The organism is Nonomuraea terrae, from assembly GCF_044465245.1.
Lineage (GTDB): Bacteria > Actinomycetota > Actinomycetes > Streptosporangiales > Streptosporangiaceae > Nonomuraea > Nonomuraea terrae.
Map to the genome: position 1 here is coordinate 110,387 of NZ_JBITLL010000004.1, position 54,673 is coordinate 165,059.

59 protein-coding genes (2 of these 59 cut by a window edge) are annotated in these 54,673 nt (G+C 71.8%); 28 read left to right on the plus strand and 31 right to left on the minus strand.

Features of this window, described 5'->3' with window-relative positions; genetic code table 11:
* The 3 genes from ACIBP6_RS18610 to ctaC form a co-directional block, all read right to left on the minus strand.
* On the minus strand, window positions 1-363 hold the 5' portion of the coding sequence (locus ACIBP6_RS18610) for a cytochrome c oxidase subunit 4 (protein ID WP_132616442.1). It extends 51 nt beyond the left edge of the window; the window shows 363 of its 414 coding nt (coding positions 1-363); its start codon is at window positions 361-363; its stop codon lies beyond the left edge, outside the window.
* Window positions 363-1,952, minus strand: coding sequence for an aa3-type cytochrome oxidase subunit I (ctaD, locus tag ACIBP6_RS18615; protein WP_246075163.1), 1,590 nt, complete (start codon window positions 1,950-1,952; stop codon window positions 363-365). The genes ACIBP6_RS18610 and ctaD overlap by 1 nt, the downstream gene beginning before the upstream one ends.
* A 71-nt stretch (window positions 1,953-2,023) precedes the next feature.
* The gene (gene ctaC, locus ACIBP6_RS18620) at window positions 2,024-2,854 is read right to left on the minus strand and encodes an aa3-type cytochrome oxidase subunit II (protein ID WP_111182263.1); all 831 of its coding nucleotides are present in this window, start codon (window positions 2,852-2,854) and stop codon (window positions 2,024-2,026) included.
* A gap of 150 nt (window positions 2,855-3,004) precedes the next feature.
* On the opposite strand from ctaC, the gene ACIBP6_RS18625 reads away from it, so the two are divergent.
* Both ACIBP6_RS18625 and ACIBP6_RS18630 read left to right on the plus strand, forming a co-directional pair.
* On the plus strand, window positions 3,005-4,138 hold the full coding sequence (locus ACIBP6_RS18625) for a cysteine desulfurase family protein (RefSeq protein WP_397053620.1): 1,134 nt from the start codon (window positions 3,005-3,007) through the stop codon (window positions 4,136-4,138).
* The gene (locus ACIBP6_RS18630) at window positions 4,135-4,380 is read left to right on the plus strand and encodes a sulfurtransferase TusA family protein (RefSeq protein ID WP_132619785.1); all 246 of its coding nucleotides are present in this window, start codon (window positions 4,135-4,137) and stop codon (window positions 4,378-4,380) included. Before ACIBP6_RS18625 ends, ACIBP6_RS18630 begins: the two co-directional genes overlap by 4 nt.
* Window positions 4,381-4,453: 73 nt before the next feature.
* Here ACIBP6_RS18630 and ACIBP6_RS18635 read toward each other — a convergent pair whose 3' ends face one another.
* Both ACIBP6_RS18635 and erpA read right to left on the minus strand, forming a co-directional pair.
* Window positions 4,454-5,440: a carbohydrate kinase family protein gene (locus ACIBP6_RS18635; protein ID WP_132619787.1), complete on the minus strand. Its 987-nt coding sequence runs from the start codon at window positions 5,438-5,440 to the stop codon at window positions 4,454-4,456.
* A gap of 107 nt (window positions 5,441-5,547) precedes the next feature.
* On the minus strand, window positions 5,548-5,901 hold the full coding sequence (gene erpA / locus ACIBP6_RS18640) for an iron-sulfur cluster insertion protein ErpA (protein ID WP_132619789.1): 354 nt from the start codon (window positions 5,899-5,901) through the stop codon (window positions 5,548-5,550).
* A gap of 159 nt (window positions 5,902-6,060) precedes the next feature.
* Here erpA and nadA point away from each other — a divergent pair, with 159 nt between their 5' ends.
* Window positions 6,061-7,218 carry a quinolinate synthase NadA gene (nadA, locus tag ACIBP6_RS18645; RefSeq protein WP_397053623.1) on the plus strand — a complete coding sequence of 386 codons (1,158 nt, stop codon included), beginning with the start codon at window positions 6,061-6,063 and terminating at the stop codon, window positions 7,216-7,218.
* A gap of 88 nt (window positions 7,219-7,306) precedes the next feature.
* Here the strand turns inward: nadA and ACIBP6_RS18650 are convergent, their stop codons facing one another.
* Genes ACIBP6_RS18650 through ACIBP6_RS18675 form a run of 6 tightly spaced genes read right to left on the minus strand, consistent with a single transcriptional unit; the run spans window position 7,307 to window position 12,051 of the window.
* The gene (locus ACIBP6_RS18650) at window positions 7,307-7,909 is read right to left on the minus strand and encodes an SIMPL domain-containing protein (protein WP_132619793.1); all 603 of its coding nucleotides are present in this window, start codon (window positions 7,907-7,909) and stop codon (window positions 7,307-7,309) included.
* 48 nt (window positions 7,910-7,957) lie between these two features.
* On the minus strand, window positions 7,958-9,424 hold the full coding sequence (locus ACIBP6_RS18655; RefSeq protein WP_397053625.1) for an alpha/beta fold hydrolase: 1,467 nt from the start codon (window positions 9,422-9,424) through the stop codon (window positions 7,958-7,960).
* A 49-nt stretch (window positions 9,425-9,473) separates the two neighbouring features.
* Window positions 9,474-10,031, minus strand: coding sequence for a PspA-associated protein PspAB (pspAB, locus tag ACIBP6_RS18660; RefSeq protein ID WP_397053627.1), 558 nt, complete (start codon window positions 10,029-10,031; stop codon window positions 9,474-9,476).
* A gap of 6 nt (window positions 10,032-10,037) precedes the next feature.
* Complete coding sequence (gene htpX / locus ACIBP6_RS18665) at window positions 10,038-10,895, minus strand: zinc metalloprotease HtpX (protein WP_246075471.1); 858 nt, start codon at window positions 10,893-10,895, stop codon at window positions 10,038-10,040.
* A gap of 47 nt (window positions 10,896-10,942) precedes the next feature.
* Window positions 10,943-11,221, minus strand: a complete 279-nt coding sequence (gene pspAA / locus ACIBP6_RS18670; protein WP_111182273.1) for a PspA-associated protein PspAA — start codon at window positions 11,219-11,221, stop codon at window positions 10,943-10,945.
* Window positions 11,218-12,051 carry a PspA/IM30 family protein gene (locus tag ACIBP6_RS18675; RefSeq protein ID WP_397053629.1) on the minus strand — a complete coding sequence of 278 codons (834 nt, stop codon included), beginning with the start codon at window positions 12,049-12,051 and terminating at the stop codon, window positions 11,218-11,220. Before ACIBP6_RS18675 ends, pspAA begins: the two co-directional genes overlap by 4 nt.
* Before the next feature lie 151 nt (window positions 12,052-12,202).
* Between ACIBP6_RS18675 and ACIBP6_RS18680 the strand changes: the two genes are divergently transcribed.
* Window positions 12,203-12,787, plus strand: a complete 585-nt coding sequence (locus ACIBP6_RS18680; RefSeq protein WP_246075470.1) for a DUF3043 domain-containing protein — start codon at window positions 12,203-12,205, stop codon at window positions 12,785-12,787.
* A 100-nt stretch (window positions 12,788-12,887) separates the two neighbouring features.
* On the opposite strand, the gene ACIBP6_RS18685 is transcribed toward ACIBP6_RS18680, so the two are convergent.
* Window positions 12,888-13,214 carry a hypothetical protein gene (locus tag ACIBP6_RS18685; RefSeq protein ID WP_397053631.1) on the minus strand — a complete coding sequence of 109 codons (327 nt, stop codon included), beginning with the start codon at window positions 13,212-13,214 and terminating at the stop codon, window positions 12,888-12,890.
* Between the two features lie 54 nt (window positions 13,215-13,268).
* Here ACIBP6_RS18685 and ACIBP6_RS18690 point away from each other — a divergent pair, with 54 nt between their 5' ends.
* Entirely contained in the window at window positions 13,269-14,267 is a 999-nt protein-coding gene (locus tag ACIBP6_RS18690; protein WP_397053633.1) for an aldo/keto reductase family protein, read from the plus strand.
* A 73-nt stretch (window positions 14,268-14,340) separates the two neighbouring features.
* On the opposite strand, the gene ACIBP6_RS18695 is transcribed toward ACIBP6_RS18690, so the two are convergent.
* Window positions 14,341-14,547 (minus strand): hypothetical protein, encoded by a 207-nt coding sequence (locus ACIBP6_RS18695; protein WP_132619807.1) that lies wholly within the window; start codon window positions 14,545-14,547, stop codon window positions 14,341-14,343.
* A 136-nt stretch (window positions 14,548-14,683) separates the two neighbouring features.
* On the opposite strand from ACIBP6_RS18695, the gene ACIBP6_RS18700 reads away from it, so the two are divergent.
* Window positions 14,684-15,685, plus strand: a complete 1,002-nt coding sequence (locus ACIBP6_RS18700) for a bifunctional adenosylcobinamide kinase/adenosylcobinamide-phosphate guanylyltransferase (RefSeq protein ID WP_397053635.1) — start codon at window positions 14,684-14,686, stop codon at window positions 15,683-15,685.
* Here ACIBP6_RS18700 and ACIBP6_RS18705 read toward each other — a convergent pair.
* Window positions 15,682-16,479 carry an ABC transporter ATP-binding protein gene (locus tag ACIBP6_RS18705; protein ID WP_132619809.1) on the minus strand — a complete coding sequence of 266 codons (798 nt, stop codon included), beginning with the start codon at window positions 16,477-16,479 and terminating at the stop codon, window positions 15,682-15,684. The genes ACIBP6_RS18700 and ACIBP6_RS18705 overlap by 4 nt on opposite strands.
* A gap of 35 nt (window positions 16,480-16,514) precedes the next feature.
* Here ACIBP6_RS18705 and ACIBP6_RS18710 point away from each other — a divergent pair, with 35 nt between their 5' ends.
* On the plus strand, window positions 16,515-17,468 hold the full coding sequence (locus tag ACIBP6_RS18710) for an adenosylcobinamide-GDP ribazoletransferase (protein WP_397053637.1): 954 nt from the start codon (window positions 16,515-16,517) through the stop codon (window positions 17,466-17,468).
* Between the two features lie 137 nt (window positions 17,469-17,605).
* On the opposite strand, the gene ACIBP6_RS18715 is transcribed toward ACIBP6_RS18710, so the two are convergent.
* The 3 genes from ACIBP6_RS18715 to ACIBP6_RS18725 are packed head-to-tail and all read right to left on the minus strand — an operon-like array spanning window position 17,606 to window position 19,817.
* Complete coding sequence (locus ACIBP6_RS18715) at window positions 17,606-18,505, minus strand: lysostaphin resistance A-like protein (RefSeq protein ID WP_397053639.1); 900 nt, start codon at window positions 18,503-18,505, stop codon at window positions 17,606-17,608.
* The gene (locus ACIBP6_RS18720; protein ID WP_397053641.1) at window positions 18,502-19,473 is read right to left on the minus strand and encodes a hypothetical protein; all 972 of its coding nucleotides are present in this window, start codon (window positions 19,471-19,473) and stop codon (window positions 18,502-18,504) included. The genes ACIBP6_RS18715 and ACIBP6_RS18720 overlap by 4 nt, the downstream gene beginning before the upstream one ends.
* Window positions 19,470-19,817: a GntR family transcriptional regulator gene (locus tag ACIBP6_RS18725; protein ID WP_397053642.1), complete on the minus strand. Its 348-nt coding sequence runs from the start codon at window positions 19,815-19,817 to the stop codon at window positions 19,470-19,472. Before ACIBP6_RS18725 ends, ACIBP6_RS18720 begins: the two co-directional genes overlap by 4 nt.
* Window positions 19,818-19,915: 98 nt before the next feature.
* Here ACIBP6_RS18725 and ACIBP6_RS18730 point away from each other — a divergent pair, with 98 nt between their 5' ends.
* The 14 genes from ACIBP6_RS18730 (at window position 19,916) to ACIBP6_RS18795 (ending at window position 35,268) form a co-directional block, all read left to right on the plus strand.
* Window positions 19,916-21,385 (plus strand): leucyl aminopeptidase, encoded by a 1,470-nt coding sequence (locus ACIBP6_RS18730; protein WP_397053644.1) that lies wholly within the window; start codon window positions 19,916-19,918, stop codon window positions 21,383-21,385.
* 50 nt (window positions 21,386-21,435) lie between these two features.
* The gene (lpdA, locus tag ACIBP6_RS18735) at window positions 21,436-22,800 is read left to right on the plus strand and encodes a dihydrolipoyl dehydrogenase (protein ID WP_397053646.1); all 1,365 of its coding nucleotides are present in this window, start codon (window positions 21,436-21,438) and stop codon (window positions 22,798-22,800) included.
* Between the two features lie 38 nt (window positions 22,801-22,838).
* Entirely contained in the window at window positions 22,839-24,314 is a 1,476-nt protein-coding gene (sucB, locus tag ACIBP6_RS18740; RefSeq protein WP_397053648.1) for a 2-oxoglutarate dehydrogenase, E2 component, dihydrolipoamide succinyltransferase, read from the plus strand.
* A 126-nt stretch (window positions 24,315-24,440) separates the two neighbouring features.
* Window positions 24,441-25,334, plus strand: a complete 894-nt coding sequence (locus ACIBP6_RS18745) for a TIGR01777 family oxidoreductase (protein ID WP_397053650.1) — start codon at window positions 24,441-24,443, stop codon at window positions 25,332-25,334.
* Between the two features lie 37 nt (window positions 25,335-25,371).
* A complete protein-coding gene (locus ACIBP6_RS18750; protein WP_397053652.1) occupies window positions 25,372-26,109 on the plus strand; it encodes a Type 1 glutamine amidotransferase-like domain-containing protein in 738 nt (245 codons plus the stop codon).
* Between the two features lie 37 nt (window positions 26,110-26,146).
* Window positions 26,147-26,839 carry a lipoyl(octanoyl) transferase LipB gene (lipB, locus tag ACIBP6_RS18755; RefSeq protein ID WP_132623082.1) on the plus strand — a complete coding sequence of 231 codons (693 nt, stop codon included), beginning with the start codon at window positions 26,147-26,149 and terminating at the stop codon, window positions 26,837-26,839.
* A gap of 79 nt (window positions 26,840-26,918) precedes the next feature.
* A complete protein-coding gene (locus tag ACIBP6_RS18760) occupies window positions 26,919-27,905 on the plus strand; it encodes a hypothetical protein (RefSeq protein ID WP_397053654.1) in 987 nt (328 codons plus the stop codon).
* A 42-nt stretch (window positions 27,906-27,947) separates the two neighbouring features.
* Window positions 27,948-28,877, plus strand: a complete 930-nt coding sequence (gene lipA / locus ACIBP6_RS18765) for a lipoyl synthase (protein WP_132623086.1) — start codon at window positions 27,948-27,950, stop codon at window positions 28,875-28,877.
* Between the two features lie 107 nt (window positions 28,878-28,984).
* Entirely contained in the window at window positions 28,985-29,947 is a 963-nt protein-coding gene (locus ACIBP6_RS18770; RefSeq protein ID WP_397053657.1) for an AraC-like ligand-binding domain-containing protein, read from the plus strand.
* Window positions 29,948-30,038: 91 nt separating this feature from the next.
* The gene (locus ACIBP6_RS18775) at window positions 30,039-30,425 is read left to right on the plus strand and encodes a VOC family protein (RefSeq protein ID WP_397053659.1); all 387 of its coding nucleotides are present in this window, start codon (window positions 30,039-30,041) and stop codon (window positions 30,423-30,425) included.
* On the plus strand, window positions 30,401-31,216 hold the full coding sequence (locus ACIBP6_RS18780; protein WP_397053661.1) for an alpha/beta fold hydrolase: 816 nt from the start codon (window positions 30,401-30,403) through the stop codon (window positions 31,214-31,216). The genes ACIBP6_RS18775 and ACIBP6_RS18780 overlap by 25 nt, the downstream gene beginning before the upstream one ends.
* Before the next feature lie 48 nt (window positions 31,217-31,264).
* Complete coding sequence (locus ACIBP6_RS18785) at window positions 31,265-33,757, plus strand: glycoside hydrolase family 3 protein (protein WP_397055362.1); 2,493 nt, start codon at window positions 31,265-31,267, stop codon at window positions 33,755-33,757.
* 66 nt (window positions 33,758-33,823) lie between these two features.
* Window positions 33,824-34,504, plus strand: a complete 681-nt coding sequence (locus ACIBP6_RS18790) for a DUF4191 domain-containing protein (RefSeq protein ID WP_397053663.1) — start codon at window positions 33,824-33,826, stop codon at window positions 34,502-34,504.
* The gene (locus ACIBP6_RS18795) at window positions 34,504-35,268 is read left to right on the plus strand and encodes a class I SAM-dependent methyltransferase (RefSeq protein ID WP_397053665.1); all 765 of its coding nucleotides are present in this window, start codon (window positions 34,504-34,506) and stop codon (window positions 35,266-35,268) included. Before ACIBP6_RS18790 ends, ACIBP6_RS18795 begins: the two co-directional genes overlap by 1 nt.
* On the opposite strand, the gene ACIBP6_RS18800 is transcribed toward ACIBP6_RS18795, so the two are convergent.
* The 3 genes from ACIBP6_RS18800 to ACIBP6_RS18810 form a co-directional block, all read right to left on the minus strand.
* On the minus strand, window positions 35,249-36,184 hold the full coding sequence (locus ACIBP6_RS18800; protein WP_397053667.1) for a hypothetical protein: 936 nt from the start codon (window positions 36,182-36,184) through the stop codon (window positions 35,249-35,251). The two genes, ACIBP6_RS18795 and ACIBP6_RS18800, sit on opposite strands and share 20 nt — an antisense overlap.
* A complete protein-coding gene (locus ACIBP6_RS18805) occupies window positions 36,181-36,801 on the minus strand; it encodes a TetR/AcrR family transcriptional regulator (protein ID WP_397053669.1) in 621 nt (206 codons plus the stop codon). The genes ACIBP6_RS18800 and ACIBP6_RS18805 overlap by 4 nt, the downstream gene beginning before the upstream one ends.
* A gap of 61 nt (window positions 36,802-36,862) precedes the next feature.
* Entirely contained in the window at window positions 36,863-37,324 is a 462-nt protein-coding gene (locus ACIBP6_RS18810) for an RDD family protein (RefSeq protein WP_397053671.1), read from the minus strand.
* A gap of 77 nt (window positions 37,325-37,401) precedes the next feature.
* Between ACIBP6_RS18810 and ACIBP6_RS18815 the strand changes: the two genes are divergently transcribed.
* The 4 genes from ACIBP6_RS18815 (at window position 37,402) to ACIBP6_RS18830 (ending at window position 41,312) form a co-directional block, all read left to right on the plus strand.
* Complete coding sequence (locus ACIBP6_RS18815) at window positions 37,402-38,466, plus strand: hypothetical protein (RefSeq protein WP_397053673.1); 1,065 nt, start codon at window positions 37,402-37,404, stop codon at window positions 38,464-38,466.
* Window positions 38,467-38,559: 93 nt separating this feature from the next.
* Window positions 38,560-39,984 carry a type I glutamate--ammonia ligase gene (gene glnA, locus ACIBP6_RS18820; protein WP_132622679.1) on the plus strand — a complete coding sequence of 475 codons (1,425 nt, stop codon included), beginning with the start codon at window positions 38,560-38,562 and terminating at the stop codon, window positions 39,982-39,984.
* 226 nt (window positions 39,985-40,210) lie between these two features.
* Entirely contained in the window at window positions 40,211-40,393 is a 183-nt protein-coding gene (locus tag ACIBP6_RS18825; RefSeq protein ID WP_397053675.1) for a hypothetical protein, read from the plus strand.
* A 448-nt stretch (window positions 40,394-40,841) separates the two neighbouring features.
* A complete protein-coding gene (locus ACIBP6_RS18830; protein WP_397053677.1) occupies window positions 40,842-41,312 on the plus strand; it encodes a lamin tail domain-containing protein in 471 nt (156 codons plus the stop codon).
* Window positions 41,313-41,369: 57 nt separating this feature from the next.
* On the opposite strand, the gene ACIBP6_RS18835 is transcribed toward ACIBP6_RS18830, so the two are convergent.
* Window positions 41,370-41,951 (minus strand): rhodanese-like domain-containing protein, encoded by a 582-nt coding sequence (locus ACIBP6_RS18835; RefSeq protein WP_397053679.1) that lies wholly within the window; start codon window positions 41,949-41,951, stop codon window positions 41,370-41,372.
* 92 nt (window positions 41,952-42,043) lie between these two features.
* On the opposite strand from ACIBP6_RS18835, the gene ACIBP6_RS18840 reads away from it, so the two are divergent.
* Window positions 42,044-42,505 carry an Lrp/AsnC family transcriptional regulator gene (locus ACIBP6_RS18840; RefSeq protein ID WP_397053681.1) on the plus strand — a complete coding sequence of 154 codons (462 nt, stop codon included), beginning with the start codon at window positions 42,044-42,046 and terminating at the stop codon, window positions 42,503-42,505.
* Here the strand turns inward: ACIBP6_RS18840 and ACIBP6_RS18845 are convergent.
* Window positions 42,495-43,187 carry a B3/4 domain-containing protein gene (locus ACIBP6_RS18845; RefSeq protein WP_397053683.1) on the minus strand — a complete coding sequence of 231 codons (693 nt, stop codon included), beginning with the start codon at window positions 43,185-43,187 and terminating at the stop codon, window positions 42,495-42,497. The genes ACIBP6_RS18840 and ACIBP6_RS18845 overlap by 11 nt on opposite strands.
* Window positions 43,188-43,192: 5 nt before the next feature.
* Complete coding sequence (locus tag ACIBP6_RS18850) at window positions 43,193-44,605, minus strand: MFS transporter (protein ID WP_397053685.1); 1,413 nt, start codon at window positions 44,603-44,605, stop codon at window positions 43,193-43,195.
* Between the two features lie 83 nt (window positions 44,606-44,688).
* Between ACIBP6_RS18850 and ACIBP6_RS18855 the strand changes: the two genes are divergently transcribed.
* The gene (locus tag ACIBP6_RS18855) at window positions 44,689-45,588 is read left to right on the plus strand and encodes a LysR family transcriptional regulator (RefSeq protein ID WP_397053687.1); all 900 of its coding nucleotides are present in this window, start codon (window positions 44,689-44,691) and stop codon (window positions 45,586-45,588) included.
* 19 nt (window positions 45,589-45,607) lie between these two features.
* On the opposite strand, the gene ACIBP6_RS18860 is transcribed toward ACIBP6_RS18855, so the two are convergent.
* From ACIBP6_RS18860 to ACIBP6_RS18885, 6 genes are read right to left on the minus strand one after another with little or no spacing between them, the layout of a single operon-like run.
* Window positions 45,608-46,135, minus strand: a complete 528-nt coding sequence (locus ACIBP6_RS18860) for a GNAT family N-acetyltransferase (protein WP_397053689.1) — start codon at window positions 46,133-46,135, stop codon at window positions 45,608-45,610.
* A 6-nt stretch (window positions 46,136-46,141) separates the two neighbouring features.
* A complete protein-coding gene (locus ACIBP6_RS18865; RefSeq protein ID WP_397055364.1) occupies window positions 46,142-46,894 on the minus strand; it encodes an amino acid ABC transporter ATP-binding protein in 753 nt (250 codons plus the stop codon).
* Between the two features lie 8 nt (window positions 46,895-46,902).
* On the minus strand, window positions 46,903-47,823 hold the full coding sequence (locus tag ACIBP6_RS18870) for an amino acid ABC transporter permease (protein ID WP_397053691.1): 921 nt from the start codon (window positions 47,821-47,823) through the stop codon (window positions 46,903-46,905).
* The gene (locus tag ACIBP6_RS18875) at window positions 47,820-48,758 is read right to left on the minus strand and encodes an ABC transporter substrate-binding protein (RefSeq protein WP_397053693.1); all 939 of its coding nucleotides are present in this window, start codon (window positions 48,756-48,758) and stop codon (window positions 47,820-47,822) included. The genes ACIBP6_RS18870 and ACIBP6_RS18875 overlap by 4 nt, the downstream gene beginning before the upstream one ends.
* Window positions 48,751-49,551, minus strand: coding sequence for a deaminated glutathione amidase (locus ACIBP6_RS18880; protein ID WP_397053695.1), 801 nt, complete (start codon window positions 49,549-49,551; stop codon window positions 48,751-48,753). The genes ACIBP6_RS18875 and ACIBP6_RS18880 overlap by 8 nt, the downstream gene beginning before the upstream one ends.
* Complete coding sequence (locus ACIBP6_RS18885; protein WP_397053697.1) at window positions 49,548-50,441, minus strand: hypothetical protein; 894 nt, start codon at window positions 50,439-50,441, stop codon at window positions 49,548-49,550. Before ACIBP6_RS18885 ends, ACIBP6_RS18880 begins: the two co-directional genes overlap by 4 nt.
* A 159-nt stretch (window positions 50,442-50,600) precedes the next feature.
* Between ACIBP6_RS18885 and ACIBP6_RS18890 the strand changes: the two genes are divergently transcribed.
* On the plus strand, window positions 50,601-51,956 hold the full coding sequence (locus tag ACIBP6_RS18890; RefSeq protein WP_397053699.1) for a PLP-dependent aminotransferase family protein: 1,356 nt from the start codon (window positions 50,601-50,603) through the stop codon (window positions 51,954-51,956).
* On the opposite strand, the gene ACIBP6_RS18895 is transcribed toward ACIBP6_RS18890, so the two are convergent.
* Window positions 51,940-52,953, minus strand: coding sequence for a hypothetical protein (locus tag ACIBP6_RS18895; RefSeq protein ID WP_397053701.1), 1,014 nt, complete (start codon window positions 52,951-52,953; stop codon window positions 51,940-51,942). The two genes, ACIBP6_RS18890 and ACIBP6_RS18895, sit on opposite strands and share 17 nt — an antisense overlap.
* 66 nt (window positions 52,954-53,019) lie before the next feature.
* A protein-coding gene (locus tag ACIBP6_RS18900) for a bifunctional [glutamine synthetase] adenylyltransferase/[glutamine synthetase]-adenylyl-L-tyrosine phosphorylase (protein WP_397053703.1) crosses the window boundary here: on the minus strand, window positions 53,020-54,673 show its 3' portion. 1,268 nt of this gene lie beyond the right edge of the window; 1,654 of the gene's 2,922 nt are visible here — the last part of the coding sequence; its start codon lies beyond the right edge, outside the window; the stop codon is at window positions 53,020-53,022.

Below are 54,673 nucleotides of genomic sequence, written 5' to 3' on the forward strand. Positions count from 1 at the left end.
CATGATGACCAGGAAGATCCCGATCAGGAACATCCAGAAGCCGATGACGAAGCCGGCGAAGGCGAACGCCGCCGCCAGGCAGACGAACAGCGGCCACCAGCTGCTCGGGCTGAAGAACCCGAGCTCGCCCGCGCCGTCGCTGATCTCGGCCTGCTTGTTGTCCTCCGGCTGCGCGCCGATGCGCCGCGCGGTGAACATCAGGTAGTAGCCCACCATGAACGCGAACCCGACCGAGATGGCCATGGCCGTGGTGCCGACCGGCTCACCCTGGCCCGTCTCCGCCTTCGTCCAGAACCAGTAGGCGATGTCGACGCCGGCGAAGAACACGCCGCACAGCAGGAACAGCCAACCCTGGACCTTCATCAGGCCTCGACCTCCTGGGCGGACTTGGTGGAAACGTGCGGATAGTGCAGGTCGAACGCCGGACGCTCGGACCTGATGCGCGGCAGCGAGGTGAAGTTGTGCCGCGGCGGCGGGCAGGAGGTCGCCCACTCGAGCGAACCGCCGTAGCCCCAGGGGTCGTCGACCGTGACCTTGGGCGCGCTGCGCCAGGTCTTCCAGACGTTGTAGAAGAACGGCAGCGTCGAGGCGCCCAGGATGAACGCGCCCACCGACGACAACATGTTGAGGTCGGTGAAGCCGTCGGCCGCGCTGTAGTCGGCGTAGCGGCGCGGGAAGCCGAGCATGCCCAGCCAGTGCTGCACGAGGAACGTGGTGTGGAAGCCGATGAACAGCAGCCAGAAGTGCAGCTTGCCGAGCTTGTCGTCGAGCATCTTGCCGGTGAACTTGGGCCACCAGAAGTAGAAGCCGGCGAACATGGCGAACACGACGGTGCCGAAGACCACGTAGTGGAAGTGGGCGACGACGAAGTAGGTGTCGCTGATGTGGAAGTCGAGCGGCGGCGAGGCCAGGATGACGCCCGTCAGACCGCCCAGCAGGAAGGTGATGAGGAAGCCGACCGAGAAGAGCATCGGCGACTCGAACGACAGGTGTCCCCGCCACATCGTGCCGATCCAGTTGAAGAACTTCACCCCCGTCGGCACGGCGATGAGGAACGTCATGAACGAGAAGAACGGCAACAGCACCTGCCCGGTCGGGAACATGTGGTGCGCCCAGACCGTGATGGACAGACCCGCGATGGAGATGGTCGCGGCGACGAGGCTGATGTAGCCGAAGATCGGCTTGCGGCTGAAGACCGGCAGGACCTCGGTCACGATGCCGAAGAACGGCAGCGCGATGATGTACACCTCGGGATGGCCGAAGAACCAGAACAGGTGCTGCCAGAGCAGCGCGCCGCCGTTCTCGGAGGCGAAGATGTGGGTGCCGAGCTTGCGGTCGGCCTCCAGCGCCAGCAGCGCGGCGGCCAGCACCGGGAAGGCCATCAGCACGAGCATGCTGGTCAGCAGGATGTTCCAGGTGAAGATCGGCATGCGGAACATCGTCATGCCGGGAGCGCGCATGCAGATGATCGTGGTGATGAAGTTGACCGCGCCCAGGATGGTGCCGAGACCCGACAGGGCCAGACCCATGATCCACAGGTCGCCGCCGACGCCCGGCGAGTTGATCGCGTTGGACAGCGGCGTGTAGGCGAACCAGCCGAAGGAGGCCGCGCCGCCCGGGGTGAAGAAGCCCGACACGGCGATGATGCTGCCGAACAGGTAGAGCCAGTAGCTGACCATGTTCAGGCGGGGGAACGCCACGTCGGGGGCGCCGATCTGCAGCGGCATCAGCTCGTTGGCGAAGCCGGCGAACAGCGGCGTCGCGAACATGAGCAGCATGATCGTGCCGTGCATGGTGAACAGCTGGTTGAACTGCTCGTTGCTGGTGAACTGCAGCCCCGGCTGCGCCAGCTCGGCCCGCATGATCAACGCCATGACGCCGCCGATGAGGAAGAAGGCGAACGACGTGATCAGGTACATGTGCCCGATGATCTTGTGATCGGTCGAGGACATCCACTTGGCGATGATCTGGCCCTTGGAGGTCGGCCTGACCGGCGTCGTCGTCAGTGGCTCTTGAATGGCGGTCACTGGGCACTCCCAGCCTGGTGGGTCGCGATGTACTGGTTGAACTCAGCCTGCGGAACGAGCTTCACCGAGAAGAGCATCCGGCTGTGGTCGACACCGCAGAGCTCGGCGCAGCGACCGGCGAAGACGCCCGTGCGGTTGAGCGTCGTGATCTGGAACTTGCGGCCCGGGTTGTCCTCGGGGATGCCGGGGATGACGTCGCGCTTGAACAGGAACTCCGGCACCCAGAAGGAGTGGATGACGTCGTCGGTCGAAAGGTCGAACTCGACCTTCGTGTTCACCGGCAGGACGAGCTGGGGGCCCTGGTTGTAGTCGCTCACGGGCACGCCCGCGACCGGGGCCAGCGTCTGGCCGTTGACCGTCGTGGTGAAGCGCCAGCTCCACTGGTACGCCTCGACGCTCACCTTGACCGGCGCGTCGCCGTCGACCCTGGTGAGGGTCTCGCTGTCGCGGGCGGTGAAGAAGAAGAACACCGACACCATGACGAGCGGGATCAGGGTGTAGAGCATCTCGATCGGCAGGTTGTAACGAACCTGCGGCGGAAGCTCGGCGCTGGACTTGCGCTTGCGGTGGAAGATCGCCGCCCACAAGATCAGGACGATGACGACGGCGCCCGTGGCGAGTGCGGCGATCCAGGCCCCGTTCCACAGGCTCTGGACCACGCCGCCCTCCTGCGTGACGTGATCAGGAAGAAGGCCGCGAGACCAATCGGCCTCGGGGACGTCATTAGCACACGCCGTAGCAGTGGCCAGCAGCAACGCCAGAGCGGCGGCGCGTGGCACCCTGCGCCGGGCCAACGAACGCCGCGTCGTACGGCGAGTCGGACTCACGGATCGCCTACCCCACAGATGAAGCCCAAGAGTCTCTCCCTTGGGCGCTCGTATTTCCAAATGCACAGCTGAATGCAGACACATTAGCGTGCAGGTGCCTTGCCCTCCCGCGCGACCCCTCGATGGCCCCGCAAGTGGGACGATGAGTCCGTGGCGTATTTCGACGCGGCTTCCAGCGAGCCGCTCCACCCTCAGGCGCGCGAGGCGCTGCTGGCGGCGATCGACGTCGGCTGGGCCGACCCCGCGAGACTGTACGGCCAGGCCCGCCGCGCACACCTGCTGCTTGAGCAGGCCCGCACGGAGGTGGCCGAGGCGCTCGGCGCTCGGCCCGACGAGGTGTCGTTCACCTCTTCGGGCACGCAGGCCGTGCATCTCGGCGTGCTCGGCACCCTACACGGCAGGAGAAGGGCCGGGCGCCATCTGGTGACCGGCGCGGTGGAGCACTCCAGCGTGCTGCACGCCGGCGGGGTGCACGAACGCGAGGGCGGCACGGTCGAGACCGTGGGCGTGGGCCTGACCGGCCGGGTCGACCTCGACCGGTTCGCCGAGGCGGTGGCACGTCCCGGCACGGCGCTGGCCTGCCTGCAGACGGCCAACCACGAGGTCGGCACGCTGCAGCCGGTGACCGAGGCCGCCGCGGCCTGCCGGGCCAACGGCGTCCCGCTGCTGGTCGACGCGGCTCAGACGGCCGGCCGGATGCCGATCCCGTCCGGCTGGTCGGTGCTGACCGCCAGCGCCCACAAGTGGGGCGGGCCGGCCGGGGTGGGGGTGCTCGTCGTGCGCAAGGGCACCCGGTTCCGCTCGTTCCTGCCGGAGGACGAACGCGAGCGGCGGCGGGTGCCGGGCTTCGAGAACGTGCCGGGCATCGTCGCCGCGGCGGCGGCCCTGCGCGCGATGGCCGCGGAGGCCGCGCAGGAGCAGGCCAGGCTGTCGGAGCTGGTCGCGAAGATCCGCGAGTCGGTGCCGAAGGTGGTGCCCGACGTGGAGGTGATCGGCGACCCGGTCGAACGGGCCCCGCACATCGTGACCTTCTCGTGTCTGTACGTCGACGGCGAGGCCCTGCTCACCGAACTGGACAAAGCGGGATTCGCGGTATCGTCCGGGAGTTCCTGCACGGCTAGTACGCTTCGTCCATCGCACGTTCTGGAAGCGATGGGCGTGCTGACGCATGGGAATGTGCGGGTGTCGCTGCCCAGGGGCACCTCCGCGGCGGAGGTCGACCGGTTCCTCGCCGTGCTGCCCGACCTGGTGCGCCGCATCCGCCAGGACGCAGGAGTCGCATGACCGAGGTGACCGAGCCGGCTCTGACGATCGACGCGCTCGGGAAGAAGTGCCCGATCCCGATCATCATGCTGGCCGAACAGATCAACTACGTGCCGCTGAACGCCGTGGTGGCCGTGCTGGCCGACGATCCGGCGGCCTACACGGACGTGCCGGCGTGGTGCCGGCTGAAGTCGCACCGCCACGTCGGCTCGTACGAGCTGCCCGAGGGGGGCTGGGCGATCCACGTCAGGCGCAACTACTGAATGGCGCCGCGCGCCGCGGGTAGCTGGCGGACAGACGCCGTCCCGCCCGCGAGCCGGGCGGGACGGCCCCCGCTCAGGGGTGGTAGCAGCGCACGTGCTCGGCGACCTCGGCCGTCGCGTCGGGGCCGTAGGCCGAGCTGAACCGCTCCAGGAAGACCTTCTGGCCGAGCTCGTACTCCTGGCCGCCGACGCGTTCCAGCACGTGGGTGGCGGTGAGGTTGCCCAGCTGGCCGCAGCGCTCCAGCGGCAGGCCCCAGGCCAGGCCCGACATGAAGCCGGCGCGGAAGGCGTCGCCGACGCCCGTGGGGTCGGCCTTGCCACGCTCGGGCGCGGGGGCGACGTGGATGGACGGCTCGCCCTTGCGGTCGATGACGGCGCCCTTGGGGCCGAGCGTGGTGATCCGGACGCCGACGCGGTCGAGGATCTCCTCGTCGGACCAGCCGGTCTTCTGCTCGATGAGCCCCTTCTCGTAGTCGTTGGAGAACAGGTAGGCGGCGCCGTCGACGAGCTGGCGGATCTGGTCGTCCTCCATGCGCGCGAGCTGCTGGGAGATGTCGGCGGCGAACGGGATGCCGCGCTGGCGGCACTCGTCGGTGTGGCGCAGCATCGCGTCGGGGTCGTTGGGGCTGATCAGCACCAGGTCGAGGCCGCCCACGCGGTCGGCCACGGGCCGCAGCTCGATGAGGCGCGCCTCCGCCATGGCCCCGGTGTAGAACGAGGCGATCTGGTTATGGTGCTGGTCGGTGGTGCACAGGAAGCGCGCGGTGTGCTGGGTCTCCGAGATGTGCACGGACTCGCAGTCGACGCCGTGGCGCTCCAGCCAGGAGCGGTAGTCGGCGAAGTCGTTGCCCACGGCGCCCACGAGGACCGGGTTGAGGCCGAGGCAGGCCATGCCGAACGCGATGTTCGCGGCGCATCCGCCCCGACGGATCTGGAGGTCATCGACCAGGAACGACAGGGACACCCGGTCGAGCTGCTCGGCGATGAGCTGGTCACCGAAGCTTCCCGGGAAGGTCATCAGGTGGTCTGTCGCGATGGAGCCTGTTACGGCGATGCGCACGGGATTCTTCTTCCTCGTTGTCAGCAGGCCAATGAGCCCCACGAGAATACGCGAAGGTCCCGCGCGCACAAAGGCGAGCGGGACCTGCCGGCAACCGGCGACCCGTACTAGTTGAACGAGTCACCACAGGCGCACGAGCCCGTGGCGTTGGGGTTGTCGATGGTGAAGCCCTGCTTCTCGATGGTGTCGACGAAGTCGATGGAAGCGCCCATCAGGTAGGGAGCGCTCATCCGGTCGGTGACCACGTTGACGCCGCCGAACTCGGACACCACGTCGCCGTCCATCGAACGGTCGTCGAAGAAGAGCTGGTAGCGCAGGCCGGAGCAGCCTCCCGGCTGCACGGCGACCCTCAGCTGGAGACCTTCCTCGCCCTGCTGCTCCAGCAGGCTCTTGACCTTCGCGGCGGCCGCTTCGGTCAGGATCAGGCCCTGCGTCGTGGTCTCGCTGCTCTCAACCGTCATCTGCTGACTCCCTAACCAGGCTGTCTGTTTTTCGACGTCCTACAGATGACGCTACCAACACCGGGCCGATGCCACACATTCCCGGGGTGGCCGACCGCCGGAATAACCAGATTCGTCCGTGTGTCATCATGAGTATCGTCACAACGACGATAAGGGGGTATGGCCATGGCCACCCAGACTGGGCTGCCGCTCTTCGTCCTCGGCAGGGACGCCGATCCGCACAGCGAGAAGGGGGTCGAGTGTCCCGGCGAGCTGCCGCCCGCCTCCGACCCCGGCCTGGTGGAACGCGCCCGCAAGGCCAAGGAGGCGCTCGGCGAGCGGCTGTTCGTGCTCGGCCACCACTACCAGCGCGACGAGGTCATCCAGTTCGCCGACGTGACGGGCGACTCCTTCAAGCTCGCCCAGCAGGCCGCCGCGCGGCCCGACGCGGAGTTCATCGTCTTCTGCGGCGTGCACTTCATGGCCGAGTCGGCCGACATCCTCACCACGGACGTCCAGAAGGTAATTCTTCCGGACATGGCGGCTGGGTGCTCGATGGCGGACATGGCCACGTTCGACCAGGTCGAGGAGTGCTGGGAGGCCCTGGAGGACGCCGGGCTCGCCGACCAGGTGATCCCTGTCACGTACATGAACTCCAGCGCCGACATCAAGGCGTTCTGCGGCCGCAACGGCGGCGCGGTGTGCACCTCCTCCAACGCCCGCCGGGCCCTCGACTGGGCGTTCCAGCAGGGCGAGAAGGTGCTGTTCCTGCCCGACCAGCACCTGGGCCGCAACACGGCGGTGCTGGAGATGGGCATGTCGCTGGACGACTGCGTGGTGTGGAACCCGCACCGCCCCAACGGCGGCCTCACCCAGGAGCAGCTGGAGCGGGCGCGGATGATCCTGTGGAAGGGCCACTGCTCGGTGCACGGCCGCTTCACCGCCGAGTCGGTGGACGACGTGCGCGCACGCATCCCCGGCGTGAACGTGCTCGTGCACCCCGAGTGCCGGCACGAGGTCGTGCTGAAGGCCGACCACATCGGCTCGACCGAGCACATCATCAAGACCCTGCAGGCCGCACCGGCGGGGTCGAGCTGGGCGATCGGCACGGAGCTGAACCTCGTCAAGCGGCTGGCCCAGACCTTCCCCGACAAGAACATCTCGTTCCTGGACCGGACGGTCTGCTACTGCTCGACGATGAACCGGATCGACCTGCCGCACCTGGTGTGGGCGCTGGAGTCGCTCGTGCTCGGCGAGGTCGTCAACCAGATCACCGTCGACGACGACACCACTCACTGGGCCAAGGTCGCCCTCGACCGCATGCTCGCCCTTCCGTAATCCGGACTCCGGGGTTTCAGGGCTCCGGGGCTTCAGGGCTCCGGGACTCCGGGGCTTCAGGGCTCCGGGGCTCCGGGGCTCCGGGGCTTCAGGCGAAGTCGTAGCCGACGCGGACGCGGACGCCGAGGAGCTCGCGGCCGGGGCTGACGGTGGCGGCGCTCTCGGCCATCTGCGCGGACATGCCCATGGGCCGGGGCGGGCCCAGCCCCGGCTCCTCGGTCACCGACACCACCCGGCCGAGCGGGCGGCCGGCCAGCCCGGCGTACTGGGCGGCCTTGGCGGCGGCGTCCCTGAAAGCGCGCGTCCTGGCCTCGGCCAGCGCCGCCGCCGGGTCGGACAGCTCGAAGGCCAGGCCGTTGAGCCTGGCCTCCTCCCCCACCCCGGCCACGGCGTCGATGACGCGGTCGGCCAGGCCGAGGTCGCGGACGACGACCTCGACGCCCCGCACCGCCCGATACGCGGCCACCTTGGGGTACGCCTCGTACTCGGGGCCGAGGGAGAGCTCCATCGTGCGGAGGTCCTCCGGCGCGATCCCGGCCCCGGCCAGAGCCTCCGCCAGGCGAGCCGCGGCGGCCCGCGCGGCGGCGAACGCGGCCGCGGCCGAGGCCCGGCGCACCTCGACGCCCGCGTGCAGCCGCAGGATGTCGGGCGCGGCCAGGACCGCGCCCTCGCCGGTCACGGTGATGTCCACGGGGCCGCCCCCTTCGCACGGGTTCCGCCCCGATCCTAGGCCGCGCCGTCAGCGGGCGGCGACCGCCTCGACGATGACGTCCGGGTCGCGGAGCGGGACGGGGCGGCCGGCGGCGGGCAGGCGGACGAGCGCTGCGCCGAGGTCGCCGGGGAGCCGCTCACGGCAGCCGTCCCGCTCGTACGCGTCGATCACGGTCACCGGCACCGGCGGGAACGGCTTGTCCGCGCGCAGCCGGAGCAGGTCGGCGGCCATGTCGCGGCGGGCCAGCCACTCCCCCGCCACCGCCGCGGGAACCTTGCCCATGCGGTAGACGCCCGACGGGTCGGGCAGGCCGGTGAGCAGCCGGTGCGCGGCCGGCCCGGTCAGACGGGCCAGCGCGGCGGCTCCCCAGGTGCCGCCCAGCGCGGGCAGCCACCTGGCGGCGGACCTGGCGGCCGGCAGCGGCCGGCGCCCGCCGGGGCAGGCCGGTTCGACCAGGACGAGCTTGGCCAGGCACAGCGGATGCAGCCGGGCGAACGCCTCGGCGTGCCAGCAGGCCACTCCGTGGGCGACGACGATCACCTGCTCCGGGTGGTCGGGTGAGAGCGCGGCCAGGCGGGCGACCTCGGCGTACAGGCTGGGCGGGGCGGGAGAGCGAGGGCTGAGGCCGAGGCCGGGGCGGTCGAAGCGGATGACGCGATGGCCGGCGGCGAGCGCCACGGCGACCGCGTCCCAGTGGAACCAGGCGGCCCCGGGGCCGGTCGTGATCAGCACCGTGGGGCCGGTGCCCTCCTCGACGACGTGGGGGCGGCCGTAGCCGATCGTGGGGTCGGGGGCCTGGCCCCGGGCGCCGCCCACGCCGCCCGCCCGGCCGGGCGCGACCCTCAGCGGCGCCTGCTCCTCCTCGTCGCCGTCGACGACGAGCAGCCGCATGGCGACGTACACCAGCCAGACGGCGATCAGCGTGAGCTGGGCGCGGTGCGCGAGGCCCACGCCGTGGCCGGCGGCCAGGCCGGCCCCGGTGAGCGCCGTGGCGGCCAGGGTCAACAGGGTGAACAGCCACGACGACCACGAACGCCAGCACGCGCTGAGCACGGCCATGGCCGCCAGCACGGCGCCGGTGGACAGCACGCCCGCCAGCAGGTGGGCCCGGTGGGCCAGAGACGTCGCCGTACGCCCGCAGAGGGTGTCGCTGAGCGCGGCGCAGTCGAGCGGGAACAGCCCGCCCGCGAAGGTCAGCAGCCCGAACGCGGCCAGCGCCAGCCAGCCCGGCCACTCGCGCGCCATCCTCGGCGCCGCCGGCACCATCGGCGCCCTCGGCACCAGGGCCACGCCGAACGCGCAGGCCAGCCCCGACAGCGCCTCGCACACCCGGAACAACCGCGTCCATGGCTGGTCGCGGGCGCCGAGCTCGCTGACGTAGCCGTTGGTCCTGTCCACCAGAGGGGTGGTGAACTGGCCGGTGACCCAGGCGCTGCCCAGCACGGCGGCCACGATGAGCGCGCACGCCGCGAACACGTACAACCTTCGCTCCACGTGATCATTAGATCACCCTGCGTACACATCGGTGCAAAGCACCCCCAGGTCACAGGCCGGGGGCGCCCCAGACCGGGAACCAGCGGCTCAGGTCGCTCTCCAGCGGCAGCTCGCCCTCCAGGGCGCCTCTGGCCTGGAGTTCGAGCGCGTTGTCGCGCCGCTGGCCGCTCTGCGGCGCGAAGGGGTAGAAGGTGCCGCGTTTGTACAGGTAGACGACGGCCAGCCGCCTGCCGTCAGAGGCGGCGAAGGACACCAGGGAGCACAGCAGCGAGGGCCCGAACCCGGCGTCCTCCAGCGAGGAGTTGACCGCGTGCAACTCGGTGACGAGGTCGCTCACCGCGTCGGCGGAGCGGCGTACGAGCAGCCAGGTGTAGCCGTAGCCGTCGTGGGACTCCTCGACGCGCTCGCCCAGCAGCGCTTTGACGTCGCGTTCGAGGGTGGCGAACGCGGCGCCCTCGGCGGCGCGGAAGGCCACAGAGCCGAGGCCGGTGGGGACGAGACCGGTCGCGGCCTGCAGCGTCACGGCCGCCGACGGCAGCGCGAACAGCGCGTCGAGGTCGGGTCTGACCGGCTTCGACCGGCCGAGCAGCGCGTCGAGCCACCGCATGCCGGCTCAGCCCCTTCCGAGCTGCGCGGAGATGTCCGCCAGCTGCTGCAGGCGCCGCTCCAGCGGCGGGTGGGTGGCGAACAGCGTCGCGAGCGACTGGCCCTTGGCCAGCGCCGGGGCGAAGTAGAAGGCGTTGAACGGCTCGGCCTCGCGCAGGTCGCGGGTCGGGATGCGGGCCATGTCGCCGGTGACCTTGGTCAACGCGCTGGCCAGGGCCGAAGGCCGCTGGGTGAGCAGCGCGCCCGCACGGTCGGCGGCCAGCTCGCGGTAGCGCGACAGAGCGCGGGTGAGCAGGAAGCTGACGGCGTACACGAGGACGGAGACGAGCAGGATGATCGCCCCCACGGGCACCCCGCCCTGGCCGCCGTTACGGCGGCCGGCGAGCCCCGAGTAGAGGGCGAACCGCGTCATGAGCCCGGCCACGATGCCGAGGAACGAGGCGATCGTCATGACGGCGACGTCGCGGTGGGCGACGTGGGACAGCTCGTGGGCGATCACGCCCTCGAGCTCCTGCGGCTCCAGGCGGCGCAGGATGCCGGTCGTGACGCAGACGACGGCGCGCTTCTGGTTACGGCCGGTGGCGAACGCGTTGGGGACGTCGGAATCGGCGATCGCCACCCGCGGCTTCGGCATGTCGGCCAGCGCGCACAGCCGGTCGATGAGGCCGTGCAGCTCGGGGGCCTCCTGCGGCGAGACCTCCCGCCCGTGCATCGCGAACAGCGCGATGCGGTCGGACAGGAAGTACTGCACCAGCAGCAGGCCTCCCGCCAGCACCAGCACGGCCAGCGCCTGAACACCCAGAGCGATCAGGACGCCGACGAAGACGACGTAGAGCAGCCCGAGCAGGAACATCGTCACGACCATGCGGCCGGTCAGGCCGCGGTCGGACGCGAACCGCGCGTTCACCGGGATCAGCCCGGGATGAGGCCCTGGTCGCCCAGCATCTCCCGGACCTCCTCGATCGAGGCGTCCGCGGGGGGAAGGATCAGCTCTGACGGCTCAAGGCTGTCGTCGGGGAGCGCCTTGCCCACGTGGCGCACCTTGTCGAGCAACGCGTGCAGCTTGACGCGGAACGCCTTCTCGTCGCCCGCGTCGATGGCCGCTTCGAGCTCGGTGTCGAGCTCGTTGAGGACCGAGATGTCGTCGGCGGAGATCTCCACCTGACCCTCGCCCATGATGCGTACGATCATGCGCCCTCCCCCGGCTGGCGCAGCTGCTGGGTCTGGCCCGGCTGCTGCGGCTGGGACTGCTGCTGAGGCTGGGCCTGCTGCTGGGGCTGCTGCTGCTGCCCCTGCTCGATCGCCGACTGCGGCGCCGGCCCCTGGCCCAGCTCGGCCTTCATCCTGGCGAGCTCCAGCTCGACGTCCATGCCGCCGCCCATGCGGTCGAGCTCGGCCTGGATGTCGTCGCCGCGGGTGCCGCTGACGTCGTCGAGCGCGCCGCTGGCCAGCAGCTCGTCGATGGCGCCGGCGCGCGCCTGCATCTGCGCCGTCTTGTCCTCGGCGCGCTGGATCGCCAGGCCGACGTCGCCCATCTCCTCGGAGATGCCGGAGAACGCCTCGTTGATGCGCGTCTGCGCCTCGGCGGCGGTGTAGGTGGCCTTGATGGTCTCCTTCTTCGTACGGAAGGAGTCGACCTTGGCCTGCAACCGCTGGGAAGCCGTGGTGAGCTTCTCCTCCTCGGCCTGAAGGTTGTCGTGCTGCACCTTCAGGTCGGCCATCTGCGTCTGCAGGTTGGACCGCCGCTGCAAGGCCTCGCGCGCCAGGTCCTCACGGCCGACCGACAGCGCCTTGCGGCCCTGCTCCTCCAAACGCCGGGACTGATTCTCCAGGCCCGTTATCTGCAGCTCGACCCTCTTGCGGGAGGTGGCGACGTCGGCCACCCCGCGGCGCACCTTCTGCAGCAACTCCAGCTGCCGCTGATAGGAGTAGTCAAGGGTCTCGCGCGGATCCTCCATCTTGTCCAGGGCCTTGTTGGCCTTGGACTTGAAGATCATCGAAAGTCTCTTCATCACGCTCATGCGCGTCGGCCGTCCCCTTCTAGGTCGTGCTGGTGTTCACCCAATGCAGCGCAGCCGCCTTGGGATTACCCTACGCATAACGCACGGGGGCGTCACTAAGTTGCAGTCCAGGTAGGGTTGACGTGTGTTGCGACGCCGTTCCCAAACTTCCGTGGACGACACCCCCGTCCCCGCTGACGATCCTAAGCCCCAGGGTAAAGGTCGCCCCACCCCCAAGCGCAGGGATGCCGAGAGCCGCAGGCGGCAACCGGTCACCGCGCCGAAAGACCGCAAGGAGGCCTACCGCGCGATGCGCGCCAAGCAGGCCGCCGAACGCGAGCGGGCCAGAAAAGGCATGCTCGCCGGTGACGAGCGGTATTTCCCCATCCGCGACAAGGGTCCCGCGCGCAAGTTCGCGCGTGACTGGGTCGACTCACGCCGGCTCCCCAGCCAGTATTTCCTGCCCTTCTCGCTGGTGATCCTGCTGGCGACGTGGATTCCCTGGCCGCTGGAGATCCGGGCACAGGTGCTCAACGTCGTCATCGCGGTCGGCTGGCCGATCATGATGATCGGCGTGCTGTTCACCTCCGTCTACGTGGCGTGGAAGGTGAAGAAGCTGGTGGCCGAGAAGATGCCCGACGAGAGCGTCAGGGGCGTGGGCTTCTACGCGGCGATGCGGGCGCTGCAGATCCGCAAGCTGCGTTTCCCGCCGCCGTCGGTGCTGCCCGGCGGCAAGCCGGTGCCGCCCAAGAAGTGACCGGAATTTTCCGAAATTCCGGCTCTTCTACCGCTCGAACGGAGTCTTCCACCGCAGCATGCCGCGGGTAGCCGGACAGCGCGGCCGACAGGCCGCGGGCTCACGGGGCGGGACGCTCGTCCTGCCCCAGCGGCCAGTCGGGCGGGGGCGCCGGGTCCGAGGACGTCGGGGACGCCAGGGCGAGGGCCAGGGCGATCGCGACGATCGCCGCGATCCCGGCCCAGACGGCCCCCATTCCCGTGCCCAGCCGTGCGCCCAGCCGTGTGCCCGGCCATGCGCGCAGCCATGTCCGGGGCCCGCTCTCCCGGCCCTGAGGCGCCGGCGGTGTCCCCGGCGGTGTCCCCGGCATGCGGGCGCGGCGGCGCAGCCGTACCGCGACCGCGGCCAGGATCGCCGCGGTCAGCGCCAGCCGTACGATCTTCAGCACGCGGCGCACCCTACCCCGAACGAGGGCCCATGCGTCGGCATTAAAGTCTGACGCATGGAATTCCGACACCTCGGTCGCAGTGGTCTCATGGTCAGCGAGATCAGCTACGGCAACTGGCTCACCCACGGTTCTCAGGTCGAGGAGGACGCCGCCAAGCTCTGCGTGCAGGCGGCACTCGACGAGGGCATCACCACCTTCGACACCGCGGACGTCTACGCGGGCACCAAGGCCGAGGAGGTGCTCGGCCGGGCGCTGAAGGGCGTCCGCAGAGAGTCTCTGGAGATCTTCACCAAGGTCTACTGGCCGACCGGCCCCGGCAAGAACGACCGCGGCCTGTCCCGCAAGCACGTCGTCGAGTCGATCCACGGCTCGCTGCGCCGCCTGCAGACCGACTACGTCGACCTCTACCAGGCACACCGCTTCGACTACGAGACCCCGCTCGAGGAGACGCTCAAGACCTTCGACGACCTCGTACGCCAGGGCAAGGTCCTCTACGTCGGCGTCAGCGAGTGGACCGCCGACCAGATCGCCCAGGCGCTGAAGATCGCCGACGAGATGGGCTTCGACCGCATCGTGTCGAACCAGCCCCAGTACTCCATGCTGTGGCGGGTCATCGAGTCGGAGATCGTGCCGCTGAGCGAGAAGGAGGGCGTCAGCCAGCTCGTCTTCTCCCCGATCGCCCAGGGCGTGCTGACCGGCAAGTACGTGCCCGGCCAGCAGCCGCCGGAGGGCTCCAGGGCCACCGACAAGAGCGGCAGCGCCATGATCGCCCGGTTCATGAACGACGACGTGCTGAGCCGCGTGCAGGAGCTGAAGCCCATCGCGGCCGACCTCGGCCTGACCATGGCGCAGCTGGCGGTCGCGTGGGTGCTGCAGAACCCGAACGTCGCCAGCGCCATCGTCGGCGCCACCCGCCCCGAGCAGGTGCGTGACAACGTGAAGGCGGCGGGCGTCAAGCTGGACGCCGACGTGCTGAAGCGGATCGACGACGTGCTCGACTCGGTCGTCGAGCGCGACCCGGCCAAGACGGTCAGCCCCAACCCGCGCGCGTAACTCCGACGCCTGGTACGACAAAAACCCCTTGAGCGCCGCCGGCGGCTCAAGGGGTTTTCCGTTCAACCGGACATCACTCCGGGCGCAATGACAAACCCGCGTATTCGACGCGGTCGTCCTCCAGCAAGGCGACCTGTTCGACACCTGATTCGAGCAGGTCGCGCCAATTTTCGCCGAGCCAGGACTCGGCGTCGGCCTGGCTCGGAAAAACCTCCCGCGGCAAGGGGCGATCCGTTACCTCACCACCATGTGCGTCCTCATAACGCCACCGCCATGTCATGCCATACGCTCCTTTTTCCCGGGTGCGCCGGCGCACCCTTCAGCAGGCACTGGAACCCTACTCCGGAGTGTGCGGGCCGATCGATCTCCGTGCGCGGGTCGCGGGGCCGGGCGGCGGGTTCTGTACGCTCGGCGCGGTGAACGTGCTCCTCACCGGTACGGCCGGCGGATCGGGCTGGCCGGAGCCGGGCTGCCGGTGCGCCTCGTGCGCCGTCCTGCCGCCGGATCACCGCCGGCCCTTCGGGCTGGTCGTGGACGGCATGGTCCGGTTCCCCTTCGACGAGCCGCCCGACGGCTACCGGGCCCGCGCGGGCGGCCTGGGGCTCACCTGCCCCGACGGCTCCCGCCTGCTCTGCCTGCCGCGCGGTGTGCCCGTGCCGCGGGAGGCGCCCGTTCCGTACGACGTCGTGCTGATCGACCTGCTGGATCGGCCTGAGCGCCTGGGTGAGCTGCGGCGGGCCGGCCTGGCCGCCGGTTCGACCCTGGTCGTGGCCGCCTGGCTGGACCACCGGGTCCGGTCGGAGGAGGAGCTGGTCAGGCGGCTGCGGCTGTGGGGGGCGACGGCCGTACCGGACGGGACGGAGCTGGGCGGCTCCTGGCACGTCGCCGACGCCGGGGAGCGACCGCGCCGGGCGCTGCTGCTGGGCGGGTCGCGGTCGGGGAAGTCGGCCGAGGCGGAGCTGCGGCTGGCGGCGGAGCCGTACGTCACCTATGTCGCCACCGGGCCGGACGGCGCGGGCGACGGCGAGTGGGCCGCGCGGGTGCGGGCGCACCGCGAGCGGCGGCCGGCGCACTGGGACACCGCCGAGACCACCGGCCTGGCCGAGGCGATCCGGGCGGCCGGCGCGCCGCTGCTGATCGACGGCCTGGGGACGTGGCTGGCGGCGGTGTTCGACGAGCACGGGGCCTGGGAGGGTGACCGCGCGCCCGTGGCGGCCCGCTGCGACGAGCTCGTGGCAGCGTGGCGGCAGGCGCCGGGGCCGATCGTGGCCGTCTCCGACGAGGTGGGGATGGGGGTGGTGCCCGCGACGGCCAGCGGGAGAGCGTTCAGGGACGCCCTGGGGCGGCTGAACGAGCGCCTGGCGGCCGAATCCGAGTACGTAGCCCTCGTGGTGGCGGGACGCCTCCTGGAGCTCTAGCGGGCCGCTCTGGCGTACCAGCGGCCGTCGAAGCGGTCGACGTTCAGGGGGCGGCCGAAGCATTCGGACAGCAGCGCCGAGGTGAGCACGTCTTCGACCGGGCCCGCGGCGAGCACCCGGGCGTCGCGCATGAGCAGGGCGTGCGTGGTCGTGGCCGGCACCTCCTCCAGGTGGTGGGTCACCGTCACGGTGGTGAGCACGGGCCGGATGGTGGCCAGGTCCTCCACCGCGGCGATGAGGTCCTCCCTGGCCGGCAGGTCGAGCCCCGCGAACGGCTCGTCGAGCAGCAGCACCGCCGGGTCGCCCATGAGCGCCCTGGCCACCCGGATCCTGGCCCGCTCACCCTGCGAGCAGACGCGGAACGGCCGGTCGGCCAGGTCCTTGCAGCCCAGGTCGGCGAGGAGCCGGTGGGCCCGCTCGCGTTCGGTGTCGCCGTACTTGTCCCACAGCGGGACGCTCGTGCCCGTGTGGCCGGTGAGCACGACGGTGTGCGCGGTCGCGCCCTCCTCCTCCATGAGCTCCTCGTCGACCAGCCGCTGGCTGGCCGCGACCAGGCCGATGTGGCGGCGCAGCTCCCGCAGGTCGACCCGGCCGAGCCGGTGCCCGAGCACCTTGACCGCGCCCTCGCTGGGATGGCGTACGCCGCCGGCCAGCGAGAGCAGCGTCGTCTTGCCCGCGCCGTTGGGGCCGAGGATCACCCAATGATCGCCGTAGTCCACCCGCCAGTCGACACCGGCCAGCAACGACTTGCCGACGACCCGGACGCCCACGCCTTCCAGTTCAACCACGTGCATCCCGACACCATAACGGCCCCCTAGGATCGCCCGTTATGCGACTGATGGACGGGCCGCGGTTCGCCGTGGGCACCCTCACCGTCTTCCCCGTGCGTGTGGAACGGGTGGATCGGGGGGTGGCGGGGTCCGCGATGTCGCTGGCCCCGGGCGTGGGGCTGGTGCTCGGCGCGGTCGCCGGGCTGCCGCTGCTGCTGCCCGGCCCGCCGTTACTGGGGGCGGCGCTGGCGCTCGGTCTGCTCGCCCTGCTGACGCGGGGGCTGCACCTCGACGGGCTGGCGGATCTCGCGGACGGGCTGGGCAGCGGCAAGCCGTCCGGCCAGGCGCTCGACATCATGAAAAAGTCGGACATCGGGCCGTTCGGCGTGATGACGCTGGTGTTCACGCTGCTCGTCCAGGCCGTCAGCCTGGCGGAGGCGGGGTTCGCGGCGCTGGTGACGGCGTGCGTGGCCGGGCGGCTGGCGCTGACGTGGGCCTGCCGGGCGGGCGTCCCCGCCGCCCGCCCCGACGGGCTCGGCGCGATGGTCGCCGGAACGGTACGCCGCCCGGCCGTCTGGCTCGTCACCGTGGCCGCCCTCTGCGCGGTCGCCGCGCTGGGTCCCGTGATCACCGCGGCCGCCGGGCCGGGCGGCTGGATCGCGGACGCCCGCGCCTGGCTGACCGGCGCCGACCCGCGCGACACGGCGAGCGAGCTGTCCCCCGGCCTGGTATATGAGCACGATCTTGCCGAGTGGCACGGCATGGCGTCGGAGCCCCCCGTCGAGTGGGGCCCCATGCTTCTGCCCGCGGGGTCCGGGCCCGGCCCCGGTCTGCTCGGCTCCGCGTGGGCGCTGGTGGTGCCGCCGGTCGCGCTGCTCGCCGGCCTGACCGCCGCCCTGCTGCTCCTGCGGCGCGCCAGGCGGCGGCTCGGCGGGATCACCGGTGACGTGCTGGGCGCGCTCGTGGAGACCGCGACGGCCACGGCCCTCGCGGTCTACGCGATCCTCTGCTGAGGCGCCCGGCTGAGGTCCCGTGCTCGGGTCCTGTGCTCGGGTCCTGTGCTCGGGTCCTGTGCTCGGGTCCTGTGCTCGGGTCCTGTGCTCGGGTCCTGTGCTCGGGTCCTGTGCTCGGGTCCTGGCTCAGGTTTCCGTCACGCGACCGGCTCGGGGGACGGCTGCGGGGGGCGTACCGACACGAAACGCAGCAGGACGGCGGCCAGGACGGCGAGCAGGACCCAGCCCACCAGGCCCGTGATGCCGGTCAGGACCTCGTTCGGCGGCTCGGCGGCGTCGCCGAGCAGCAGGCCGAGCGGCGCGATCGCGTTCAGCGAGCCGTGCGCGACCACCGCCGGCCACACGCTGCCCGTGCGCAGCCGCAGCCAGCCGACCACCACGCCGGCCAGCACGCAGAAACCCATGAAGAACAGCGCCGCCCAGGAACCGAGGCGCGGGTAGTTGTAGCCGAGCAGGGTGAGCGGGGCGTGCCAGAGGCCCCACACGGCCCCGGAGAGCAGCAGGCCGGTGAGCACGCCGTTGCCGTCGACCAGCCGGGGCAGCAGCCAGCCGCGCCAGCCCCACTCCTCGCCCAGGGCCGGGATCGCGTTCAGGACCGGGCCGGCCACGACCGCCAGCACGACCTGGACGACCGCCACGGCGCCCAGCTCGGCCGGGACGTCCATGCCGCGCGCCTCCAGCGAGGCCCGCAGCAGGCTGAGCCCGTCGAGGTCGAGCGAGGCCACCCCGGTCGCGGCCCCGAGCCCGATGGACAGGAACACCAGCAGCGGAACGCCGAGCCAGGCGGCCAGCACGAGCAGGCCGGTACGCCTCCTGTCGGGCCCTAGCGTGAGCCCGGTCTCCCGTGCCCACGAGCGGGCCGGGGTGCGGGTGAGCGCCCAGACGCCGAGCACGCCCGCCGTGGGCGTGAACATCATCAGCGTGGCCAGCACGCCGGTCAGCGGCGAGGCGAGGCCGCCGCCGAACCACAGGGGCAGCGCCACCGCCCAGGACAGCCCGAAGGCCAGGACGATGAAGACGGGCAGAGGTCTTTTCATGGGTTCACCCGCTCAGCGATGAGGGCGTTGATGAGGGAAGCTCCGTGCTCGGCGTCGTCCACGCTGATGGCGAGCCGACCGCCGGAACGGTGGCGGAGGACGAGGCACTCGCCGCCGCGCAGCATGATGGTCGCGCTCCCGGGCACTCCGCGGAAGCCCCAACCTCCGACCTGACCCGGGTGCAGCGGCTCCGACCAGGCTGAATCGATCTTCGAGAGCGGGATCGTGCGCCTCGGCCAGCCCAGCGGGCCGAACCCGATGACGACCCGCTCGCCCCCGACCCTGACGGTGAGCGACATGGTGGCCAGCGAGACGACGAGCACGATGACGCTCACGGGCAGGAGCGGGGTCAGGACCCCGCCGGACCCCGGGCCCGTGACGGTCAGCATGACCGCCGCGATGGTCACGGCCAGGGAGCCCACGCCGGCCACGACGGGCCACGGGTTGGTGACGTGGCCGATCCAGACCGTCCGCCGGCCGGGTTCGAGCCGCAGGCGGGGCGGCGCCTGGCTGCCGGGGGACGGCTCGTCCGGCTCGCCCCTGCCCAGGTAGCCGCAGACCGCCCCGGCGACGACCGCGGAGCCCAGCGCGGCGGCGATGTGCCAGCCGGGCAGCAGCGCCGAGCGCCAGTCCGGCACGTCGAGGTTGGCCGCCAGCGTCGAGGCGTTCGTGCCGAGCAGGAGCACTCCCATCCCGAACAGCACGCCCCACCAGCAGGCGCGGTACATGCGCATGATCCGGCCGCGCCCGTACGCGGCGACCGCCACGAGGATCCCCCCGGTCACCGCCCAGATCAGCACGGAGGTCAGCGCGTGCCCGGTCAGTGAGGCGGCGGAGTCGGGAAGGCCGGAGACCCCCCAATGCGTGGCGATCGGTTCGGGCAGCCGGTCGCGCACCGCGAAGGGCGACAGCAGCAGCACCGCGCCCACGAGCAGGCCCCAGCCCACGGCTATGACACGGGGTTTCACGGGAGTTCCTCCAGGATCGAGACGAGGTCGTCACGGCCGTAGCCGTACCTTCTGGCCTCCTCCAGCAGCTCGCGCGTCCGCTGGACGAGCAGGGCGCGGCCGTCGGCCCGCCCCGCCACGCTGACGCCCCGGCCTCTCCTGAACTCCAGCAACCCCTCGTCGCGCAGGTCGCGCAGCGCGCGCAGGACGGTGTTGGGGTTGATGCCCAGGGCGCCCGCGAGGTCGCGGGCCGGCGGCAGGCGGTCGCCCGGCCGGTAGGAGCCCTCGCCGATGGCGCGGCGGATCGCCCCCGCCACCTGCTCGTGCAGGGGCCGGGCGTCGTTGAGATCGAGCGTCAGCAACATGGTGCTAATGAACCTAGCATCATCGTTCACACGATGACGATTCGTGGGATGAGCCCCTGTTTGTGGGTACGCAGAAACCCTGGATAGCATCGGTTTACGTGACCACTGTGCGGCTGAACTCAGCAGATCCCGTCTCTGTCGACACCGACGCCCTGATCGTCGGTTTCACCTCCGGGCCCGACGGTCCTGCCCCTGCCACGGGAGCCGAGTCCCTGGAGTCCGCCTTCGGCGGCAAGCTCGCCGCCTCCCTCGGCGCCGTCGCGTTCACCGGCAAGGCGGGTGAGCTGGCCAAGCTGCCGACGTTCGGCGCCATCGCCGCCCCGCTGCTCGTCGCCGTCGGTCTGGGCGACTCGCCCGACCCCGAGGGCCTGCGCCGGGCCGCCGGCGCCGCCGTGCGCTCTCTCGCCGGCACCGCCCGCGCCGCGCTCGCGCTGCCCGCCGCCACCCCCGAGGAGGCCGAGGCCGTCGCGCTCGGCGGTCTGCTGGGCGCCTACTCCTTCGCCCGCTACCGGACGAACGGCGAGCAGAAGGCGCCGGTCGGCGAGCTCACCGTGGTCTCCGGCCAGCCGGCCGGCGTGGCCGAGCGGGCGGGTGTGCTGGCCGAGTCGGTCGCCCTCGTGCGCGACCTGGTCAACACGCCTCCGTCCGACCTGTGGCCGGCGAAGTTCGCCGAGATCGCCGAGCAGGCCGGCGCGCAGGCCGGGCTGACCGTCGAGGTCCTCGACGAGAAGCAGCTCAAGGACGGCGGCTACGGCGGCCTCATCGGCGTCGGCCAGGGCTCGGCCAACCCGCCGCGCCTGGTCCGCGTCTCCTACAGCCACCCCGAGGCCGGCAAGACGCTCGCGTTCGTCGGCAAGGGCATCACGTTCGACTCGGGCGGCCTGTCCCTCAAGCCGTCGGCCTCGATGGACTGGATGAAGTCCGACATGGGCGGCGCGGCGGCCGTGCTCGGCGCGGTGGTCGGCATCGCGAGGCTGGGCCTGCCGGTCAACGCCGTCGGTTACCTCTGCCTGGCGGAGAACCTGCCGAGCGGCACGGCGCAGCGCCCGTCCGACGTGATCCACAGCTACAGCGGCAAGACCGTCGAGGTGCTCGACACCGACGCCGAGGGCCGCCTGGTGCTCATGGACGGCATCGCCCGCGCCGCCGAGGACGGCCCCGACCTCATCGTCGACATCGCCACCCTCACCGGAGCGCAGATCGTCTCGCTCGGCTGGCGCACCGCCGGCGTCATGGCCAACGACGACGCCGTCAGGGAGCTCGTCGTCGAGGCCGCCCAGGCCGCGGGCGAGGGCGCGTGGGGCATGCCGCTGCCCGAGGAGCTGCGCAAGGGCCTCGACTCACCGATCGCCGACCTCGCCAACCTGCACCCCGAGCGCTGGGGCGGCATGCTGACCGCGGGCATCTTCCTGAAGGAGTTCGTGCCCGACGGGGTGCGCTGGGCCCACATCGACATGGCCGGCCCCGCCTTCAACAAGGGCGAGCCGTACGGGTACATCCCGAAGGGCGGCACCGGCGCCTTCACGCGCACCCTCATCGGACTGGCCGAGCGGCACGCGAGCCTGTGAAACAAATGAAAAGATGACGGCACACGAACACCCCGACAAGGAGCCTTCCCGTGGCCTATGACATCGTCGTCCTGGGGGGCGGCAGCGGCGGATACGCCTGTGCGCTTCGGGCGGCAGAGCTGGGCAAGTCGGTCGCCCTGATCGAGAAGGACAAGATCGGCGGCACCTGCCTGCACCGTGGATGCATCCCCACGAAGGCCCTGCTGCACTCCGCCGAGGTCGCCGACGAGACGCGCGAGAGCGCCTCCTTCGGCGTGAAGGCGAGCTTCGAGGGCATCGACGTCCAGGGCGTCCACGCCTTCAAGGACAAGATCGTCAGTCGGGCCTGGAAGGGCGTGCAGGGCCTGCTGAAGGCCGCGGGCGTGACGATCGTCGAGGGCGAGGGCCGCCTGGCCGGCGCCAACCGGATCCAGGTCGGCTCCGAGGTCTACGAAGGCCGCAACATCGTCCTGGCCACGGGCTCGGCGCCCAAGACGCTGCCCGGCCTCGAGATCGACGGCGAGCGGGTCATCACCAGCGAGCACACCCTCAAGATGGACCGCGTGCCCAGCTCGGTGATCGTGCTGGGCGGCGGCGTCATCGGCGTCGAGCTGGCCAGCGTCTACCGCTCGTTCGGCGCCGAGGTGACCATCGTCGAGGCGCTGCCGCACCTGCTGCCGACCGAGGAGGAGTCCAGCTCCAAGCTGCTCGAGCGGGCCTTCCGCCGCCGCGGCATCAAGTACGAGCTGGGCGTCTTCTTCGACGGCGCCAAGACCACCGAGACCGGCGTCGTCGTCACCCTGGCCAACGGCAAGACCCTCGACGCCGAGCTCCTGCTCGTGGCCGTCGGCCGCGGTGCCGTCTCCTCGGGCATGGGCTTCGAGGAGCAGGGCATCGCCATCGAGCGCGGCGCCGTCGTGGTCGACGAGCACTGCCGCACGTCCGTGCCCGGCGTCTACGCCATCGGCGACCTGATCCCGACGCTGCAGCTCGCGCACGCGGGGTTCGCCGAGGGCATCATGGTGGCCGAGCACATCGCCGGTCTCAACCCGCCGCCCATCGACTACGCGGGCGTGCCGCGCATCACCTACTCAGACCCCGAGGTGGCCTCCGTCGGCATCACCTCGGCGCAGGCGGCCGAGCGCGGCATCGAGATCGTCGAACAGGTCTACGATCTCGCGGGAAACCCCAAGAGCCAGATCCTCGGCACCTCGGGCGCCGTGAAGGTCATCGCCCAGAAGGACGGCCCCGTCGTCGGCGTCCACATGGTGGGCCGGCGCATCGGCGAGCTCGTCACCGAGGGGCAGCTCATCTACAACTGGGAGGCCCTGCCCGCGGAGGTCGCCCAGCTCATCCACGCACACCCGACCCAGTCCGAGGCCGTCGGTGAGGCGATGCTGGCCCTGGCCGGCAAGCCGCTGCACGTACACAACTAGTCCAGCCCTCGAGATCAGAACGCGAGAGAAGAATAACGATGCCGGTCTCCGTACAGATGCCCCAGCTCGGCGAGAGCGTGACCGAGGGCACGGTAACCCGTTGGCTGAAGAAGGAGGGCGAGCGCGTCGAGGCCGACGAGCCGCTCCTCGAGGTCTCGACCGACAAGGTCGACACCGAGATCCCGTCGCCGTCCGCGGGTGTCCTCACCAAGATCGTGGTGGCCGAGGACGAGACCGTCGAGGTCGGCGCCGAGCTCGCCATCATCGACGAGAACGCCCAGCCGGGCGCCGCCGCCCCGGCGCCGGAGGCTCCCGCGCCGGCCGCCCAGCCGGAGCCCGCCCCCGAGCCCGCTCCGGCTCCTGAGCCCGAGCCCGCCCCGGCCCCTCCGGCCTCCTCGATCCCGCAGCCGGCCCCGCCGCAGCCCGCTCCTGCTCCCGCTCCGGCCCCCGCGCCTGCGCCCGCTCCGGCGCCCGCTCCGGCGCCGCAGGCCGCTCCCCCGGCTCAGCCGGCGGCTCCCGCGCCCGCGCCGTCCGGGGGTGAGAGCCCGTACGTGACGCCGCTGGTGCGCAAGCTCGCCAACGAGCACGGCGTCGACCTCGAGGCCATCACCGGCACCGGCGTCGGCGGCCGGATCCGCAAGCAGGACGTCCTGGAGGCCGCCAAGGCTCAGCGCGAGCAGGCCGTGCAGGCCGCGCCGGCGCCCGCCGCCGCCCCGGCCCCCGCGGCTCAGGCTCCCGCCGCCCAGGCCCCGGCCGCCGCGGCTCCGGAGCCGGTCGAGGTCGACACGACGCTGCGCGGCCGTACGGAGAAGATGTCGCGCCTGCGTCAGACCATCGCCAAGCGCATGGTCGAGTCGCTGCAGACGGCGGCCCAGCTCACGACGGTCGTCGAGGTCGACGTGACGAAGATCGCGCGGCTGCGGGCGCGTTCGAAGGACGACTTCTTCCGCCGCGAGGGCGTGAAGCTGACCTTCACCCCGTTCTTCGCGATGGCCACGGTCGAGGCGCTCAAGCAGCACCCGAAGCTCAACGCCACGATCAACAACGAGACCAACGAGGTCACCTACTTCGACGTCGAGAACCTCGGCATCGCGGTCGACACCGAGCGCGGCCTGCTCGCGGCGGTCGTCAAGAACGCCGGTGACCTCAACCTCGCCGGTCTCGCCCGCAAGATCAACGACCTCGCCGAGCGCACCCGCAACAACCAGGTGAAGCCCGACGAGATCACCGGCGGCACGTTCACGCTGACCAACACCGGCAGCCGCGGCGCGCTGTTCGACACGCCGATCCTCAACCAGCCGCAGGTCGGCATGCTCGGCACCGGCGCCGTCGTGAAGCGGCCCGTGGTGGTCGACACGCCGGAGGGCGAGGTCATCGCGGTGCGGTCGATGGTCTACCTGGCGCTGACCTACGACCACCGCCTGGTCGACGGCGCGGACGCGGCCCGCTTCCTCACCACGGTGAAGCGCCGCCTGGAGGAGGGCCGCTTCGAGGCTCAGCTCGGGCTCGCGTAACACATTCCCACCCGGCGCCCGAGAGCGCCGGCCGGCCGGGCGGTCCCTGTCCCCAGGGGCCGCCCGGCCTTTTTCGTGCCCGCCCGGTGATCGGCGCGGGCCGGGGCGGCGGCGTACGGTTGGGGCATGGCGATCGTCGTGACCGGGGCGTCGGGGTTGCTGGGGTCGGCGCTGGTGGAGGCGCTGCGGGAGCGGGGGCGGGAGGTAGTGAGACTCGTCCGCCGTGAGCCGCGCGCCGCCGACGAGGCGTTCTGGCAGCCGTACGAGCAGGTCGTGGACGTGTCGGCGCTGGAGGGCGCCGAGGCCGTCGTGCATCTGGCGGGGGCGCCGATCGCGGAGCGGCGCTGGAGCGAGGCGTACCGGCGTGAGCTGCTGAACAGCCGGATCGAGGGCACGCGGGTGCTGGTCGACGCGCTGCGGCGGCTGTCGAGACCGCCCGAGGTGCTCCTGTCGGCCTCCGGGGTCGACTTCTACGGCGACACCGGCGACCGGCTGGTGGACGAGAGCCAGGGCAGGGGCACGGGGTTCCTGTCCGACCTCTGCGAGCGGTGGGAGGCCGAGGCCCGCCGGGCCGGCGAGGCCGGCGTCAGGACCGTCCAGGCGCGTACGGGGCTGGCGCTCAGCAGGCGCGGCGGGGCGCTGGCCCGGATCCTGCCGATCTTCCGGATGGGCCTGGGCGCGCCGCTGGGCACCGGCAAGCAGTACTGGTCGTGGATCACCCTGGACGACTGGGTCGGCGCCGCCCTGCACGTGCTGGCGAACCGGGACGTCTCAGGGCCGGTCAACTTCACCGCTCCGGGGCCCGTGACGAACGCGGAGTTCACCAGGGCGCTGGGCAAGGCGATGCGCAGGGGGACGATGCCGATCCCCGTGCCGGCCTTCGCGCTGACGCTCGGGCTCGGCGAGTTCGCCCGCGAGGGGCTGCTGCCCAGTCACCGGCTCGTGCCAGGGAAACTCACGGACAGTGGGTATCGCTTCACCCATACCGGTCTCGACGAGGCGCTGCGCGCCGTACTCTAGTGGCCGTTCGTGCTTCAGCGGGTGGGAGAATCTTGCCATGAGCCGGTCAGGTCAGTCGCACATCCTCGCCATCGGAGGCGGGTCGTTCCGCCCCAGCAGCCGCCAGAACGTCGTCGAGGCCAGCGCGCTGTTGCGCTACGGCCTCGACCTGACCGGGCAGGACCGCCCGAAGCTGGGCCTGGTCGCCACCGCGGTCGGCGACTCCTCCGACTGGCTGCTGAAGATGTACGGCGCGTTCGCGCAGTGGGACGTCGAGGTGAGCCACCTGACGGTGTTCCCGATGCCCAACGTCGCCGACCCGCGCGCCTGGATGCTCGAGCAGGACATGATCTACGTCTCCGGCGGGAGCGTGGCCAACCTCATGGCGCTGTGGCGCCTGCACGGCTACGACGAGGCGTTCGAGGAGGCGTGGCGGGCCGGCGTGGTGTTGTCGGGGCAGAGCGCGGGCGCGCTGTGCTGGCACGTCGGCGGCAACACCGACTCCTTCGGCCCCGACCTGCGCGTCTGGTCCGAGGGGCTCGGCCTGCTGCCCTACTCGTGCGGCGTCCACTACGACGCCGAGGCGCAGCGCCGGCCGCTGCTGCAGGCGTCGGTGGCCAGCGGTGAGCTGCCGTCCGGCTACGCCGCCGACGAGGGCGTGGCGCTCCACTACGTCGGCACGGAGTTCATCCAGGCGGTCAGCGCCGTGCCCGGCGCGGCCGCGTACCGCGTGGAGGGCGACGGTGACGGCGGGGTCAAGGAGTTCCGGATCGAGCCGCGGCTGCTGACCCCCTGATTACCCTTCAAGGGTGAGGGAACGGCACAATAGGCCCATGCGCCCCAACCACGGGGACGATCCCCACGCACTCGCCATCGTCCGCCTTGGTGTCGACGTCCCCTACGAGCAGGCCTGGTCGCTGCAGCGCTGGGTGCACGACAAACGGGTCGCCGGAGAGCTCACCGACACCGCCCTGATCCTGGAGCACGCCCCCGTCTACACCGCGGGCAAGCGCACCGCCCCGCACGAACGGCCCGCCGACGGCACGCCCGTCATCGACGTCGACCGGGGCGGCCGTCTCACCTGGCACGGCCCTGGGCAGCTGGTGGCCTATCCGATCGTCGCCATCACCGACGTGGTGGCGTACGTCTGCCGCCTGGAGGACACCATGATCCAGGTGTGCGCCGACTTCGGCGTCACGGCCCGGCGGGTGCCCGGCCGCGGCGGCGTCTGGGCGATGGGCGACCCGGCGCTGGGCCTGCCCGACCGTCAGCTCGGCGCGGTGGGCCTGCGGGTCTCGCGCGGCGTGACCATGCACGGGTTCGCGCTCAACTGCGCCAACGACCCGCGCTGGTTCAACCGGATCGCGCCGTGCGGCATCCCCGACGTGGGGGTGTCGTCGCTGTCCGCCGAGACGGGGCGGCGCATCGTGGTCGAGGAGGTCATCCCGATCGCGGAGAAGCGGCTGGCCGAGGCGCTCGGCAAGCAGCCGTTCGACCTGCACGAGGAAGACCTGCTGCGCCGCTAGCCGCAGCTGCGGTTCGGGGAGGGAAATCTGCCGGATCGGCGGTGGTGCGCCGTGACGGGGCCGAGCTTACGATCACCGTGTGAAGCGCCTGTCCGCCGTCCTGCTGGCGTCCTTGGTGCACCTGCTGACGCTGGCGTTCGCCGTGCTGGGCGCGTCGGCGATCCTGCGCGAGCCCGGCTCGTTCGTGTCGTGGGTGATCGGCGCCCCGCTCCTGGCCATCGGATGGGCGCTGCGGCCCCGGCTCGGCCGGCTGCCCGCCGACGCCGAGGTGCTCGACCGCTCCGCCGCTCCCGAGCTGTACGGCGCCGCCGCCCGCGTGGCCGACCGCGTCGGCGTCCCGCCGCCCGGGAAGGTCGCGGTGCGCGACCTGGCCACCGAGACCCGTTACGAACGCGTCGGCCTGGCGCGCACGCCCGTGCTGGTCGTCGGCCTGCCGCTGTGGCTGGCGCTGCCGCCGACGCTGCGCGCGGCCCTGCTGGCCACCGCGTACGCGCGCCGGCCGACCGGCGGCGAGCGGCTGGTCGGCGAGGCGCTGAACACCCTGGAGTCCTGGCGCGACGCGCTGCTCGACTCCGCCGCGCCGCTGAAGGTCAGGCAGGAGGCCCAGACCGCGATCACGGCGTCGTCCCTCGGGGTGGCGCACCAGCCGGGCACCGCGTACGAGGTGGCGGGGTTCATCGGCCGCCTGTTCGGGCGGGTGCTCGGCGGCCCGGTGCTGCTGATGCAGTACGCGCTGACCCGGCTGGCCGGGGCCGACGAGTGCCGTGCGGAGGCCAGGCGGCGGGCGCTGGCCCTGCGGGCCGTCGCGGAGGCGGAGCTGGCCCGGCTGGAGCAGCTGGTGGCGGGCGGCGGCTACCTCGCCCCGATGCAGGCGGCGGCGCTGCGCGGGGAGAGCGTGACCTCGATCCGGCAGGGGGCGCTGGCCCGGTTCCGGCTCACCGCCGACGGCGTGCTCACCGCTCCGCCGGGCTCCGAGCTGATCGGCGCCGGCGAGTCCGAGCTGATCGACCAGGAGCTGCGGGCCCACTACAGCAGGGCGATCCGCGGGTTCGGGCTCATCAGCTGACCCTGGAGCGGTCCGCTTCCCCGGGAGACGTAAGCTGAAGGCGTGACCGTTGCCCCTGAAGGCCGTAAGCTCCTCCGCCTGGAGGTGCGTAACGCCGAAACCCCGATCGAGCGCAAGCCCCCGTGGATCAAGACCAAGCTGAGGACGGGCCCCGAATACACCGAGCTCAAATCGCTCGTGCGCCGGGAGGGCCTGCACACGGTCTGTGAAGAGGCGGGCTGTCCGAACATCTACGAGTGCTGGGAAGACCGCGAGGCGACGTTCCTCATCGGCGGCGACCAGTGCACCCGCCGTTGCGACTTCTGCCAGATCGACACGGGCAAGCCGAAGGAGTACGACCGCGACGAGCCGCGTAGGGTCGCCGAGTCCGTCCAGCAGATGGGCCTGAAATACGCGACCGTGACCGGCGTGGCCCGCGACGACCTGCCCGACGGCGGGGCCTGGCTCTACGCCGAGACCGCCCGCCAGATCCACGCGCTGCTGCCCGACTGCGGCGTCGAGCTGCTGGTGCCCGACTTCAACGGCAACCGCGACCAGCTGGAGGAGGTCTTCTCCAGCAAGCCCGAGGTGTTCGCGCACAACGTCGAGACCGTGCCGCGGATCTTCAAACGCATCCGGCCGGCGTTCCGCTACGAACGCTCGCTCGCCGTGATCACGATGGCCCGCGAGGCCGGGCTGGTCACCAAGTCCAACCTGATCCTGGGCATGGGCGAGACGCGTGAGGAGGTCGTCGAGGCCATGCGTGACCTCCACGCGGCCGGCACCGACCTGCTGACGATCACCCAGTACCTCCGCCCGACGCCGCGCCACCACCCGGTGGAGCGCTGGGTCAAGCCGGAGGAGTTCGTCGAGCTGCAGGCCGAGGCTGAGGCCATCGGCTTCGCCGGGGTGCTGTCGGGGCCGCTGGTCCGCTCGTCGTACCGGGCGGGCAGGCTCTACAAGCAGGCCATCGAGGCCCGCCAGACCGCCTGAGGTCCTGCTGCCTGAGCGGCTCCGGGGTACGCCCCCGGAGCCGCTTCTTTTTCCGGGCGTTTCCGTGACAGCATGTCCCCCGACAAGCCGACGGAGGGCGACGGGGCATGGGCGTTCTGATCCGCACGACCGACCTGCCCGCCAGGCAGCGCCTCGACGCCTGGCGCGGCATCGTGTGCGACACGCTGGGCCCGCTCGACCTGCGCATCGACCCCGACGCACCGCTGCGGGGCGAGATCGAGCTGGCCGAGCTCGGCGCCGTGGGGGTGGGCCGGGTGCGTACGTCCACACCGCACAGCGTGTACCGCACGGCCGGTCTCATCCGCAGCGACGGGCCCGAGCTCTACCGGGTGGTGCTCGCCATGTCGGGCAGCCCGTGCCTGAGCCAGGACGGCCGGCAGGCCCGGCTCAGCCGGGGCGAGTTCGCGATCTACGACTTCAACCGGCCGTACGAGCTGGCCTATGACGCGGCGGTGCAGCTGGCGGTGTTCAGCTTCCCCCGCGATCTACTGGCCCTGCCGTACGGCTCCGTGGCCGGGCTGACCGCCGTGCCGATCACGGCCGACTCGGGGGCGGCGGCGCTGGCCGTGCCGCTGCTGCGCCGGGTGGCCATGGATCACGCGACGTACCGGCCGGAGAGCGCGGCGCGGCTGTCGACCGTGGTGACCGACCTCGTCAGCACGGCCGTCGCCGAACGCGCGGAGCAGGCGAACGCGCTGCCGCCCGACTCCCGGCAGCGCGCGCTGCAGCTGCGCGTGCACGCCTTCATCGAGCAGCGTCTCGGCGACGCCGAGCTCGATCCCGCCACGGTGGCGGCGGCGCACCACGTCTCGGTACGCCTGCTGCACCGGCTGTTCGAGTCGGAGCACACGACGGTCGCGGCCTGGATCCGGCGGCGGCGTCTGGAACGCTGCCGCGCCGACCTCGCCGATCCCGCCTTCGCGCACCTGCCGGTCAGCGCGGTCGGCGCGCGCTGGGGGCTGCCGGACGCGGCCCATTTCAGCAGGCTGTTCCGCAGCGCGTACGGGATGCCGCCCGCGGAGTACCGCCGGGCCAACGCCGTGCGCTGAACGTCAACGCATCCGGCGCGCAGATCCAAGACCGGGGGACGCCCTCCGGGCGAGACTGAACGTGTCCACCCCCACGGAAAAGGATCCGAAGATGCAGCTTTTCGTCAACCTGCCGGTCAAGGACCTCGACCGGTCGAAGAAGTTCTTCACCGAGCTCGGCTTCCAGCTGTTCGGCATGGCCGACACCATGGCGTCGGTGATCATCAGTGAGCAGACGCAGGTCATGCTGCTGACCGAGCCGGCGTTCGCGTCGTACATCACCAAGGACATCGCCGACTCCGGCACGGCCACCGAGGCGATCCTGGTGCTCGGGATGGAGAATCCCGCCCAGGTGGACGAGCTGGTGGACAAGGCCCTCGCGGCCGGGGCCACCCCGGCGGGCGTCAAGCTGGAGGACGGCATGCGTTACCAGCGCGGCTTCGCCGACCTCGACGGCCACCACTGGGAGGCGCTGTGCCTGGTGCAGCCGGCCGGATGAGCGGCAAGGCGATCTCCGCCGACGGCACGGTCATCGCCTACGACCGGCACGGCTCCGGGCCCGCTGTCGTCCTCGTGCACGGCGCGTTCACCGGCCGGGGCCACCCCGTGCTGGCGGGCGTGGCGACCGGCCTGGCCCCGTGGTTCACCGTGTACGACTACGACCGCCGGGGCCGCGGCGGGAGCGGCGACACCCTCCCGTACGCGGCCGAGCGGGAGGCCGAGGACCTGGCGGCGGTGATCGGGGCGGCGGGCGGGTCGGCCATGGTGTTCGGCGGCTCGTCGGGGGCCGCGCTGGCGCTCCTGGCCGCCGCCGGCAACCCCGCGATCACGAAGCTGGCCGTGTGGGAGCCGCCCTACCACGCGGGCGGCGGCGCGCCCGACCTGCCCCTCGACTTCGCCGGGCAACTGTCGTCGCTGGTCGCGGCCGGCAGACGGGGCGAGGCCGTGGAGCGGTTCATGGTGGCGGCGGCCGAGGTGCCGCCGCAGGCCGTGGCCGCGATGCGGGCGCACCCGTCGTGGGCGGAGATGGAGGCCGTCGCCCACACGCTGGCCTACGAGGCGTACGTGCTGGGGCCGGGCAACGCGCTGCCCGCCGACCGGCTGGCCGCGGTGACGCAGCCGACGCTGGTGCTCAACGGGGCCGACAGCCCCGGCTGGATGGGCCGCGCGGGCGAGGCGGTCGCGGCGGCGGTGCCCGGCGCGGTCCGCCGGGTGCTGGAGGACCAGGCGCACAACGTGGCAGCCGAGGCGCTGGTGCCGGAGTTGCTGGAGTTCTTCGTCGTCGCCTGATCGTGTCGCGTCCGTCGGGGAGACGACCCCCTGGTGAACACTGTGGCCGTGGACTTCGACGAACTGATCGCCCGGCTCGACCTCACCGCCAAGATCCGGCTGCTCACCGGCGCCGGCATGTGGTCGCTGCTGCCCATGCCCGAGATCGGCCTCGACCGGATCGTGATGAGCGACGGGCCCATCGGCGTACGCGGGGGGCGGTGGAGCGCCGCCGACCCCTCGATCGCCCTGCCGAGCCCGACGGCGCTGGCCGCGACCTGGGACGTGGAGCTGGTGCGGCGGGCCGGCCGGCTGCTCGCTCAGGAGGCCCGGCGCAAGGGCGTCCACGTCCTGCTCGCGCCGACGCTCAACCTGCACCGGTCACCGCTGGCCGGACGGCACTTCGAGTGCCTGTCGGAGGACCCGTACCTGACGGGTGAGATCGGCGCCGCTTACGTGGAGGGCGTGCAGGAGGGCGGGGTGGCGACCACGCCGAAGCACTTCGTCGCCAACGACTCCGAGACCGACCGGTTCACCGTGGACGTGCGGGTCGAGGAGAAGGCGCTGCGGGAGCTGTACCTGCGGCCGTTCGAGCGGGTGGTGCGGGCGGGGGCATGGGGGCTCATGACCGCCTACAACTCCGTGAACGGCGCCACCATGACCGAGCACTCCCCCTTGGTGAACGGGGTGCTGAAGGAGGAGTGGGGGTTCGACGGGCTCGTCGTGTCCGACTGGACGGCGGTGCGCTCGACCGAGGCCGCGGCGCTGGGCGGCACCGACGTGGCCATGCCGGGGCCGTACGGGCCGTGGGGCGACCGGCTGGAGGCGGCCGTGCGGGAGGGGCGGGTGCCGGAGTCGGTGGTCGACGACCGGGTCCGCCGCATCCTCCGCCTCGCCGAACGCGTCGGCGCCCTGCACATCACGCCCTCGGACGCCCAAGAGACCGCCGCTTCGGAGCCCGCCGCTGCTGGAGCACAAGAGATCGCCGCTTCGGAGCCCGCCGCCCCTGGAGCGCAGGAGTCCCCCGCCTCCGGACCCGCCGCCTACGAGGCCCCGGCCGTCTTCGGGCCGCTGCGGTCCGGCGGTGGGCCGCGCGTGCAGGAGCCCGTCGACGGGGTGGCGCTGGCGCGGGAGGCGGCCGCGCGGAGCTTCACGCTGCTGGCCAACGACGGCGTCCTGCCGCTGTCCGGCCGTCCGGTGATCGCCCTGCTCGGGGCGGCCGCCCGCGAGGCCCGCGTCATGGGCGGCGGCAGCGCGCAGGTCTTCCCCGAGCGGATCGTCTCCCCGCTGGCGGGCCTGTCGGAGCGTACGGAGGTCCGCTACGCCGTCGGGGCCGACCCGCGCCTCCGCCTCGCGCCGCTTCCCGGCCCGGTCACCGCGCAGTTCCTGGACGCGGCCGGCACGGTCCTCAGCGAGCAGCCGCTGTCCACCGGTGAGGCCCGCTGGATGGGCGACCTGCCGCCCGGCGTGGACGGCGACCGGCTGGCCGCGGTGCGGTTGCGGGCGGCGTACACGCCGGGGGCGACCGGCGAGCACGAGCTGTCGATCACCGGCGCGGGCGCGTTCACCCTGACCGTGGACGGCCGGAGCGTCTTCGACGGCCGCGTCGACGCGCCGGGCGACGACCCGGCCGTGGCGTTCCTGACGCCGCCCGAGCACCGGGTGAGCGTGCCGATGACCGCTGGGCGGGCGTACGAGCTGGCGCTGACGCATCCGGCGGGGGCGTTCGGCGGCATGGCGTTCGTGTCGCTCGCCCTCGGCCACGCCGACCCCGCGCCGGGTGAGGACGAGCTGCTGGCCGAGGCCGTGCGCGTGGCTGCCGAGTGCGACGTGGCGGTGGTCGTGGCCGGCACGACGCCGCAGGTCGAGAGCGAGGGCTTCGACCGCGAGAGCCTCCGGCTGCCGGGGCGGCAGGACGAGCTGGTCCGGGCCGTCGCCGCGGCCGGCCCGCGCACCGTGGTCGTGGTGAACGCGGGCGCCCCGGTGGAGCTGCCGTGGGCGGAGGAGGTGGCGGCCGTGCTGCTGACCTGGTTCCCGGGGCAGGAGGCGGGGGCGGCGCTGGCCGACGTGCTGTTCGGCGACGCCGAGCCTGGCGGGCGGCTGCCCACCACCTGGCCGCGGACGCTGGAGGACGCCCCGGTGACCGCCGTGACCCCGGTGGACGGGACGCTCGCGTACGAGGAGGGCGTCTCCATCGGCTACCCGGCGTGGCGACGGTCGGGGCGCGCGCCCGCGTACTGGTTCGGGCACGGCCTGGGCTACACCACCTGGTCGTACGACTCGATCGCGGCCGAGGGCGCCACCGTGAGCGTGGCCGTCACCAACACCGGCCCGCGGCCCGGCCGGGAGGTCGTGCAGGTCTACGCCGGTCGCGAACACCGGCTGGCCGGTTTCGACGTGGTGGAGGCCGGCCCCGGCGAGACCGTGATCAGCACGATCTTCCTGCCGGAACGCGCTTTCCAGGTCTGGGACGGCGGCTGGCGCACGGTCGAGGGCGAACACCCGGTAGCGGCCGGTCGCAGCGCCGCCGACCTCCGCCTCTTCGCGACGGTGAAGATCTAGTCACAGGGCAGGCACGGCGCGGGCGCGTTTTCCACACTGCACCTGTTGGTTTGTATCCTTCTGAGCATGGCAAAGTCCGAGGACTCAGAGAAGCCGGGGCGCATCAAGCAGCTCCGCATGATCGCGAAGATCATCAAGCAGGCCAACCCCAAGGGGATGCCGATCGTCTTCCTCTCGGCGGTGGGCACGCTGGCGGTGGTCATCGTGATCGGCCTGGTCACGGACTACTTCTGGTATTCCCTGTTCATCGGCATCCTGGCCGCTCTGACGGTGGGCCTGGTGGTGTTCGGGCAGCTCGCGCAGCGGGCGCAGTATTCGCTGCTGCACGGCCAGACCGGCGCCGCGGCGGCCGTGCTGCAGGGCATGCGCGGAAACTGGCAGGTCACGCCGGCCATCGCGGTCAACCGCGAGCAGGACCTCGTCCATCTCGTGGTCGGCTATCCGGGCGTCGTGCTGGTGTCCGAAGGTCCGGGCAACCGGGTGGGCAGGATGCTGGCGGCCGAGAAGAAGCGGGTCGCGCGCGTGGTGCTGGGCGTCGAGATCTATGACATCCAGTGCGGCGACGGCGAGGGCCAGGTGCCGCTCGGCAAGCTGCAGCGCCACCTGATGAAGCTGCCGCGCAACCTCAAGAAGCCCGCGGTCAACGAGGTGAAGGACCGGCTGGGCTCGCTGCCGCGCAACATGCCCCTGCCGAAGGGCCCGATGCCCAAGGGCGCCCGCATGCCGCGCGGCCCCAAGCTGCGCTAGTGCCGTCCCTGTCGTCACGCGCCAACCGCTCGTGGTGGGACGGCAACGCCGACGACTACCAGGTCGAGCACGGCGGCTTCCTGCGTGACACCGGGTTCGTGTGGTGTCCCGAGGGCCTCGACGAGGCCGAGGCGCGGCTGCTCGGCGACGTGCGCGGTCAGCGGGTGCTCGAGATCGGCTGCGGGGCCGCGCAGTGCGCGCGGTGGCTGGTGACGCAGGGCGCCGAGGTGGCCGCGTTCGACATCTCCCACCGGCAGCTGCGCCACTCCCAGCGCATCGACCTCGACACCGGGGTGCGGGTGCCGGTGGTGCAGGCCGACGCCGAGGCGCTGCCGTTCGCGGCCGAGTCGTTCGACCTGGCGTGCTCGGCGTTCGGGGCGCTGCCGTTCGTGGCCGACCCGGCGGCCGTCTTCCGCGAGGTGCGCCGGGTGCTGCGGCCGGGCGGCCGGTTCGTGTTCTCGGTGAGCCATCCGATCCGGTGGGCGTTCCCCGACGACCCGGGGCCGCGGGGGCTGACGTCCGACCGGTCCTACTTCGACCGCTCCCCGTACGAGGAGCGCGACGAGCACGGCCGGCTCACCTACGTCGAGCACCACCGCACGATGGCCGACTGGGTCAACCTGCTGGTGGCCTCGGAGCTCACCGTCACCGGGCTGCTGGAGCCGGAGTGGCCGCAGGGGCACGAGCAGGTGTGGGGCGGCTGGAGCCCGCTGCGCGGCCGTCACCTGCCGGGCACGGCGATCTTCAGCTGCGCGCATACCTAGCGGCCATGGCGTGGAAGATCTCCCGGGGCCGCCACCGGGTGTCGTCGAGCATGGTGACCACGCCGTACGAGCCGAGGTCGTCGTCAGTGCGGTTGTAGGCGGCGAAGGTGAACCACAGGGCGGTGTCGACGCCCTCGCGTTCGAAGACGTCCATCAGCTCGGTGAAGTAGCGCACCTGCTCGGCCTCGTCGCGCACCGCGCCCTCGGGCACCGACCACGCCATGCCGCCCAGCTCCCCCGCCCCCTTGTACGGGCAGGTGCCGAACTCCGTGACCGCGACCGGCTTGCCGGGCGTGAACCGCGCGCGCAGCTCGTCCGCGAAGGCGTCCGCGTTGTACCCCGCCCGGTAGGCGTCTGTGCCGACCAGGTCGAACGGGCTCCAGTCGAGGAACTCCCACGGGCCTGAGGCGTACGTGACGGGGCCGCCGAAGCGGGGCCTGACGGTCTCGGCGGCCTCGGCCAGGAAGCCGTTGAAGCGCTCCATCACCGGGCCGAGCGACTGCCACCAGGCGAGGTCGGCGGTGGCCATGCGCTCCAGCCGTTCGCCGTAGGTGTCACCGGGGAGGAATCCGGGGCAGAAGGCGCTGGTCTCGCAGCCGGTCACCAACACCACCCGCGCGCCGCTCTCGCGAACGGCCTCGGCGCGTTCCGCGCAGTCGGCGTACAGGCGCAGGGTCTCGTCGGAGGGGATGTCGACCGGGAAGGGCGCGAACCAGACCTCCAGGCCCTCGGCGGCGGCCCGCTCCGCCGCGACGCTCAGCCGCGCGGGGTCGCGGCCCGAGACCCGGACGACGTCGCAGTGCAGCTCGCGGGCGATGACGCGCATCTCGCGGGCGACGGCGTCGGGGTCGAAGACGGGGCGGGAGCAGGAGTCGCCCGGTAGGAAGCCAGTGTCGTAGTTGATGCCTTTTTTCACGATTTTTCCCCTTCTAGCGATGAAAAGCCGTGTTCGAGGAGGTCGAAGGCCAGCTCGACGTCTTCTGCCAGGAGCCGTCCGGCCTTCTCCATCGGCACCCCGGTGGAGAGCCGGTGAAAGAACGCCTCCTGCACGGTGGTGACCGCGGCGCTGATCTCGGCGGCCATGAGCTGCGCGGCCAGGCCGTCGCCCGGAACGGCCCGCGCCAGCTCGGCGGCCAGCTCGTGGCGCTGGCCCGCGTGCGTCCGCTGGAGCCCCGCCAGCAGGGCCGGGCTCGACGAGATCACCCGGATCCGGGTGAAGAGTTCCTCGACATCCACCTCGCCGGCGCCCTGCCGGGCCATCCCGCGATAGTGCGCGCGCAGCGCGTCGAGCGGCGACCGCCCCTCCGGACGCCCGGCCACGATCGCGGCCATGTCCTCCTTGACCGCGTCGAGGACGAGGCACTCCTTGCTGGAGAAGTACGCGAACAGCGTCACCTTGGCGACCCCGGCCGCCTCGGCGACCTCGGCGACGGTCACCGCGTCGTAGCCGCGCTCGTCGAACAGGCGCAGCGCCACCTCGGAGATCCGGCACCGCGTCTGTTCTTTCTTGCGTTCCCTGAGCCCCGCCATCATGCGGACAGCATAAACCGTACCGGGTTCATTTCTGAACCCGGTACGGTTTATTGACCGCTCGCTACATGCGGACGACCATGGTGTTGGAGGCGCGGTCGTGGACGCCGCGGTGGTCGCGGTCCCAGATCAGGGCCGGCACGGTCAGGCAGAGCAGCACGGTGCGCACCACCACGGGGAGCAGGCGCGGGTCGCCGCCGTCCATCGCGGCGACCCTGATGCCCATGAGCCGGTGGCCGAACGTCTGCCCCATGAAGCCCACGAGCAGGAGGTACTGGAGGGCGAAGACGGCGACCGGCGCCCACGGCGCCTCGGCGGGGTTCATCCGCAGCAGCAGTTGCACGACGACCCACGTGCAGATCATCCAGTCGATGACGAGTGCGCCGATGCGGCGCCCCCAGCCGCTGATCGACCCGCTGCCCTCCTCGGGCAGGCCCAGGCGCTCGCCCGGGTATCCGAGATCGACGCCGGCGGACCGTACGCCGCCCAGCCAGGTCTGCGTCCACCGAGGCTCGTTGCCGCTCATGCCTCCAACGGTATCCGCCCGGTGGGCCGGTCGGAATCGTGACCCGGCCGCGTCGCAAGACCATCAAGATGTACGCCATGCCACACGGAGATGACCTTGATGCGCGCTTCAACGAGCTGGTCTCACAGATCGACAAGGAGGAGCAGCGCAGGATGCGGACAGCGGCGAGAAGAGCCGCCAAGACCGGGCGTCCGGGCGACGGGACCGATCGCTTGGCCGGATACTTACCGGAGCCCGAACCCGCGCCCCGCAGCAGGCGGGGCCGGCTGATGGCGGCCGCCGTCGCGGCGCTGATCGTCGCCGGTGCCGTGGTCGTCACGTACCGCCCGGATGTGCTGGCCCCGCTGAGGTCGGCGGCGTCGGGCGCGGTGCCGGAGGAGACCATGCCGGTCGTCGCGGCGCCGCTGGACCAGCTGGTCATGGGGCCGGCGGACGGCTCCGGCACCGACCTGGCCGACCCGTTCGCCGGATCACCGGCCGAGAAGTACGCCGAGGGGATCGACGGGTTCGCGATGCCGGAGGCCAAGGCGCTGGGCGGCCTTCCGGAAAAGGACGTCGCCAAAGGGCTGCGGCGCACCCGCGAGCTGCTGGCCGCCGCGTACCTCGACAAGAGGACGCTGCTCGGCGGCGCTCCGGACGCGTTCGCCCGGCTGCTGGACCGCGGGCAGCGCGACTGGTTCCGCGAAGGGCTGGACGACCCGAAGGAGACCACGCGGACGCTCGTGAACAGCTTCGCGCCGAAGACCGCCGAGCTCACCACGGACGTCGTCAAGGTCAAGGGGCGGACCACGCTGACCACGTTCAAGGAGAAGGGCCTGCGCGGGGTCCGGGCGACGTTCAACTACCTCGCGGTCTACGCGGTGCAGCGCCCCGGCCAGCCCGCCACCGCCATGAGGCTCGTCACTCACCTCACCGGCACCGTACAGATCTACCACCAGGCCGGCCGGCTCGTGGTCTGGGTGAGCAGCTGGGACGGCAGCGCGACGCCTGCCCGCTGCGACGTGGAGGACGGCTTCATCCACCCTTACTACGACGACTCGCCGCCCGACAAGGTGCCCGCCACCGGGGCGCCCGAGGACCCCTACGACCTGGAGGACGAGCCGCGGCACGACGACGGCTGCTCGGCATCACAGGCCACCTGACCTGCGTAACACGTGCGAAACAATCGGGACACCGTATGGAAACGGCCCCGGCCTAGCGTCGCAATGATGACCAGTCCCCAGGGAGGTTCGAGAGTGTTCAACTCCGCCGACGACGTCCTGAAGTTCATCAGTGACGAAGGGGTGCAGTTCGTCGATGTCAGGTTCACCGACCTGCCGGGGACGACGCACCACTTCACCTTCCCGGTTGAGAACTTCGGTGCGAGCGTCTTCACTGACGGTCTGATGTTCGACGGCTCGTCGATCCGCGGTTTCCAGCAGATCCACGAGTCCGACATGCTTCTGCTGCCCGACCCTTCGAGCGCCGTGGTGGACCCGTTCCGCCAGCACAAGACGCTCAACATCAACTTCTTCGTGCACGACCCGCTGACGGGCGAGGCCTACAGCCGCGACCCGCGCAACGTGGCGCGCAAGGCCGAGGAGTACCTCAAGGGCACGGGCATCGCCGACACGGTCTACTTCGGCCCCGAGGCCGAGTTCTACATCTTCGACGACGTGCGCTTCGAGACGAAGCAGAACGCCGGCTACTACTACATCGACTCCATCGAGGGCGCCTGGAACACCGGCAAGGCGGCCGAGGGCGGCAACCTCGGCTACAAGCCGCGTTACAAGGGCGGCTACTTCCCGGTGCCGCCGATGGACCACTTCACCGACCTGCGCTCCGAGATGGTGCGCCACCTCATCGAGTGCGGCATCGACGTCGAGATGCAGCACCACGAGGTCGGCACCGCCGGTCAGGCCGAGATCGACTTCAAGTTCGGCACGCTGCTCAAGACGGCCGACAACCTGATGCTGTACAAGTACATCATCAAGAGCACCGCCATGGAGAACGGCCGCACGGTCACCTTCATGCCGAAGCCGCTCTTCGGTGACAACGGCTCCGGCATGCACTGCCACCAGTCGCTGTGGAAGGACGGCTCGCCGCTCTTCTACGACGAGGTCGGCTACGCGGGGCTGTCCGACACCGCCCGCTACTACATCGGCGGTCTGCTCAAGCACGCGCCGTCGCTGCTGGCGTTCACCAACCCGACGGTCAACTCCTACCACCGCCTGGTGCCCGGCTACGAGGCCCCGGTCAACCTGGTCTACTCCCAGCGCAACCGCTCGGCCTGCGTCCGCATCCCGATCACGGGGTCCAACCCGAAGGCCAAGCGCATCGAGTTCCGCGTGCCGGACCCGTCCTGCAACCCGTACTTCGCCTTCGCGGCGATGCTGATGGCGGGCATCGACGGCATCCGCAACAAGATCGAGCCGCCGGAGCCGGTCGACAAGGACCTCTACGAGCTCCCGCCGGAGGAGGCCCGCAACATCCCGCAGGTGCCCGGCTCGCTGCCCGAGGTGCTCGCCGCCCTCGAGGCCGACCACGACTACCTGCTGGAGGGCGGCGTCTTCACGCCCGACCTCATCGAGACGTGGGTGTCGTACAAGCGCGAGAACGAGGTCGACCCGATCCGCCTTCGCCCGCACCCGCACGAGTTCGAGCTCTACTACGACGTGTGACGACCGGCGACCGCGCGGTGACCTGCATGGTCATCGCGCGGTTTCCGTCTGGTTGTGACGGCTCTGTTCGCTGCGGCCCGTCTTCGGTCGGATGCCCCGACGCTTCGCCTTCACGGACAAGCCATGTCGGGGTGGGTTGCCAGTGTTAGATCGTCTTGTCGCTGGAAACAGGAATGGTCCGCAACGTCGTGGATACCCGCGACTGACCATTCTGGAGGAGCGCATTTTGGGTAGGACCGGCCGGAAGAGGATGCTGGCGGCGGCCGCCATGGTGGCGACGATCGGCTTGACCGGCGCCTGCAACGGCGGCGGCGACGATGGTGACGACGACCCCGATGTGGTGAACACGCAAGCCCCTGACGGTGACAACGACCAGGACGGCGACACGGAGCAGGACGGCGACAACTGACGTGACCGACGACCCGGCGTCTGTGTAGAGGCGCCGGGTACGCGGTGCGGCGGGGGCGGCCCTGTCTCTCCCCTCCTGGCCCATGGAGCGATGATTGCCGCTTCTGCATCGAGTGCCAGAGTCACCCAGGTATACGAGGCTTGGGCCGAGAGCTGGTCCGCTGAGCCCTTCTCATCCCGAGTAGCGGCCCTCTTCGACGAGCCGCAGGACCAGGACGCCTGGATGCCGTATGGAGTGGGTGTTCCCCTGGGTGGCTCTTCAGTCACGTGGGTGACCGTCCTGACGTCGGCGGATCTCCTCGGGTAGGGCGGACGCGTCCGACATCAGATTGGTGCGGTTGTTCGCCGGGTGTGTCAGGTATCAAACCGATACGGGAACGGTCCATTGGGGCGTGCGAGCGTCAATATGCTCGGTTCGCATCATTGCCGACACCCCCCGGAGTCTCCCCGTGCGTACCCGATCTCTGCTGACGGCCGCGGCACTGACCGCCGGCATGGCCCTCGCCGCCCAGCCCGCCCACGCGGCGGCGCCGGTGGTCCAGATCACCAAGATCTACTACGACTCCCCCGGCTCGCCGGACAACGGCGGGAACAGCAGCCTGAACGGCGAGTACGTGCAGATCAAGAACACCGGCAAGAAGGCCGTCAGCCTGAAGGGCTGGACCGTGCGCGACCAGACGAGCCGGTCGGATCACGTCTACCGGTTCGGTACGTTCACCCTCAAAGCCGGGAAGACGGTCACCGTGCGCACCGGCAAGGGCGCGAACACCGCCACCAACCGCTACTGGGGCAGGAGCGGCGGAACCCTCGCCTACATCTGGAACCAGAACGCGGACACCGCCTACCTGCGCAACGCTTCCGGGAAGCTGGTCGACTCCTGCTCGTACAACTCGACGAAGCAGGACTACAAGACCTGCTGACCCGCACCCGCGACCGTGCGGCCGTGTAGCGGATGCGGGTGGGACGTGCACAGTGGTTCAGCAGGCGCAGGTGAGGGAGTTCGCCGGGGCGGTCAGGGGGTCGGGGGCGCGGTGGTCGCGGCCGGTTGGCGTTTCGAGGGGGAAGCCTTCGCGGATCCAGTACTCGATGCCGCCGATCATCTCCTTGACCTGGTAGCCCAGCTGGGCGAGGGCCAGGGCCGCGCGGGTGGCGCCGTTGCAGCCCGGCCCCCAGCAGTACGTGATGACGGGGATCGCCGGGTCCAGCAGGGTGGCGGCGCGGGCCGGGATGTCGGCGGTGGGCAGGTGCAGCGCGCCCGGCACGTGGCCCTGGTCCCAGCCGGAGGCGGCGCGTGAGTCGAGGAGGACGAAGCCGGGGGCGCCTGACTCCATCGAGGCGTGCACGTCGGAGACGTCCGTCTGGTACGTGAGGCGGGCCGCGAAGAAGGCCGCGGCGTGGGCCGGGGCCGCAGGCGGGATCCGCAGCACCGGGCTGGGCAGGGTGATGCCGGTCGCGGCAGCGCCTGGGTCGGGGCTACCCGTCGCGACGGTGCTGACTGCGGCGGTGCCGGCTGCGGCGGTGCTGGTCAGAGGTGCTTCGGAGGGGATGGTTGCGGTCATGGGGAGAGGCTACGGGGGTGAATCCTGCGGTTGAAGGGGACTTCAACGGCGATTGAGGAGGATCTCCGGGCATTTCGTGGTAGATATCGGTTATGGCCGGGGTTTTGCTGGATGAGACGGATATGCGGATTCTGGAGGCGTTGCAGCGGGACGGGAGGGCCAGCTACGCGGAGCTCGCACGGACCGTGTCCATGTCGGCCAGCGCCGTCACCGAGCGGGTGCGGCGGCTGGAGGAGAGCGGCGTGATCAGCGGCTACTCCGCCGTCGTCGATCCGGAAAGGCTCGGGCTCGGCATCCTGGCGTTCGTACGGCTGCGCTATCCGACCGGCAACTACCGGCCGTTCCATGACCTGATCGCCACCACGCCCGAGATCCTGGAAGCCCACCACGTGACCGGTGAGGACTGTTTCGTGCTGAAGGTCCTCGCCGGGTCCATGCGTCACCTGGAGCAGGTCACCGGGCGGATCGCCGGGCTCGGCTCGGTCACGACGAGCGTCGTCTACTCCAGCCCGCTGCCGAACCGGGCCATCACGACGTACGGCGTCACAGGCTGAAGCGCGGCGCGGACGGGCGCAGGACGGCCGTCCGCGGGGCGACGGGCCACAGGGCGGTCAGGTCGTCGGCCAGGGCGGCGACGAGGGAGGCGATGTCCTGCCGGGCCGAGGCGTGCAGGGCCTCGGCGACGATCAGGACGTCCGTGGTCGTGTCGCGGACGGCGGAGTGGCCGCTCTGGCGGTGCGTCCAGCGGCGGGCGTGCGCCCTGCCCTCCGCGTCCGCGAAGATCACCTCGCCGGCGGGCGGCCGCTCCGTCTCCCCCGAGAAGGTCACGTACGTCTCGTCGCCCGTGGCGTGCCGGATCTCCAGGTGACCGGCGACCTGGTCGAGGTCGAACACGGCCACCGGGATCGCGTACGCGAGTGAGACGGCGTTGCACAGGTCGATCAGGGGGTGGAGGCGCGGGAGCTCGCCTTCCTTCCTGAAGCGGCGCAGGAGCGACTCCGACGCGCACCTGTACTGGGTGGGCTTGAGCCCCATCCGGGTGAAGGCCCTGCGCCACGCCTGGATCTCCGGCAGCTCGCCCTCGGAGGCGGTGGCCAGTCTGGCCGCGGCCGTCTCGGTGTGGCGGGCGATCCGATCGTCCACGGAGGCGTCCTTCGAGACGCCCTGGACGTGCAGGGCCCCCGGCACGAGGTCGGGGAAGTCGCGCCAGATGTCGTCGGAATGCTGCAGGTGCATGAGCCTCACTCCGTGATGGGGCGTCCGGATCGTCGCCGGAAGCCTACAGCGCCGTACGCCACGAAGGTCGCCGTCGTGAGGATCGCCGCCACCAGCAGGGGGCGGGCGCCGGCCGTCAGGCCGCCCAGGACGGCCACCCCGAGGGTCGCGCCCACCTGGCGGGCGGCGTTCAGTACGCCTCCGGCCGTGCCCGCCGTACCGGGTGGGGCGCTCGCGACCATGCCGGCCATCAGGGCGGGGAAGCAGAGCGACAGACCGCACCCGATCACGATCAGCCAGCCGAGCGGCGGGCCCTCGGCCAGCGCCGCCCCGGCCAGGCCCGCCGCGAGCAGCGCGAGGCCGGCCAGGATCGGCGGGCGGGCGCCGTGACGGGCCACGATGCGGCCGGTCAGGACGGGGTTCACCACCATGGGGATGGTCAGGGGGAGGAACGCCAGGCCCGTCTGCATGGGGGTGAGATGGCGGGTGTCCTGGAGCAGGAGGGTCAGGACGAACAGGGCGCCGGAGAAGGCGAAGTTGGCCACGGCCCCGGCGAGCAGCTCGGGCCAGGTCGCGGCGACCAGCCCCCGCGGAACGACCGAGCCGCGGGTCCTGCCAGCGGGCTCCGCGCTTCCGCTGCCGACGGCCCCTGCGGTGGCGCTGCCCGAGGTGGCGGGGCCTGCGATGGCGCTGCCCGTGGTGGCGGGGCCTGGGATGGAGCTCCGTGTGGTGGCGACGGCTGAAGTGTGGTGGTGGGTGAGAACGAGGGCGGCGAGGGCGGCGAGGGCGGCCAGGGAGAGCAGGGCTGCGGGGAGGGAGGAGTCGGTCAGGGCTTCGGCCAGGAGGCCGAGGAAGGCGCACGTCAGGGCCTGGGCGTACCAGTCGATGCGGCGGGCGCCGCGCGGGGAGCGGAGGCCGCGGACGGCCAGGAGGCTGACGAGGGCGAGGGGCGGGTTGAGGAGGAAGACGGCGCGCCAGCCGTACAGACCGACCAGGAGGCCACCCAGGAGCGGGCCCGCCGCCAAGGCCACACCCGTGATCGCGGCCCACGCGCCGGTGGCGCGGGCGCGCGCGGCCGGGGACGGGTGGAGCTCGGCGAGCAGCCCGAGCGAGCCGCCGAGGCACAGCGAGCCCGCCACGCCGAGCAGGGCGCGCAGCACGACCAGCGCCCCCAGGTGCGGCGCCGCGGCGCTGAGCACCGACAGCACCCCGAACGCCGCGACCCCCACCCGGAACACCCGGGCCGCCCCGTACCGGTCGGCCACCGCTCCCCCGGTCAGGAGGCAGGCGGCGAAGGCGACCGTGTAGGCGTTGACCGCCCACTGCTGGCCCGCCACCGAGCCGCCGAGCGAGGCCCTCAGGTCCGGGAGCGCGATCGTGAGCACGGTCGTGTCCAGGAGCACGAGGAAGTAGGCGAGCGAGAATCCGGCTAGCTTCATGGGCCCAGCCTGCGGAAACGCGGTGTTCCCGCTCAACAGCCGCAGCCGCAGGGGGCGTTCGGGACAACCGTATGCTGAGGCGCGTGGAGTTGCGTCATCTGCAGGTGTTCGTGGCGGTCGCGCGGGCCGGGACCGTGACGGGGGCGGCCAACGTGCTGGAGCTCGCGCCCGCCTCCGTGTCGGAGCAGGTCCGGCGGCTGGAGAACGGTCTGGGCGTCACGTTGTTCGACCGGACGCCCCGGGGGATGCGCCTGACCGCGCCGGGGAAGGCCCTGCTGGAGCGGGCGCAGGGGCTGCTCGACCACGCCGACGAGGTCCGCAGGGCCGTCACGGGCCGGCGGCGGCGCGTCACCGTGGGGGCGCTGGAGATGCTGGCCGCCACCCGGCTGCCCGCCGTGGTGCGCCGTCTCGCCGAACGCCGTCCCGACCTCGACGTGGACGTACGGACGCTGAACCGCGGGCCGCTGCTGGCCGCGGTCGCGGACGGCGGGGTGGACGCGGCGCTGCTGCTCGACGCCGGGATGCGGATCGGCACGCTGGGATTCCGCCCGCCGGACGGGCTCGACTTCCTCGACGTGGGCGAGGTGGCGCTGCGGCTGGTCGCGGCGCCTGGGGGCGACGCGCGTACGCTGCTGGTCTCGCCGCCGGAGTGCTCCATCCGGATGGCGGTGGAGCGGATGTTCGCGGCGGACGTGCCGCGGCGGGAGCTGACCAGCATCTCCACCGCCCGCGAGTGGGTACGGCAGGGGCTCGGGAGGTCGCTGCTGCCCGACTTCGCCGTGGACGCCGACCTCGACTCGGGCACCCTGGTGACCGTCGCCCCGGCCCCGGAGGAGTGCCGCGCCGCGGAGGGGGCCGGCGGCGGGAAGAGCCTCGACGCGAGCGAAGGGACCGGGCGGTCGCCCACGCTGGCGTTGCGGATGGTCTGGACGCGGGGGCGCGAGGCCGCGCTGCGCGACGTCCTGTACGCGATGAGCGACTGAGCGGCGAGAGCGAACCCGCCTACGGGCGTTGGAGCCGGTAGAGGACGTGGCGGCGGAGGGGGTCGCCGGGCGGGACGCGGGGGTGGTCGAAGTCGTCGGCCGGGTCGCGGGTCATCCCCAGCCGCTCCATCACGGCACGCGACCGGGCGTTCCCCACGGCCGTCATGGAGACGATCTCGTCGAGCCCGGCCTCGTCGAACGCGTACCGCACGGCCTCCAGGGCCGCCTCGGTCGCGTAGCCGCGCCCCCAGGCCGGACGGGCCAGCCGCCACCCGATCTCGACGGCCGGCAGGAACGGCGCCTCGAACGTCTGCAGCGCCAGCCCCGTGAAGCCGACGAACCGGCCGGTCGAGCGCTCCTCCAGCGCCCACAGCCCGTAGCCGCGCAGGTCGAAGTGGCGCTCGATCCGGTCGACCATGGCGTCGCTCTGCGAGCGGGTGAGCGGCGCGGGGAAGTGCCGCATCACCTCGGGGTCGGCGTTCATCTCGGCGAACGGCGCCCGGTCCGCGTCGCGCCACCGGCGCATGATCAGCCGCTCGGTCTCCATGGGACCTCAGAGTACGCGGCTGAGGAACGCCTGCGTCCGCGGGCTGCTGGGGTTGTCGAGGACGTCGGCGGGGGTGCCGGCCTCCACGACCACGCCGCCGTCCATGAAGACCACGCGGTCGGCCACCTCGCGCGCGAACCCGATCTCGTGCGTCACCACGATCATGGTGAGCCCGTCCTCGGCCAGGCCCTTCATGGTGGCCAGCACCTCGCCGACGAGTTCGGGGTCGAGGGCGCTGGTGGGCTCGTCGAAGAGCATCAGCTTGGGCCGCATGGCCAGCGCCCGCGCGATGGCGACCCGCTGCTGCTGGCCGCCGGAGAGCTGACGCGGGTAGCTGCCCGCCTTGTCCTCCAGGCCGACGCGGCGCAGCAGCGCGTGCGCGCGTTCCCTGGCCTGCTCGCGCGGCTCGCCGCGGACGCCCACGGGCGCTTCCATGACGTTCTGCAGCACGGTGAAGTGCGGGAAGAGGTTGAACTGCTGGAAGACCATGCCGATCTCCCGGCGCTGGCGGGTGATCTCGCGTTTGCGCAGGTGGCGCACCTTCCCGCCGGACGCCTCGAACCCGATCAGCTCGCCGTCGACGAAGATGGCGCCGCCGTCGACGGTCTCCAGGTGGTTCACGCAGCGCAGGAACGTCGACTTGCCGGAGCCGGACGGCCCGAGGATGACGACGACCTCCCCCGGCTGCACGTCGAGGTCGATGCCCTTGAGCACCTCCAGGTGGCCGAAGTGCTTGCGCACGCCGCGGGCGTGGACCATGGGGACGCTCACGAGGGCACCTCCGGGGTGGGCATCGGACGGCGGCGGAAGGACGTCACGAACGACCAGAAGCCCTGGGGCTGGTTCCTGGTGGCGCCGCGGGCGTAGTGGCGCTCGATGAACGACTGGCCGACGTACAGGATCGAGGTGATCACCAGGTACCAGACGCAGGCCACGATGAGCAGCGGGATGGTCTGGAAGGTGCGGTTGTAGATGGACTGCACGGTGTACAGCAGGTCGGCCAGGGCGATCACGCTGACCAGGGACGTGGCCTTGAGCATGCTGATCACCTGGCTGCCGGTGGGCGGGATGATGAACCGCATGGCCTGCGGCAGCACGATCCGGCGGAAGGTGCGGGCGCCGCTCATGCCGAGCGCCGAGGCGGCCTCGGTCTGGCCGGGGTCCACCGACATGAGGCCGCCGCGGATGATCTCCGCCATGTACGCGCCCTCGTTGAGCCCGAGGCCGAGGATGGCCGCCAGCAGCGGCGTGATGAGCACGTTGGTGTCGGCGCTGACGAACTCGGGGCCGAACGGGATGCCGAAGGAGATCTCCGGCAGCAGGTACGACAGGTTGTACCAGAGCACGAGCTGCACCAGCACGGGCGTGCCGCGGAAGAACCACACGTACAGGCCGCAGGCGGCACGGGCGACCGGGTTCTCCGAGATGCGCCCGACGGCCAGCAGCACGCCGAGCAGCACGCCCACGAACATGGCGATCACGGTCAGCAGCAGCGTCGTCATGATGCCCTGGCCGATGATCTGCGCGTTCACGTAGCGGCCGACGACGTCCCACTGGAAGTTGGGGTTGGTCACCAGCAGGGAGACGAGCTGGGCGGCGAGCACGAGCAGCACGAGCGAGGCGACCCAGCGCAGCGGGTGGCGGGTGCGGGCGGCGCCCGCCACGTCGATCTCGGGCAGCTCTTTCATGATGCCGTCGCCAGGTTCACGCCGGCCTGGTCGAGCGCGTTGTCGGAGGTGCCCCACCTGGCCATGACCTGGTCGTAGGTGCCGTTGTCCATGAGCTTCTGGAAGGCATCCCTGAGCACGTCGCGCAGCGGCGAGTCCTTGGCCACGACGGCGCCCTGGTAGAGGTCGTCGAAGCCGTTGGCCTGGCCCTTGCCGGCCAGCTCCAGCTTGCCGCCGGCCTGGGAGACGAAGTACGTCAGCGGCGCCTGGGAGGAGAAGAACGCGTCCGCCCGTCCGGAGCTGACCGCGAGCACCGAGGTCGGCTGGTCCTTGTACGACTGCACGCCGATCTTCGGCTTGCCCTCCTTCGCGCACGTCTCGGACTGCTTCTTGATCACGGCCTCGGCCGAGCCGCCGGCCATGACGGAGATCTTCAGACCGCAGGTGTCGGCGACCGAGCCGATCTTGTCGGGGTTGCCCTTGGGCACCGCGAAGACGACGTACTCCTTGACCCAGTCGACGAAGTCGTTGGCCTTCTGCCGGTCGGCGAAGTCACCCACGGGGCCGATGGCGAAGTCGTAGCGGCCGGAGGCGATACCGGTGAGCGAGCTCGGCAGGCCGTCCACGGTGACGTGCTCGATCTTGACGCCGAGCACCTGGCCGATGGCCTCCGACATGTCGGCGGAGGCGCCGGTCAGCGACCGGCCGTCGGCCCCGGCGATCTCGTACGGCGGGAACGAGCCGTTGTTGACGGAGATCAGCTTGCCCGCCTGCTTGACCTTGTCCGGCAGCCGGTCGTACAGCGCCTGGTCCTTGACCTGGGCGGCGGCGCTCGCGCCGGTGGGCTGCTGGGAGTCCAGCACGCCCTCGGCCTCCTCGGGGTTGGCGCCGCAGCCGGCCAGCAGGAGTGCGCCGGCGAGCAGGGCGGCACCGAGGATGCGGGGGTGGTCAGGCATGTCGCTCCAATCGCGGGTCCACGGCGAAGCGCCGGTTCTCGAGGACGGGAAGGGTGCGGCGGGCATTCGCGAGCTCGTCGGCGCGGGCGTCGGACCACAGCAGCCCCGGCGCGTCGCCGAGGCGGGCGCGGGTGATGCCGAGCGGGTCGACGATCATGCTGGCGCCGATGTTGCGCCGGCCGCATTCGCCGGAGGCCGCCACGTAGCAGGTGTTCTCCAGGGCGCGGGCGGTCACCATGACCTCCCAGTGCCACTCCTTGGCCGGGCCGCGCACCCACGCCGCGGGCAGCGCGATCACCTGGGCGCCCTGGTCGGCCAGGAGCCTGGCCAGCTCGGGGAAGCGCACGTCGTAGCAGGTCATGAGGCCGACCTTCCAGCCCGCGCAGTCGATGACGACGGGCGGGTTGGTGCCGGGGACGACGTTGTCGGACTCGCGCCGGCCGAAGGCGTCGTACAGGTGGAGCTTGGTGTAGGTGGCCACGATCTCGCCGTCCCTGGCGGCGACCAGCACGTTGGAGACGCGGCCGTCGCCCGCGGGGACGTGCACGCCGGCGATCACGGTGGTGTTCGATCCGCGCGTGTGCTCGACCAGGCCGCTGACGAACGGCCCGTCCAGCGGCTGGGCGGCCTCGCGGATGCGGGCGGGCTCGTCCACGAAGAGCGCGAGCGCGCCCTCGGGCAGGACCAGCAGGTCCGCGCCGCCCGCCACGGCGCCGTCGATCATCTCCCGGCAGGTCTTGAGGTTGGCGTCCCACTCCTGCGCGGAGGCGAACTGTCCTACGGCGATTCTCATGCGGCGAAGACCTCCTCGGTCGCGATGCGGCGGTTCGAGATTCCCTGGGCGTGCAGTTCCTCGCAGAAGGCGGCGACCATGGCGGCGTTCGGCCCGGCGCCGTACGGCATCCAGTCCTCGCCGAAGGTGCGGGCCGTCGCGGTGAGGTCGGCGAGCAGCCACGGCGTGGTGTCGGCGAGCAGCCGCCGCCGCGCCAGCCAGTGCCGCTTGGACCGCTCGAACAGGTCCTGGACGGCCTGCGGCAGCCACGGGTGGCGTTCGACGCTCTCGCGCTTGAGCGTCACCAGGTGGATGCCGGGCACGAAGCCGGTCTGCCGGTAGTAGGCCAGCTCGGCGGCCCGGTGGTCGGGCAGCAGGTGGCGGAAGCCGCTGCGGGGGGTGAAGAACCCCGGCGGCATGAACGGCGTCATGATCGCGTCGTGGCGGCCGTCCGCGAGGCCGTCGGCCAGGCCCTCGCCGGTCAGCGAGACGTTGTCGGGGAACGGCACGGGCCCGACGCGGTCCTTGCCGGTCTCGCCCGCGACCAGCGGGCCGACGGTCCAGGTGATGCCGCCGAGGTCGACGCCCGCGGCCCGCAGCAGCGCCCGCGTCCAGGTGTTGCCGGAGTCGGGCCAGCCGGTGAGGCCGATCCGGGCGCCCTTGAGCTCCTCCAGCGCGGTCAGCTCACTGTCGCCGCGGACGAGCACGCAGCGGTGCCGGAAGCCGCGCATCACGAAGACGGGCAGGCCCACGAGCCGGTCGTCGCCGGCGGCGCGGCCGAGGACGTACCGGCTGAAGGAGGTCTCTCCTCCGTCGAGGCCGGGTTCGCTCAGGACGTCGGGCGTGACGGCACGCGAGTCGAGGTCCAGCTCGAACCCGTCGGGCCGGACGTCTCCCGTCTGCACGGGCACCAGGTGGTCCCAGTCCCGCAACGCCAGTCGAATCCGAATATTCGCCACAAACCCCCCAAACGACATTAGTTGCCGCGAATTGCGAAAAACCATATGTTCAGCCGGAAGAGCAACACAAGATGATCTTTGTTGCTGAACAAAGTTTTTCGAGGAGACCGAGTGGAAGCCTCCTGGCTGGCCGAGCGGATCGGCGACCCGAGCGCGCGCGGGATCGCGGCCGCCCTGACCGCGCTGATCAGGGAAGGGACGGTGACCGCACAGACACGGCTGCCGACCGTACGGGGGCTGGCCAGGGAGCTCGGCGTCAGCTCGGGCACCGTCGCGGAGGCCTGGGCCGAGTTGCGCAAACACGGAATGATCAGAACCGAGCGCCGCCGCGGCACGGTCGTCCTCGGCCCGCCGGACGTACCCCGCCCCATCCGGTACGAGCGCATCGGCCACTTCGGCGACCGCCTGGCCATCGACCTGGCGATCGCCTCACCGGACGCCGCCCTGCTCCCGCCGCTGGAGGCCGCGCTGGTCGCCGCCGCGGGGGCCGACGGGCTCAACGACTACACCCGCGAGACGATCACGCCCCGGCTGCGCGCGGCGGTCGAGCCGGAGTGGCCGTTCACGGCGCGGGGCTGGCTCGCGGTGGGCGGCGGGTACGAGGGCGTCCAGCTGCTGTGCCAGACGACGGCGCTGCCGGGCGACCGGATCGCGATCGAGGAGCCGACGGCCGCGCGGCTGCTCGACATCCTGGAGACGATCGGCGTGCAGATCATCCCGGTCGCCTGCGACCAGGACGGGCCCGTGCCCGCCGCGCTGGCCAGGGCGCTGCGGGCGCGGCCGGTGGCGTTCGTCTACCAGCCACGCGGGCAGTCGCCGTGCGGCCACGCCGTGACGCCCGAGCGGTCGGCCGAGCTGGCGGCGTTGCTGGAGCGGTCGGCGACGCTCATCGTGGAGGACGACGGCATCGGCGAGCTGTCGGTCTCGCCGATGGTGAGCCTGGGGACCCGGTTTCCCGACCGTACGGTGCTGGTGCGGTCGTACTCGAAGTCGCACGGGCCCGACCTGCGCATCGCGGTCATCGGCGGGGCGGCCGAAGCGGTGGAGCGGGTGCGCGTGCTGCGCAGCTTCGGCACCGGCTGGACCAGCAGGATCCTGCAGGACGCCCTGGCGCACCTGCTGGGCGACGCCGAGGTGCGCGAGCGCGTCCGGCACGCCGGCGAGGTCTACGCGGCGCGGCGTGCCCGGCTGGCCGCGGAGCTGGCGGCCCGCGGCGTGCCGACGGGCGGCAGCGACGGCCTGGTGTTGTGGGTGCCGGTGCGCGACGAGCCCGCGGCGCTGGTCACGCTGGCCGCGCACGGCATCTCGGTCGCGCCGGGCAGCCGCTACGTGGTCGAGCCGGCCTCCCGGCACCACCTGCGGCTGGCCACGGCCAGGCTCACCGACGACCCGGACGAGCTGGCCGCGCTGGCCGACGTGATCACGCTGGCCGCCACGGGCGGCCCGGTGGTCAGCGCCTCACCCTGATGCCGGTGATGCGGCGCAGCACGTCCCACCAGAACGGCGCCCCGAACAGCAGCGCCACGTACGTCAGCAGGAATCCGGGCCAGTGGCTGGGCGTGCTGACCCGGTCCCACCACGCGCCGCCGTTCCAGTGGACGCTCGGCTCGCCCTGCGCCGGGATCGACAGGCTGACCAGCGCCTGGTCCATCATCCTGACCAGCGCGGGCCGGCTGAGCGTCTCGGTCACGCACGCCATCGGGTCCGCACCGGCGCACTGCGCGCGCAGCTCGGCGTACGCCTCGGGGCTCGCGTCGGCGAAGGCCGTCACCGAGGCGCGGAAGGCGTTGTCGCGCAGCAACGTCTTGGCGTACTCCAGGCCGTCCATCGAGAACAGCAGCGTCACCACGGCGGCGAGCACGGCGACGACCCACTTGACGTAGCGCTTGTAGAGCAGGGAAAGGCGCTGCATCTCCCCGTCGAACCAGGCCTCGACGCCCTTCGTGAACCGGTCGAGGTCGCGCTGCGCCGACTCCCAGACGCCCTTGAGCGGGCCGTACAGCGGGCTGCCGATCTGCTGGAGGCGGCCCAGGAAGCCCTCGACGTCGCCGTCGCGCGCCGTGGCCAGCTCCATCACGGCGACCGCGAACCTGGCGGGCGGGATGTCGGCGATGCTGGTACGGCCTCGTTTGGCGTGGTCGATCTCGCGGACCCGCTCGTACAGCAGCTTGATCATCGAGTCGCCTGCGCCGGTCTCGGGCATCGCCGCGGGGTGCGCGGGCGCGGGCAGCGCGTTGTGCCGGGGGCGTGGATCACGTACGAACGGCAGCACCCTGAACACGTCGAGCACGCCGGCCGGCAGCCACGGGCCGGTCTTGTCGTCGGCGCCGTCCATGGTGTCCCTGAGGTAGGCCCACAGGAACTTGCTGCGGATGGCCAGCAACCGGACGAACGCCTCGTTCAGCCCGCTCACCAGCAACGACAGCAGCAGGAACGACACCACGAGCCCGAGGGCCAGATCCACGTAAACGGATAACACCGCGCATTCATACACCCACGCGGCGTGGCGCCGCAACGATCAGCCGCACGATCAGTCGCCGTAGAAGACGCGCTCCACCACCCGGCGGGCCCGGCGGGTGACCCGCCGGTAGTCGTCGAGGAAGTCCTCCGAGCCGTCGGGCGGGTAGCCGAGCGTCCGCGCGATCAGCTTGCGCTCCCCCGAGTCGCGCGGCACGCTGTCGCCCGGCCGGCCCTTGACCAGCATGAGCGCGTCTCTGATGCGGGAGGCGAAGCGCCACGCCTCGGCGAGCACCGCCTCGTCGGCCGGGGCGAGCAGCTCCTCGGCCACGGCCGCGCGCAGCGCGTCGAGCGTACGGGTGGTGCGCAGCGACGGCACCGTGCCGGCGTGGCGCAGCTGCAGCAGCTGGGCCACCCACTCCACGTCGGACAGCCCGCCGGGGCCCAGCTTGGTGTGCAGGGCGGGGTCGGCGCCGCGCGGCAGGCGTTCGGCCTCCATGCGGGCCTTGAGCCGCCTGATCTCCCTGACCGCGTCGTCGGGCAGCCCGCCGCGCGGATAGCGCAGCTCGTCGGCCATCCGGGTGAACGCCGCCCCGAGCTCGGCGTCACCGGCCGAGAACCGGGCGCGCAGCAGCGCCTGCGACTCCCACGGCGACGACCAGCGGGCGTAGTAGGCGCGGTAGGAGGCCAGCGTGCGCACCAGCGGACCCTGCCGGCCCTCCGGACGCAGGTCGGGGTCGATGATGAGCGGCGGGTCGGGCGCGGGCAGCGACAGCAGCCGGCGCAGCTCGTTGGCCACCGCGTACGCGGCGTTCGTGGCCTCGCGCTCGTCGGCCCCCGGCCGCGGCGAGTGGACGAACATCACGTCGGCGTCGCTGGCGTACGAGCACTCCATGCCGCCGAGCCTGCCCATGGCGATGATCGCGAACGTGGTGACGTCGCCGGCCTTGCTGAGGGCGGCGCCGAGCGCGGCCTGCAGGGTGACGTCGTTGAGCTGCGACAGCGCGGCCCCGACGGCCTCGATGTCGATGAGCCCCGAGATGTCGGCCACGGCGGTGCGGAACAGCTCCTTGCGCCGCAGCGCCCGCACGGCCGTGACGGCGGTCTCGGGGTTTCCCGCGTGCCGCGACACCGCCGCGGACGCCTCGCCGAGCAGCGACTCGCGCGAGCGTACGGCCAGCTCCTCGTCGGAGCCGAGCATGGCGACCGCCTCGGGGGCGTGCATGAGCAGGCCGGTGGCGTAGCGGCTGGTGCCGAGGACGCGGGCCATCCGGGCGGCGACGGCGGTCTCGTCGCGCAGCAGCCGCAGATACCACGGCGTGCTGCCGAGCCTGTCGCTGACCTGCCGGAACCCGAGCAGCGCGGCGTCCGGATCGGGCGTGTCGGCGAACCAGCCGAGCATGACCGGCAGCAGCGTGCGCTGGATCGCGGCCCGCCGCGACACCCCCGTGGTCAGGCTCGCGAGGTGGCGCAGCGCGCCCGTGGGGTCGACGTAGCCGAGGGCCTCCAGCCGGGCCTCGGCGGCCCTGGGCGACAGGCGCGCCTCCGACTCGGGCAGCCGCGCGACGGCCTGCAGCAGCGGCCGGTAGAACAGCTTCTCGTGCAGCCGCCGCGCCTCCATCGCGTGCCGCCGCCACCGGGCCGTGAACTCCCCCACCGGGTCGGTCTGCATGCCGAGCGCGCGGCCCAGCCGGCGCAGATCGGCCTCCTCGGTGGGCACCAGGTGG

Bases quoted from the DNA above. Each gene is read 5' to 3' on its own strand.
- ctaD (WP_246075163.1), bottom strand. From the start codon at position 1,952: ATGTCCTCGACCGATCACAAGATCATCGGGCACATGTACCTGATCACG.
- ACIBP6_RS18630 (WP_132619785.1), top strand. From the start codon at position 4,135: ATGACCGAGGTGACCGAGCCGGCTCTGACGATCGACGCGCTCGGGAAG.
- erpA (WP_132619789.1), bottom strand. From the start codon at position 5,901: ATGACGGTTGAGAGCAGCGAGACCACGACGCAGGGCCTGATCCTGACC.
- nadA (WP_397053623.1), top strand. From the start codon at position 6,061: ATGGCCATGGCCACCCAGACTGGGCTGCCGCTCTTCGTCCTCGGCAGG.
- pspAB (WP_397053627.1), bottom strand. From the start codon at position 10,031: ATGCGGTGGCTCGACGCGCTGCTCGGCCGGTCGAAGCCGGTCAGACCC.
- htpX (WP_246075471.1), bottom strand. From the start codon at position 10,895: ATGGTCGTGACGATGTTCCTGCTCGGGCTGCTCTACGTCGTCTTCGTC.
- pspAA (WP_111182273.1), bottom strand. From the start codon at position 11,221: ATGATCGTACGCATCATGGGCGAGGGTCAGGTGGAGATCTCCGCCGAC.
- ACIBP6_RS18675 (WP_397053629.1), bottom strand. From the start codon at position 12,051: ATGAGCGTGATGAAGAGACTTTCGATGATCTTCAAGTCCAAGGCCAAC.
- ACIBP6_RS18690 (WP_397053633.1), top strand. From the start codon at position 13,269: ATGGAATTCCGACACCTCGGTCGCAGTGGTCTCATGGTCAGCGAGATC.
- ACIBP6_RS18695 (WP_132619807.1), bottom strand. From the start codon at position 14,547: ATGACATGGCGGTGGCGTTATGAGGACGCACATGGTGGTGAGGTAACG.
- ACIBP6_RS18705 (WP_132619809.1), bottom strand. From the start codon at position 16,479: ATGCACGTGGTTGAACTGGAAGGCGTGGGCGTCCGGGTCGTCGGCAAG.
- ACIBP6_RS18710 (WP_397053637.1), top strand. From the start codon at position 16,515: ATGCGACTGATGGACGGGCCGCGGTTCGCCGTGGGCACCCTCACCGTC.
- ACIBP6_RS18715 (WP_397053639.1), bottom strand. From the start codon at position 18,505: ATGAAAAGACCTCTGCCCGTCTTCATCGTCCTGGCCTTCGGGCTGTCC.
- ACIBP6_RS18725 (WP_397053642.1), bottom strand. From the start codon at position 19,817: ATGTTGCTGACGCTCGATCTCAACGACGCCCGGCCCCTGCACGAGCAG.
- sucB (WP_397053648.1), top strand. From the start codon at position 22,839: ATGCCGGTCTCCGTACAGATGCCCCAGCTCGGCGAGAGCGTGACCGAG.
- ACIBP6_RS18745 (WP_397053650.1), top strand. From the start codon at position 24,441: ATGGCGATCGTCGTGACCGGGGCGTCGGGGTTGCTGGGGTCGGCGCTG.
- ACIBP6_RS18750 (WP_397053652.1), top strand. From the start codon at position 25,372: ATGAGCCGGTCAGGTCAGTCGCACATCCTCGCCATCGGAGGCGGGTCG.
- lipB (WP_132623082.1), top strand. From the start codon at position 26,147: ATGCGCCCCAACCACGGGGACGATCCCCACGCACTCGCCATCGTCCGC.
- ACIBP6_RS18770 (WP_397053657.1), top strand. From the start codon at position 28,985: ATGGGCGTTCTGATCCGCACGACCGACCTGCCCGCCAGGCAGCGCCTC.
- ACIBP6_RS18775 (WP_397053659.1), top strand. From the start codon at position 30,039: ATGCAGCTTTTCGTCAACCTGCCGGTCAAGGACCTCGACCGGTCGAAG.
- ACIBP6_RS18790 (WP_397053663.1), top strand. From the start codon at position 33,824: ATGGCAAAGTCCGAGGACTCAGAGAAGCCGGGGCGCATCAAGCAGCTC.
- ACIBP6_RS18805 (WP_397053669.1), bottom strand. From the start codon at position 36,801: ATGATGGCGGGGCTCAGGGAACGCAAGAAAGAACAGACGCGGTGCCGG.
- ACIBP6_RS18810 (WP_397053671.1), bottom strand. From the start codon at position 37,324: ATGAGCGGCAACGAGCCTCGGTGGACGCAGACCTGGCTGGGCGGCGTA.
- ACIBP6_RS18815 (WP_397053673.1), top strand. From the start codon at position 37,402: ATGCCACACGGAGATGACCTTGATGCGCGCTTCAACGAGCTGGTCTCA.
- ACIBP6_RS18835 (WP_397053679.1), bottom strand. From the start codon at position 41,951: ATGACCGCAACCATCCCCTCCGAAGCACCTCTGACCAGCACCGCCGCA.
- ACIBP6_RS18840 (WP_397053681.1), top strand. From the start codon at position 42,044: ATGGCCGGGGTTTTGCTGGATGAGACGGATATGCGGATTCTGGAGGCG.
- ACIBP6_RS18845 (WP_397053683.1), bottom strand. From the start codon at position 43,187: ATGCACCTGCAGCATTCCGACGACATCTGGCGCGACTTCCCCGACCTC.
- ACIBP6_RS18850 (WP_397053685.1), bottom strand. From the start codon at position 44,605: ATGAAGCTAGCCGGATTCTCGCTCGCCTACTTCCTCGTGCTCCTGGAC.
- ACIBP6_RS18860 (WP_397053689.1), bottom strand. From the start codon at position 46,135: ATGGAGACCGAGCGGCTGATCATGCGCCGGTGGCGCGACGCGGACCGG.
- ACIBP6_RS18865 (WP_397055364.1), bottom strand. From the start codon at position 46,894: ATGGTCCACGCCCGCGGCGTGCGCAAGCACTTCGGCCACCTGGAGGTG.
- ACIBP6_RS18870 (WP_397053691.1), bottom strand. From the start codon at position 47,823: ATGAAAGAGCTGCCCGAGATCGACGTGGCGGGCGCCGCCCGCACCCGC.
- ACIBP6_RS18875 (WP_397053693.1), bottom strand. From the start codon at position 48,758: ATGCCTGACCACCCCCGCATCCTCGGTGCCGCCCTGCTCGCCGGCGCA.
- ACIBP6_RS18880 (WP_397053695.1), bottom strand. From the start codon at position 49,551: ATGAGAATCGCCGTAGGACAGTTCGCCTCCGCGCAGGAGTGGGACGCC.